Source organism: Streptomyces sp. TE5632 (genome assembly GCF_054061295.1).
Genome location: NZ_JBSSEA010000002.1, coordinates 57,672 through 115,342, shown reverse-complemented (window position 1 = coordinate 115,342; position 57,671 = coordinate 57,672). Strand labels below are relative to the sequence as shown.

The window sequence follows — 57,671 nt, the reverse complement described above, 5'->3', positions numbered from 1 at the left end:
CGGGCGCCCGCATGGTGCCGGGTTTGCGTGCGGCTTCCATCGGGCGCATGGTGGAACCAGGGGTGACTGTGACGGTAAGCGGCGCGCGGCCCCGGGAGGGGGCGCAACTGCCAGGCAGGTGCGTTGCTGTGCCGACCGACAGGCTCACTCCTTACCGGCCTCCAATGCTCGGGAGGCACGATGGTTGCTCTTTCCAACGTGCGGTTCGGCAAGCGCAACGATGAGGTCAAGGCCACTCAGATGGCGCTCGCCGCAGTCGGAGTACGTATCCCCGCGGGCGCCACCGGATTCTTCGGTGAGCAGACGAGATCGGCCTACGCGGCGTGGCAGCGCATGCTGGGACTCACCGGCTCGGCTGCCGACGGATTCCCCGGCTGCTCCTCACTGACCGAACTCGGTGCCAGATGTGGGTTCGTCGTGGACTGCCGCCACCCCGGGGCCATCATCAAGAGTTCCGTGCGCTTCTCGAAGAACTCGGGAGTGGCCGTCGACGAGGCCACGGCCCGCGCGTTTGCCGAGCAGGCGTGCGACAGAACTGGTGCACCGAGGAGTTGGGTCACGGGGGTCGACAACGGAGCGAACCTGCTGACCCTCACGTTCCGCGAGTCGTCCTTCAAGCCGAGCGCGGTGAACCGGGACGACGTAAACGCGACAGGTCCGGTGCAGTCGGACGGTGCCAAGCTCAACTGCTCGCGCGGTTACGCCCAGGTGGTTCCCGATACCTTCGCCGAGAACCACCAGGCGGGCACGACCGACCGAATCCACGACCCGGTGGCGAACATCGCGGCAGCGATCAACTACATCTGGCGCCGGTACGGTGACATCTCGCGCGTTCAACAGGCGAATCCGCATCGTGATCCGGCCCTTACTGAAAGGAGGGAAGGTCATGCCTGCGTTGACACCGTTCCCAGGAGCGGCATTCTTCCACAAGGGACAACGCAGTCCCGTGATCACCGCGATGGGCAAACGCCTGGTGGCGGAAGGGTGCGGGAAGTACCGGACGGGTCCTGGTCCGGAGTGGACCGACGTCGATCAACAGTCGTACGCCGCCTGGCAGCGCAAGCTCAGGTTCAAGGGTGATGAGGCCAACGGCATTCCGGGCAAGACCTCCTGGGACCGGCTCCGCGTTCCGACGGCGACGACGACCACAACTCCTGGTGCCCGCGTCGCATCTCCCGTACCGGGACACCGCACCACCACCCCCTACCGGAAGGAGGGACCTCACTGGAGCCTGGGTTACCACACCGGCGCGGACTACGCCGCTCCGCGCGGTACGCCGTGTGTCGCGGTGCGCGGCGGTTCCATAGCCCGCAGCGGACACGACTCCAGCTTCGGCGACTTCCTCGTGCTGCGTGCCGGCGGATTCGACTTCTGGTACTGCCACCTCTCCGAGCAGACCGTGAAAGGGGGCTCGGTCAGGGCCGGCCAGAAGATCGGGGAAGTCGGCTCCACCGGGAATGCCACCGGCCCCCATCTCCACTTCGAGAAGCGCCCGGCCGGTGGCCGTTTCACATCCGACGTGCCCCCCAACTGGTAGCCGGCAAGCGGCCCGTCCGGCTCGGAATCAGCGATGGGCGGCGCCAAGGCCGCCCGCGTCGTCGAGTGGGTCGTCAAGCAGGAGCGTTGCTTCAGTGAGGCGTCCGACACGACGCGCTGCCGCTTCCTGACGAGCTTCCTGGCCACGCGCACGCCGTCGCCGGACGGGACGTTCGTCTCCGGTTCGTGCGAGATGCGGCCGGACGGCCTCGGCGAGGTCCTCTTCCGAAAGGGCCCGGACGGGGGCGCCCCTGAGCCGGAGGAGGAGCGACACACGGCGTTCAACGCCTTCGTCCAGCAGTACTGCGGGACGTCCGCGACAACGTCCAGGAAGCGTGCGGGAGAGATGCGATGAACCTGTTGCCGATCGAGATCAAGGTCAACATCGAGGGTGACGTGGCGGCGGCGCTGTCGGCCCTCGGCGGGTCGAGCAGCCCGAGGACGACGCGTCGAATCTGGTTTGCCGAGGACCGGGACGGCGTCGCCGGGGGCCGGATGCCGCTGCTGGACGGCGGCGTGATCGTGCGGCTCAGGATCGGCGGGAACCCGGACGACCTGACCGTCAAATTGCGTCCGTGCACCCGGGAGCAACTGGTCGGCCGGTTCTCCGCCCCGTTCGAAGCGGAGCCGTTCACGTACAAGATCGAGGAGGACTGGTCGGGGAACCGCCGGGTGCTGGCCGCCTCTCTGGTGCACGGTCACCCGCCGGGAGTGTTGTCGGACGCGGTGAAGCCCGGGGCCGATCCCGGCGCGTCGCTCGACGCGGTGCAGGACCAGTTCCTGCACTCCTGCGCGCCCGCTATCCGGCTCGACGGGCTGGTCGCGCTGGGACCGATCCTCTCCACGAAGGTCGACGAGGTTCCACTCGACGGCCTGGAGGCGGACCTGGAGGCGTGGTCGGTTGCCGACCTGGATTTCCTGGAGGTCTCGATCCGGGTGAAGCCCAAGGGCGAGGACGACGTCGAGAAGTTCACGGCGCGGGCCGAGCGCAAGCAGCGGAAGCTGGAGGATGCGGTGCGGGAGCGCGGGGTGGTGCTCTCCGAGCACCCAGAGAGCAAGACCCGACGCGTCCTCACCGCCTTGGCGGTGGCCGGACAGAACTGAGACGGCGGCCCGGCCGCGATTCCGCTACAGGGAACGACCGCGGCCAGGTACGTGTCGAGCCGGGTCCGGGCTGCCGCGGCCGGTTCCATCGGGCCGGCCTCGCTCGTCAGCCCGTCAGCAGTTCTCGCTGATCACCTGCTCGAGGGTGTCGAGAGACAACTCGTCCTGCTTGCGCTGCTCCTCCAGACTCTCCACCCTCTGCTCGAGGGTGGCAATAGCCATCCGGTCCGGGTCCGGCCGCCCCTTGAGGTGGCCGATCTCGCTTTGGAGGCGGAAGACCTCGCCTCTGCGGCGTTCGATCTCTCGGCGGGCGCTCTTTGCCGCGCGGCGCATCATGGCACAGGGACTTTCGGTCCTTACCGCCTCGGCTGCCATCTCAGAACTCCTTGCTCTTCCGGCACTTCTGTGCGGGCTGCGCCGGAACCCGGAACACGTCCCGTGTCTGTGCTCCTCCGTTCGGAGGAAACACAGCGCACCGCATCCGGGAAACGCCCCGGGCCGACGCCGACGCCCAGCTGACGCTCATGTGTCCACCCATAAGGGTCGGTCCGGCAAACCGCCCGCCGGGACGGTGCGGGCGAGTGAGTGAGTGCGCGTGATGCTGCCCCGGCTCGGGTCGCCTCGGCCCGTCGAGGGCTTGGAGAGGGAGCCGGAGGCATGGTCCGCAGAACACGGAAGGGAACCCACTTCGGTGGAACCGCTGATCCAGGACGGTCCCACCGGACGGCGCTTCACCGCCGCCGTCGCCGCTTTGCGGGCGGATGTGGTGGGCGGTCCCCTTGGAGTGTGGGCACGGGGTCGGCTGCCCAGGGGCCGGCGGCCGTTTCATCGGAGTCGAGCAGCTCCTCGCCGTAAAGATCGTGCAGCCAATTGGACTGGTAAATGGTGTCGAGATAGCGCTCGCCGAGATCCGGGGCGATGGCCACCGCGGTGAGTTCACGCGTGTCGTGGTCGTCCAGCCAACGCATCGCGCCACTGACGACCGTGCCGGTGGAGCCGCCGAAGAGGAATCCGCGTCTGGCCAGGCGATGGCACGCACGGATGGTGTCCGTCTCCTCGACGCGTATCACCTCGTCCACGTAGGACTCGTCGAGCAGCGGCGGAGGAATGCTCATGCCGAGCCCGGGAATCATGCGGCGGCCCGGCGCGCCACCGAAGGTCACCGAACCGACGCTGTCCACCGCGACGATCCGTACCGGCCGGTGCCACTGGCGGAAATAGCGTGCGCAGCCCATCAGAGTTCCGGTGGTGCCGGCGCCGACGAACAGTACGTCCAGGTGCGGGAAGTGCTGGGCGATCTCCGGCGCCGTCTTGCGGTAGTGCGCCTTCCAGTTGCCCGGATTGGTGTACTGACTGAGCCACACATACCGCTCATCGGAATCGCACAGCGCACGGACGTAGTCGATCCGCGCGCCCAGAAAACCGCCTTTGGCGTCCGAGCCGGCGATGGTGTGCACCCGGCTGCCCAATGCCTCCATCAGAAGTCTGGTCGACAGGTTGCAGCGTGAGTCCGTCACGCACAGGAACCGGTAGCCCTTGCTCGCCGCGATCATGCTCAGCGCCACGCCGAGGTTGCCGGACGAGGACTCGACCATGATCGAATCCGGTGTGAGCTCTCCCTCCCGCTCGGCGGCCTCCACCATCTCGGTCGCGGCCTTCAGCTTGATCGAGCCGGCGAAGTTGAAGCCCTCACACTTCAGGAGCAGGGGGCGCCCGAAGAGGGGCTCAAGGTCGACATAGAGCTGGGACTCGTTGAAGGCGTGGGGAGCGGATATGACAGGCACGACGGCCTCCTCCTCATCTGCAGCGGGGCGCTCCCGGACGGTTATCCGTAACGGCGCAGTTCGTGGAAGAAGTCGTCGATGACGTGCAGTTCTCCGGAGCGGACCAGTTCGTCGTAGACGTACTTGCCGACCGCGAGGTCGAGCACCCCGAGGCCGAAGGGTGAAAACACCACCGGTCGGCCCGTCGGCACCGTCACCCGCCCGGCCATCACGTCGTCCAACGTGCCCTGCAGGAAGTCCCGGTTGCCCGTGAGCTGTTCGGCCAGATGCGGCGAGGTACCGGCCTTCAGGCAGTGCTCGACGTCATCCACGATATTGGTCGAGGCGAGAACGACCTCCGGCGCGAGGTCGCGCAGCGACACATGCAGAACCACAGGATTGTGCGAGAACCACGCAGGGTCGCTGACGTGCGGCTCACTGGCGACGGTGGCGAAGACCACCAGGTCACTGCCGCGGATCAGTTCCTCGGCGCTGTGGTGCACCGTGATCCGGCCTGTGGTGCCCGACTGCTCGAGGTAGCGGCAAAACCCCGCCGTGCTGTCGGCGGACAGGTCGTACAGGCCTGTCTCGTCGAACGACCAGCCGTTGCCGACCAGGAACGTGTGGATGTAGCGGGCGATCAGGCCCGTCCCGAAGAACCCGACGCGCGTGGGCCGTGGCCGGTCCCGGCTGAGCCGGTCCGCGGCCAGCACCGCGGACGCGGCAGTCCTGGTGGCGCTGATGATGGAACTCTCCAGGCAGGCGAACGGGTAGCCGGTCTCCTGGTCGTTGAGGATCAGCACGGCGGACGCCCTGGGGAGGCCGGACTGCACGTTCTCCGGGAAACTCGAGATCCACTTTACGCCGTCCACCCGTACGTGCCCGCCGATCGAGGCCGGCAGCGCGATGATCCGGGAGGTCGGACGGTCGGGAAACCGCAGGAAGTACGACGGCGGATTCACCGAGTCACCGGCACCGTGCAGCCGGTAGGCGACCTCGGCCAACTCGACGATCTGCTTCTCGCGCCCCTCCAGCACCTGCTGGACCTGGGCACCGGAGATCACCGCGAAGGGCCGCACGGTGTGCGGTTCGCTTGTTGCGGACGCCGTCACGGAGGTGGGGACGCTGGTCATCGGGCGGTCACCTCGAAGGTCGGCGAGCAGTCGGACATTCGCACCGGGTCGGCCATCGCGACGAGCACGTCGCGCGGTCCCTCGAAGGGCTCCCGGCTGTGCGCGGTGCGCAGGTTGTCGACGATCATCAGATCGCCGGCCTGCCACGGCTCGCGTGCGGTGTGGGCCTCGTAGACCTTGTTGAGCAGTTGCACCACGTCCTCGCCGATCGGATCGCCGCTTCCGAAACGGGTGTTGAACGGCAGCCCCTCGGCGCCGTAGACCTCGACGAGGTACTCGCGGACCTCGGGGGCCAACGTCCACTCGTTGAGGAACGCGACCTGGTTGAACCAGCAGCGTCGCCCGGTGACCGGATGACGTATCACGGCACTGCGACGCTGCCTGGTGCGCAGGGCCCCGTCGGGCTGCCATGCGAACTCGATGTCGTTGGCGCGGCAGTAACTCTCGACAGCGCCCCGCTCGTCGGTGCCGAACGCCTCGATGAGGGACGACCCGATCTCGTCGTTGTAGCTGCGGGTGAGCAGCCAGCCCTCCCGCTCGAACCGCTCGGTCAACGCGGTGGGCAGTTCCTCGAGCACGGCCGCCGCGTCGGCCACTCCGGTCGCCCCGTCCTGGTGGGGCGCGGTGAGGCAGGCGAACAGCATCAGGCCGGGGAACTCGAGCGTGTAGCTCTGCTCATGGTGCATGCACATCGGCTGGTTCGGCGGCCACTGCGCCGAGGAGTACACGCCGTCGGCATAGGTCTGCCGAGGTGCGAAGGCCTCCCTCTCGGTCATCAGCCGGGTGCTCAGCCGCTTGAAGACGGCACTGGCCCCGGCCACATCACGCAGCCCGAGGCCGCGGATCAGGACGCAGCCGTGCTCGGCGACGACGGCGCGCAGCGCCTCTCGGTGCTCGGCTGCCCAGCGCGGCGCGTCGCTGGTGATCTCGGCCCGCAGGATCGGAGGCCGGCCGGGTGGGAGATCGACCTCGTCGAGCAGCGACGCCGGGGATATGGAGGACATCCTGATGTTCCTTTCAGTGTGCGGCTGTGTGCGCCGCTCAGGAAGTAGGCAGTAGTTCGGCGGTGCGCAGCACGGTCTGCGCTGCCTCGGACGGACGGCTGCGCAGGAAGTAGTGGCCGCCCTCGGTGAGTTCCTGCAGGTCGACGTGGGCCGCGAAGAGCTCCCAGTCGTGGTGGCGTCGCGGGTGATCAGCCGTGAACGGGTCGTCGGCGGCGACGACCACGGTGACCGGCACGGACAACTTCACCGCCGGGGGAGCGTCGAGGAGATCTGCGAAATAGCGGTGAGCGGACACGCAGTCGTGCCGGTAGGCCGCACCGATGTGCTCGGCACGCTGCGCGTCCAGCTCATGGAGCTCGGCGTAGCCGCTGTCCGCGCTCAGCTTCGCGGCGATCTCGGCGTCGCTCAGCCCGGTCAGTTCGGTGACTGCATCGCGCCGGTCGGCGGCGTTGCCGAGCAACTGCGCTCCGATGAAGACCCGTTGGACTTCCACCCCGCGCTCGTCCAGCTGCCTGGCCGTCTCCACGGCGAAAGCCGCGCCCGACGAGTGACCCCACAGCAGGACTCCGCGCAGGCCACCTTCGGTGATCTCGGCGACGACCTGAGCCACCACATCTGCCATCGACGCGAAAGGCTCGCTCTCGGCGGCCACGTCGTGACCGGGCAGCTCAACGGCGTAGACCGCGATCCCACTGCCCTGCAGGGCCTTGGCCATCGGCTGGAAGTTCACCGCGTTGCCGCCGGCGTAGGGGAAGCACACCAGGGCACCAGTCGGCGCACCGTCCGGTTCGCACAGCGGCTGAAGCAGCCCGGAACGCCGATCGGACCTGCCGTCGACCAGTGCGGCCAGATCGGCGAGGACCGGATGATGGGTCACGTCCTTGAGTGACACCGCACGGTCCAGAGTGATCACCAGCTGTACGGCTGACAGCGATGTGCCGCCTCGGTCGAAGAAATGGGCCCGCCGATCGATCTGGGCCTGCGGGATGCCGAGCACCTCCGACCAAGCGGCCGCCAGCCGCTGCTCGGTCGGCGTACCCGGCATGTGGGAGCCTTCTTCGCGGTCCTCGACGACGTCCGGTTCTTCCACGAGTGCTGCCAGTGCCCTCTTGTCGGTCTTGCCGTTGGCGGTCAGCGGCAGCCTCTCCCGCCAGTGGAAGGCCGACGGCACCATGTACTCCGGCAGCGACTCACCCAGCCGGTCCCGCAGGTCCTCGACGGGGAGCGACGTCGGGCCGGAGTAGAAGGCCACAAGGTGCTTGCCCCGGTCGGGTGGTTCGGCGACCACCACCGCACCGTCGCGGACGCCGGGGACCTGCAGCAGGGTGTTCTCGATCTCGCCGATCTCGATCCTGAAGCCACGGATCTTGACCTGGGTGTCGCGACGTCCGAGGAACTCCAGCTTGCCCTCGGGCAGCCAGCGGCCGTGGTCGCCACTGCGGTAGAGCCGGGCTCCCTCGCGGTGCGAATCGGGCATGAAAGCCTGCTTGGTGCGGTCGGGGTCGTTGACGTATCCGCGGCCGACGCAGACGCCGGAGAAGACGATCTCGCCGGGGGCGCCGAGCGGTACCGGTGACAGCTGTTCGTCGACGACGTAGACGTGCACGTTGCTGACGGGGGGACCGAGCGGGACCCGTTCGCGGTCCGGCACCCGGTCCAGGACCTCGTGGTTGGTGTCGTCGCAGGTCTCGGTCAAGCCGTAGGCGTTGACCAGCTTGATGCCGGGCTTGGCCGCGAACCAGCGCTGCGTGAGCTCCTTCTTCAACGCCTCACCGGTGACGGACACGTACCGCAGGCCGGGCAGCTCGCGTGGGTGCTGCTCCAGATACGTCAGGACGACTTCGAGGTACGACGGCACGACCTGGAGCACGGTGACCCGGCCGCGGGCGATCCTGTCGACGAACCGCTGGACGTCCAGGATCACCTCCTGCTCGACCAGCAGGGTCCGCCCACCCACCAGGAGGGCGGACAACAGTTGCCACAGCGAGATGTCGAAGCACTGCGGAGCGGTCTGGGCGACCACCTGTCCCTCGTCGACGTCGAGCTCCAGGTCCTCGATCTTGGCGTAGAGGTGGTTGAGCATGCCCGCGTGCTCGCACATCGCGCCCTTGGGCTCTCCAGTGGAGCCGGAGGTGAAGTAGATGTAGGCGAGTTGGTCCGGTGCGACGGCGATGCCCAGGTCGTCGTCGCGACCGCCCTCGTCGTACGCCGTGCCGATGAAGAGCTTCTGGACTCCTGGTAGGGAGTCCAGGGCCTGGTCGAGCGAGTCTGCGCTCGTGGGTTCGGTGAGCACGAGTCCGCACTCGGCGCGGGAGAGCATGGCCGCGATGCGATCGGCCGGGAAGCGTGGATCGACGGGCAGGTACACGCCTCCGGCCTTGAAGACCGCGAGGACGGAGGCCATCCAGTCCAGGTTCCTCTCGGTCACCACCGCGACGACATCTTCGCGTCGCAGCCCTCGCGCCAACAGGGCTCGTCCCAGCTGGTTGGCACGTGCGTTGAGCTCCTGGTAGGTCCACTCCCGGTCGCCGTGCACGGCGGCGACGGCCTTCGGGTGCAGCCTCACCCGCTGTTCGAACAGCTCGTGCGCCCGGGCGTCCGGGAGGGTACGGCGCGGTCCGGACAGCCCTTCGAGCTGGAACCGGAACTCCTCGTCGGAGAGCAGGCTCTGCCGCGCGTGCTCGGCATCCGGATCCGCAGCGATGAGCGCGAGCGCGGTGAGGTGGTAACCGGCGATCCTGGCGGCGTGGTCCGCGTCGATCACGTCGGTCCGGTACCGCAGCCGCAGCGTGGGCCGGCCCCTGCGCTCCGAGAAAGCCGTCCACAGCACGGTGTCATCGGCGAGATCGCCGGCGGCGTCCGTCGGACAGGGACCGAGGGCCGGGTTCGGATCGAGGACGGTCTCGGTCGACGGTTCGGCGAGGTCCAGCTCGCGTCTGAGTTCGTCGACCGGAAAGTCCTTGTGCGACAGCAGTTCCGACGCGACGCGATGGGTGTCGGCCAGTAGCGCCCGCCATGATGTCGGTGCGGTCGTCAGCCGGCAGGGCAACGGTCGGCCGCCCTCCTCCACGACGTAGCCGGTCGTGACCTCGTGCTCGCCCGACAGCGCGGCGAGTACCTTGGCGTGCGCGGCGAGCATCACGGAGCCGAGAGGCATCGTGAGATCCTCCGCCAACCGGCGCAAGGCGTTCATGACGTCGTCCGAAATCGTGGCCTCGTGCTCGTCGACACCCGTCACGGGACGGAGCGTCCACCGAGGGATCGTGGTGGATCCGCCGGTGACTAGCACACCGCGCCAGAATTCCCGGTCCGCCACTCGCTTTGCCATCGATCAGTACCTCTCCACTCGCCGTGGCCACCATGTCTGTCGCCGCCGACCGGGCCGGCTCCTCTGTCTTCGTCGCTGTCGGCAGACCGCCGGGCCGGACTGTCCGGCCGGTCGAACCGACTTGACCAAGACGGTGCTGTGCTACCCCTGCCGTGCCAGTGCCGGGGGCTGACCGGGGGCGTCGCTCATCTCCGTGGCCGGGTTGCCACCCCACCGCGCGTGCTGTGGTACTTCCTCGCCCTTCATGAGGAAGGAGTCGGGTGCAAGTACCGAGCCGTCACCCATCGTCACTCCGTAGTGGACGTGGGAGCCGACACCGAGGGTGCATCCGTCCCCTATCGCACTGCGGTCGGACTTGAAGGTGCCGTCCTCCTGCGAGTGGCATTGGATCTTGCTCCCCGCATTGAGAGTGCAGTCGCTCCCGATGGTGGTGAGCATCCGCTCCGTCAGGTAGCAGCCGTCATCGAAGACCCTGCTGCCGAGCCGGACACCCAGGAGCCGCCAGATCATGTTCTTGAAGGGGGTGCCGTTGAAGATGTTGAGGTACTCGTCAGGAACCTTCCACAGACGCTCGTGCCACCAGAAATACGGGTCGTAGATGGAGCACAACTGCGGTCGCAGCCCGCGGAAAGCAACGATGGCACGCTCCACCATTATGAAATAGAGGGGGGTGAATGCCAGGCTGAGCACCAGGAATGCTGCGATTGCTCCGTGACCGAGGGAGTCATACAGCTCGGCATTCGTGAGGGCAAGCACAGTGACGACGAAGAAGAAAAACCACCGCACGAGCAGGAAGAGGGCCATCGACCGAATGTTGAAGCGGTTTTTGGCAGCGAGGTTGCGGGGCAACTCGGCCTCGGTCCGCATGTGGTCGAACCGCAAGTCGCGCTCCACCGAACGGGGAATTTCGAAGCACGGCGAGCCGAGCAGGCCCACCCCTTCACGTACCTCGCCATCGAGTGGAACCATCACCTTCGTCGCGAGGAGGCAGTTGTCGCCCGTCTTCGCCCCGGACGGATACGCGATGTTGTTCCCGAGGAAGTTGTGCCGTCCGATCGACGCACGGGACACCCGGAAAGACGTACTCGAAAAGTCGGCATTGACGATCGACAGACCGTCGGCGACCATCGTGCCGCTGCCGACAGAGCACAGATACGGGGTCTCGTGCTGTACTTCCGTGCCGAAGTTGGACCCGGTCTGCTCCACCTGCGACAGCTCGTATCCAAGGCCGCGCAGATAGCGGACGATGTAGGAGCTGTCGCCGAAGAGCCATGTGAAGAACTTCACGTTGGTGATGCGTGCGATCGCCCGGTGCAATGAGTAATGAAAGCCGTACAGCGGATACACCTTGCCCGGCTCGACCAGCAGATTCAGCAGGCGCGGCACGGTGAACAGAGCGACGATGCCCACGACGACGAAGCTGAAGAACAGAACGCAGGACACGATCAGCGCATCGACATAGAGCTCTGCCGACACGAGTCCTGTTACGCCCGGGGCCAGCCGGTTGTTCAGTGCCGGGACTTCCGTCAACAGCATGTACAGGCCCCCGACGGCCAACGGAACGGTGAGGAAGAACAGCTGACCCACTGTGGCGAGGCCGAAACCGACCCGGCGCAAAGTGCCGCACCTGGCGGGCGGGATCCGCACGTAGTCGAGCTCCGTGCGCTGCGCCGGAGATCCGTGCCACCGCTGGTCGCTGGGGACCGCCTGGCCGCTGTGCAGTGATGACGTATGACCGAGCTGCGCCCCGTCGCCCATCGACGTGGCGATGTCGAGCACGGTCTTCTCACCGATGAACACATTTCGGCCAAGGGTGACGGGACCCGTCTGGATGCGGCCGGCGTGCGCCCGGTAGCACAGGAAGTACGACTCCTTGCGGATCACCGTGCCGGCGCCGATCGTGAGCAGGTCGGTGCAGACCGGAACGTTGCGCGAGAGGATTGTGACACCCGTGCCGATGCGTGCGCCGAGTGCCCGTAGATAGAGCACGTACAGGGGGTTGCCGACGAAGAAGACCATCGGGTTGGCGTGGAGCAGCACTTTGACGGTCCAAAAGCGTAGATACGTCAGACCCCAGACCGGGAACTCGCGTTCTTTCCACCGGCCGATGAGGATCCATTTGGCCACGATCGGGAAAGTGCACATACCGACGAAGCCGACGCCGCCGAAGACGACCGATCGCAGGTAAATATCCATCACATTCGAGCCGGCGGATATCCATGCATAGCCGCGGTCAGCGAGAGTTGCAACGAGGAAAGAATATCCCAGGAAAAGCAGGAACTGCAGCAGTCCGCAGAGGGTGTACTGCAACGTGCCGACCGGAGTCACGGACTCCGAGGATGCTGGGTCCGACGAGCCGGCGGGGGCGGGTGTGGCAGTGATGCCGGTTCCGGTGTCAGTGAGGGCCTTCGCCAGGCTGCGGATCGTCCGGTGAAGGTAGACATCCTTTATCGAAACTGACGGTAGATCCGCCTGTTTCCTGACGCGTGCACAGAATTGCGCCATCACCAATGAATTGGCGCCGAGGTCGTCGAAGAAATTAGCGTCGATCGAAACCTGTTCGACACCCACGACGCCGGCGAGTACCTCGGCAAGATCTCTTTCCGCGTCTGTTGACGGACTGTTTCCTTCCGACGGGCCGTGCGTCCCGTGCTTGGCGAATCCAGATTCATCCGGCACGGTCGTCAGGGACTCGGCAGACTTTTCCAGCATGCAAGCTCCTTGAGCGCTCACGGAACCATCACGCTCCAGTCTCTGTCGTCCACCGACGGGGTGCCACTCGAACGATTACGTAGCGCGACACGAGGGGTCGTCGATGCCGGGGGATCCGGTTACAACGGCCTGGCGCCCGGTATTGCAGAGCAGGTGCGTGTTACTGAGACGGAGCTTGCGGTGCCGTGTCTTCGCTCGGCCCAAATCCACCGGACGGGTTCCCGGGGGGTCGTTCGTCGTGCTGTGTGTCTCGGTGCGGTGGCTGGGTGGATCGGGGCATGCGGGAGCCGCTGCGGGGGCAGGTGCAGGACCGTGTGGCGGGTGAAGTGCGTGGACGCGGGCGGAGCGCGTTGATCGGTTGAGCGCGGACCGTGGCGGGGACGGCCCGGGCGTGGAATGTTTCGGCGAGAGCGCCGCCGACGCGCGTGAGGTTGTGGGCCGTGGCGGAGCCCATCGTGGATTCCGTGGTGCACGCCGCGCCGGTAGTCGGTGATGGAGGTGGGTGCCGGTGCCTGGCCGACGTGCGGTGCTAGTGCGGTTGCGCTCCGGGAAACGGCGGTGGAGGCCTGCGAGGCTACGGCTGGCGAGATCGTAAAGGCGGTCGTGAAGACGGGTGGACTCATGCACCCAAACGGCCTCAATCTTGGCCCGCTGTTGAGCGCGTCGCCGTCACCGCCCTTAATGTTTCCGCTGGACGGAGGGTCCGTCATGAATGCATTCGGACGAATTTCGTCACGACCAGAGTGAACATGACGAACTCTCCCGGTAATGCCGCGGGCCTTCTCGTACGTTCTCGCCCACGGTCCCTGGATCTGCTCGGGTGCCTTGCCTTCTGTGAACCGACCCGACGCGCCGCCGTCCGGCGGCGGCGGCGTCGGACGAAGCCCGGGCGGCCCTGACTCTGCCCCTTCCCACAAGCACGGAGGCGACCGTGGGCTTCGCCGGCCGACCCTTCATCTTCCTCGCCGTTGCGGTTCTCGGTGGCTCTGCCGGGCTCGCTCTCATCGGTTCTGCGTCGACCGACGTGGTCCCGCAGAAGACGGCCGAGACTGCGGTAACCCACCCCGCCGACGGCCCCTCGGCGAAAAGCCGCACCCTCCGCGTGGAGGCCCGGCTGCACGTAGGCGAAGAGCTGGATCTGGGTGCCACGGGCCGCAGCGTCGGCGACCAGTTCCTCTTCAGCGGGAACCTGGTGTCGACCGAGGGACCGGAAGAACGCTTCGTCGGACGCTTCGGCGGGTCCTGCGTCCTTGCCGACCTCGAACGCAACGCGGGACAGTGCTCGTCGACCGCGGTGCTGCCGGAAGGGCACATCACCATCCAGGGCGAGCAAGCCGGAATTCCGGCACCGAGCCCGGTCGTCAACGCGATCACCGGAGGCACCGGGGAGTTCCGTAAGGCGCGTGGCCAGGTGACACAGCGGGTGTTGACGCCGGCGACCTGGCAACTCACCTTCGAAGTTTTCGACGTGTGGCCTCAGCGGACCGGGGACGGCCGCAGCCCGTCCGGGGCGCCGACGCCCACACCTCCGCCCTTCCCCGGCAAGTAGCCGCGCCAGGCGGTATCGGCGCCGCCCAGGACGCGGTGGCGAGAGCAGCGGCCGCCGGCCCGCACCCATCACCCCGCAGGGAGACGTCGTGAGCAAGAACTTCCGCACCCTCATGAGCTGGGGCGTCGCCCTGGCCACCGCCACGGCCGCCACCGTCACGATCGGCGCAACCACCGGCGGCCCGCCGAACCCGCTGCCGGCCGACCCGCAGACCCGCCCGACGGCCGGCCAGGGGAAGGAACCGCAGACCGCGGCTCGGGCGACAGAGCGCCGACGGATCGCCACATCGGTCCTGGCCCGGGACGTCAAGTTCACACTCACCGCTCTGCGGTCGCAGACCGATCCGCTCACGGCATCCGTGCGCCTCCAGGTCTTCACCTCCACAGACGGTGCGTGGAGAGAATCGGACCGTGCTCTGGTCGGCGAGGCGGATGCCTGGTTCTGGTTCCCGCTGACCGGTCGCCAAGCGGTGTGCGAGTTCTCCACCGCCGGTACGGAGCCCGCACCGGTTGCCGTCAGCCTGCTGATCACGCCGTCGATCGGCTGCTCACCGACCGAGAACTTTCAAATCGAGAACGGGCAGATCATGCCCGCCTGACAGCGGCCGGTGACTGCGGTACTGGCAGCAGCTCGTCAAATTCTGCCAGGTCCTGGGGAGCTGGAGCCCTCCGGGGTGCGCTCCGATATCGGCTGAAGGAGCACGCCCGGCCTGGCTTCTGCCCCACACGCTCGCCCTGTGGGGGTGGCTCCACCTCGGCCTCCAGGAGGCACGGGCCGCGCACGCGGACCTGTCCGAAGGTCGGCGGCTGGCCGCCCTGCACCTGGGTCGCCCCGCCGCCGACGGCCCCGGCCACCTGCTCCGCCTGCCTGGACGACCTGAATCTCCGGAACCCGCTCTTCCGGGTGCCTGCCCGCCCGCCCAGCGGATTCCGGATGCGGATCGTCTGACGGAGAGCGCCGGTATTGATCGGAAGCAATCTGAAGCATCAGAGCTTCTTGTCGTTCTCCGCCACATGTCGGCCGAAGGTTCATGGACGACGAGGTCCGTCCTGGCGAACTTTCCGGCTCCCCCTGCATGGGCTGAGCCCCCTCCGTTAGTGCTTTGGCGGGAATTGCTGTGGAGGGTATTGTTCAAGGCGGCTCTGTGGTCATATTCACCAGATGGTGCCGATGGTGGGTGCCTCGAAGAGCCTCTCCTGCTGGCGGCGTCGGCCGGCCGGTTGGAACGCTGCCACTTTGTGTCTTCCGGAGCAGTGGTGTCCTCCGGCTGCCCTGGGCTGTAATGTCCCCGACCCGGCAACCGTTCAGCAGCCTGCCTCCAAGTCCCGGGCCGTCGGCGGATGAGTCGAGGCCCCCCTGCCGCCAGCAGCGGGCCCGGCGGTTCCTCCGGGCACTGCGCGTCGTCGCAGGGGGCTCCTGCCTGCCGCGATCCGGGCGGGAGCCGGGACTGGCGAGCAGGAGACAAGGGGCGACGGCGTGCGAAGTGTGGGTGTGGAAGAGGAACTGCTGCTGGTGGACCCGAACAGTGGTGTGCCGGTCGCCGTCTCCGGCGCGGCGCTCGCGGCTGCCGACCGCCGGGCCTGGCAGCACGACAGGGCCGGCGCGAAGAGACACCAGTTCGAGAAGGAACTGCAACAGGAGCAGGTGGAGTTCGCGACTGAGCCGGTGACGGAAATGAGCCGACTCCAGGAGGAGATCACCCGCTGCCGTAGGGAGGCGGCGCGGCACGCGGACACTGCCGGGGCGGTGGTGGTGGCTGTGGCGACGTCGCCGTTGGTCGTCAAGCCGTCGTTGAGTACCGGTACCCGTTATCGGTGGCTGGGTGAACAGTTCGGGTTGATGGCTCAGGAGCAGTTGACCTGTGGCTGCCATGTCCACGTGTCGGTGGACTCCGACGAGGAGGGTGTGGCTGTCCTTGACCGTATACGCCCGTGGCTGGCGGTTCTGACGGCGATGAGCGCGAACTCGCCTTTCTGGCAGGGGCAGGACACCGGCTACGGCAGCTATCGCAGCCGGGTGTGGAACCGCTGGCCGTCCGCCGGCCCGGTCGAGATTTTCGGGTCCGCCGACCGTTACCACGAGCAGGTTACCGCCATGGTCGAGACGGGAGTTCTCCGTGACGAGGGCATGGTCTACTTCGACGCCCGGCTCTCCGCCTCGTATCCCACCGTGGAGATCCGTGTGGCGGACGTGTGCCTGGACGCGTCTGGGCCTGTGCTGATGGCCGCGCTCGCACGCGCCCTGGTGGAGACGTCCGCCCGGGCCTGGCAGGACGGTGTGCCGCCGGACAGGGTCGGGACGGGCCTGCTGCGCCTCGCCTCGTGGCGAGCGGGACGTTCGGGTCTCGACGGTCCCCTCCTGCACCCCGAGACCATGCGCGAGACCTCCGCTGCCGGCGCGGTGCAGGCGATGTACCGGTACGTTCGCGAGGCGCTGGTGGACCACGGCGATGAGGATCTCGTCCGTGAGGGCATCGCCTGCCTCCTCGAACAGGGCAACGGGGCGCGTACGCAACGCCGACTGCTGGCTGAGGAGGGTAGCCTCGCCCGTGTTGTGACCCGCTGCGCCGACTTGACCACGAGCAGCTGACGTCCTTCCGCTGCGCGGGTTCGCTGTCGTCAGGCTGATCGCGGCTGAGAGGACAGGTGGAGGTCTTGCGACTGGCCTCGCCGGCCCGGCGCCACCGCGCCAAGACCAGGGATCGCCGCCAGACTGAAGTGGGCCCTCGGGTTCCGCCGCTTCCGCATCTGCGCGGCCTGTTTGTGATGTGCGGTGTGGCTTTGGTGGTGCGGTTTCCTCGGGGGTGCTTGTTTCCCGGGTGTGGATGTTTCTTGAGGGGTGTCGTTGCCCGGGCCGGGTCGAGTTGTGCTGCGGGGGAAGGGCTGAGGCTGTCCGCGGGGTTTCGTTCGCGGGTGTGAGCCGGGGGTTCTCCTTGCGCGGCGCGGCGGGTTCGGTGCCTGTGTGCTGTCCTGGCGGAGGGTTTCGCCATCGGCCCGTTCGTGAAGAAGATCGCGGTGGCACGTCCGGCCGTGGTCGGCAATCGTCTTGTCTAAATAACGTCGGGTCCTGGGCAGACGGAGGAAGTGATCTTTGCGTCGATTCCGAGGAGGGGGCTCATCCCGTGGCCGCACCTGTGCGTTGTACACCGTCCGTGAACCGTCGGCGTGTGTTCGACCTGCGCTCGACAGCTTTGTTCTTCGTCCTTCTGGCCGTGGTGGTGAGCGTCCTGGGATTCGGGGCCCGCACGGCGGTCGACATCGCCGAGCGGCGTCCCGGCTGGGCGTTCGCCCTGCTCCTGCTGGGTGTTGCGGGCATCGCGGGCCTGGGGCGCCGCCTTCACCCGGCGAGAGCGGCACGACGGGCCGCGGCCGCGCTCGACGAGGCGGCGACGGAGGCGGCCGAGGTGTGGGAGACCATGGCCGTTCCTCGTCAGCGAGTGGCTTTCGGCATTGACATCGACTATGACGCCCTGGATGCCGAGGAGTTCGAGGCAGTGGTCGCCTCCCTCTGCGAGCGTGACGGTTGTTCCGGTGTGGAAGTCGTGGGCGGTGCCGGGGATTTGGGCGCCGACGTTGTGGCGGTGTCCCCCGAGGGGTGGCGGGTCGTCATCCAGTGCAAGCGCTACGGCGACTCCCACCGGGTCGGCTCTCAGGACATGCAGCGTTTCGGCGGCACCTGCTTCGCCATCCACGAGGCCGACGTTGCCGTCCTTGTCACCACCAGCGGCTTCACCGCGCCGGCGGTGGAGTACGCCGAGCAGTGCGGGATCGTGTGTGTGGACCGGCAGGCGTTGGTGTGCTGGGCAGATGGAAGCGGGTCCCGGCCCTGGGAGGCCGTGGAGGCCGTCCGGGACGTCGAGGCCCGCTGACGTCGGTCAGCGCCGGATGGGCTTCGCCCAGCAGGTGGACGGGGCGGGCTTGCCCTCCAGGCGGTCGGTGAGCCAGGAGATGCCGTGGTCCCATCGGCGATGAGCGGGGCGAGGCGGTCGGTGAGGATCCGGTCGCCGGGGTTGGGCAGGTCCACGGTCAGTTGGCGGGCCCGGTGGGTGTGTCGGTGGGTTTCGAGACCGCGTGTCGGTCAGCGGCGAGGACGCCTCGGGTCGCGGTGTACGAGTGTCGGTGAGTTCCGGGTTCCGGGTTCTGGCACGGGCCTCGGGGAGCGGTCGCGGAGGGTTGCCCAAGTCCATCATCGCCAGAAGCAGCGTTCGTCTGGTGGTTTTGGAGCCAAGAGTCACCTGCGAGCCGGACGGCGCATGCCACGATGAGCCCATGAGTGATGAGCCCCGGAGCTCACTTGCTGAGAAGACGCCCTTTCCCGACGACTTCGATGATCGACTGTGTGCCCAGCTCGCCTTTCTCGTTTCTCGTTGAGGTGGACCGTCTCAAGACCATCCTCCGTCAGTCTCCCCTCGCTGCGGCGGACCGCCGCGAGAACGAAGCGGAGCACTCGTGGCATATGGTGATGATGGTGGTGATCCTCGCCGAACACTCCGACCATCCCATCGACGTGGGGTACACCATTCAGCTCGTTCTCCTGCACGCCCTGCGTGAGTTCGAGTCCTTCTCCAACGAGCACACGCCGCACCCGGGCATTGCGAACGCCCGACCGCTCCACCCCTTGCTCGCGGCGATCAACGCTCCGAGGCAGATCGCCCGCTTCGACCTATGCGGGCGCGAACGTCTGGGAGGCATCCTCCACGCGTACGAACATGCCGCGTGACCTGCACGGAGGAGGTTTTCGGCAAGCGCGGCGTCGTCCTCGTGCCGGATCAGCTTCCACGTCTTCTGAAAGGTGAGCCCCGCCACGGTGCCGCTCGTCCAGCCCAACGCGAACCCGATGGGCTTGTAGGCCAGGGGCAGTTTCTTCTTCTTGGTCTTCCCTTTTCGCCACGTAGATCTCCCGGGTCGGTCGCGTCGGTTCCGTACGGATCAGTCGAATCGCTGCGCACCGGTTCGGTGCCTGAGTGGGCCGAAGGGGTCAGGGGCGGCCTCGCGCGGCTGTCTCCTCGTCCGCGCGGACCGCCCCCGGCGGCGTCCCGTCGCCGAACGGCCGGCCGCCCAGTTCCTCGCGGTGATGGGGCGCCGTCCAGCCGGAAAGATCGGGGCCGAGGGGCACGATGCCGGTCGGGTTGATGCCGGTGTGCACCTGGTAGTAGTGCCGTTTGATGTGGTCGAAGTCGACGGTGTCGCCGAAGCCGGGCGTCTGGTAGAGGTCGCGGACATACGCCCACAGCACCCGGTTCTCCGTCAGTTTCCAGCGGTTGCACTTGAAGTGGCCGTGATAGACGGCATCGAACCGCACCAGCGTGGTGAACAGCCGGATGTCCGCCTCCGTGATCGTGTCGCCGACAAGGTACCGTTGCCCCGCCAGCCGCCGCGCCAGGAGTTCGAGCCGCCGGAACACGCCCGCGCACGCCCTCTCGTACTCCTGCTGACCGGTGGCGAAGCCCGCCCGGTACACCCCGTTGTTCACGTCGTCGAACACCTCCGCCATCACCGCGTCGATCTCGTCGCGCCGCTTCTCGGGATACAGGTCGGGCGCGCCTGCGCGGTGCAACGCCGTCCACTCGGTGGCGAAGTCGAGAGTGATCTGCTGGTAGTCGTTGGTGACCAGCTGCCCGCCGGCCACCTCCACGATCGCGGGGACACTCACCCCGCCTGGGTAGTCCGTCTCCCGCCGGTCGTACGCCTCGCTCAGATACCGGATGCCGAGAACCGGATCACGGCCGTCCGGGTCCAGGGTGAAGCGCCAGCTGCGGTCGTCCTGGACCGGGTCGGCGACGGCCAGGGACAGAGCGTCCTCCAGACCGAGCAGCCGCCGGGACACCAGCGCCCGGCTCGCCCATGGACAGGCCCGGCTGACGACGAGCCGGTAGCGTCCGGCTGCCACCGGCCATCCGTCCCTGCCGTCCGCGGTGATCCGGTCCACGAAGTGGGCCCTCGACCGCTTGAACGCCTTCCGTCCGTAGGCGCTGTTGCCGCCGGCCCCCTCGTCGCGGCTCATGATGTCCTCCTCCTCGTCGCTTCGAAGCCACTGTGACCGCGTTCCCCGTTTTCGGCGGTCGGCACGGTGTGACCGGGGTCGCCGGGGCAACCGGCCGGGGTGAGCACCCGATCGGATCGCAGGATCCGGGTCACCGTCCTGGCCGCGCTCGCAGCCAACCTGGTGATCGCGGTCGCCAAGGCCGTCGGCGGCCTCGCCGCCGCGTCACCCGCGCTGCTCTCGGAGGCGGCGCACTCGGCGGCCGACAGCCTGAAGGAAGTCTTCCTGCTGGCGGCGCTGCGGCGCAGCCGCAGGCCACCGGATCGGCGCCACCCCTTCGGCTACGGCAAGGAGCGGTACTTCTGGTCGCTCCTCGCGGCCGTCGGGATCTGCGTGATGGGGGGGGGCTGTTTCTCGTTCTACCAGGGTTTCGAAGCGCGCCGTGGCGGCGGTGCCACCGAGTTCGGAGGCTATGTGGCCGGACCGGTCGTGCTCGGCGAGGCCCTCCTCGACGAGGGCGGCTCGCTGCTGCGGGCCTTGTACCAGGTGCGTGGGCAGGGCGGCTTGGCCGACGGACTGCGCGACCCGGCACCGCCGTCCTCGGCGTCACCCTGGCCATTGTGGGCATGTCACTGCACCTGACCACCGGGCAGGTGGTGTGGGAGACGGCCGCCCCGCTCGCCATCGGGACGCTGCTGGTGTGCGTGGCCTACCGGCTCGGGCGGGACGCCCGTGACCGGCTGATCGGTGAGGCGGCCGATCCGGAGGCGAGTGAGCGGATCCGCGGGCTGCTGGTGGCGCAGCCCGAGATCGGCAGTGTGGAGGCCCTCTCCACGGTGAAGACCGGCCTCGACACCGCCCTGGTGTCCGCCCGGGTCGACCTCGTACCGGGCCTGGACAGCGAACGGGTGGAGGAGGTCGCCGTCCGCATCAAACGGTCCGTCGGCGACGCGGTCCCCGAGACGGCGCAGGTCTTCCTCGATGTCACCGACCGGAACGCCCCGGAGGCGCGGGAGGCACGGGAGAGCCCCGCCGCGACGGGGGAGCGCGGCGGGGCCTGAGGCAGGCGTGCCCGGCTGCCGGGTGGTTCATGCGCACCGGGCCCACGGGAGCGTCCCGGTGCGCGCGAGCGCCCCGCCGGCCGGGTCATCCCCGCGTCACCCCTCCTTCGCCTCCAGCACGAACACGGGGATCTCCCGGTCCGTCTTCTCCTGGTACTCGGCGTAGGGAGGGAAGGCCGCGACGGCTCGCTCCCACCAGTCGGTCTTCTCCGCCCCGGTCACCTCGCGAGCCGTCATGTCCTGCCGCACCGGTCCGTCCCGGAGTTCGACCTGCGGATGGGCCTTGAGGTTGTGGTACCAGACCGGGTGCCTGGGCGCTCCGCCCAGTGAGGCCACCACCGCATAGCGCCCCTCGTGCTCGACCCGCATCAGCGGGGTCTTGCGCAGCTTGCCGCTTCTGGCACCCCGGCTGGTCAGCAGGACGACGGGCAGGCCGGTGTCCCGCAGGGTCGTTCCCTGCGTCCCGCCGGAGTTCTCGTACAGCTCCACCTGCTCGCGCACCCATTGTGTCGGACTGGGTTCGTACTCGCCCTCGAGAGGCATGGCATCCGTCCCATCGTCGTCGCGTTCCGCGGCTGACTCGGTTTCCCGTGCACCACCGAAGCGCACGGGACGCATCCGCTCCGGGACCAGTCTCGGCCGCACCGGCGCAGGACCCCGGTCGTCACGGCGCCGTCGGCGTGTCCACGGCACCGTGATGCGCGCCCGCACCGTCGGACCCCGGCCGGCGAAGCGTATGGGCGGGCGCGGAAAGTGCGCGCACGCATGGCATTGACATCCTTGTGACCGTGCTTTCGGCTGAGCACCCGTCGTCCCGCTTCAGGTGCCGCACGTGGCCGATGTCCCCGCCGACCGGGTGGCCCGGCGCACCCTGCCGCCGACACCCGGCGGTCCGGAGGGGTCCGCTGTCCCGCCGACGGGCGGCGACTGCCCGCCGACTGCAGCCCTTGCCGTCACCGGACAAACCCGGTTTCCGGTAGACGAAGGTCACGCACCGGCCGATCTCTGCCGCCCCCGGGCACCGGGCACCTGGCAGTCGCGCCCCGCGAGGTGCCCCTCGACGGTCGGCGCGCGGGCACCGTACGGTCGGCGATGGTCACAGCGGGCCGGCCGGGCGCGTAACTCCGGCCGCAGGGAAGAGAAGGAAGAAGGGCGGGAAGCTCCGATGGAGGGCAAGGACCCCTGGATCAGACCACTGCGCGGTGCCGTGCCACCTCGCGCGCGCGTGCTCTTCTTTCCGCACGCCGGTGGCGCCGCCTCGTTCTACGCGCCGTTCGCGCGGCGGTTCCCCGAGGGGTACGACGTCGCGGCCGTTCAGTACCCGGGGCGGCAGGAGCGCTTCGGCGAACCGTTCGTGGCGACCCTCGAAGGACTCGCCGACCGGCTGATGCCGTCCCTGCGACGATGGGCGGCGGAGCCCGTGCCGCTCGTGCTCGTCGGCCACAGCATGGGGGCGTCCGTTGCCTTCGAGTCGGTACTCCGGCTCGGGCGCGACCGGTTGACGGCGCACTGCCGTCTCGTCGTTTCCGGCCGGACCGCCCCGTCGGTACCGCGCGAGATCCCGGCTCTCGACTCCGACCAGGAGATCCTCGACCACCTTGCCGGTCTCGGCGGCACCGACCCGGCGATCGTCCGCAGCCCGGATCTCATGGACCTGTTCCTGCCCGTCATGCGCAATGACTACAGGGCGGTGACCCGGTACCGGCCGGTCCCCGACGCCGTGGTGGACACACCCGTCCTCTGTTTGACCGGGGACCGGGACCCGCAGGTCGCGCCGGAGGAGGCCGCAGCCTGGAAAAGCCACACCACGGCCGGTTTCCGGCTGAAAGTGCTCCCCGGGGAGCACTTCTTCCTGGCGGACCATCCGGACACCGTCGTGCGGCTCGTCGCCGAGTGCGCCGACGCCTACGGGCGATGACGGGCGGTGTGTTCGCGGCTCGCGGGGGCTTGCGGTACTACAGAGAGCAGGTTGGTGTACGCCCGCGCGCGCACGGTGGTCGTGAGCGCCGGTGGCTTCCTTCATGCGCCGAGTCGTTTCCCCGTGTGCCGGACGCCCGCCAAGGGGCCCGGCACGGGCGGTGTTCAGACATGCCGTTGCCGAGTCTGGCCGAAACCCACGGGGTGGGTGGCCATGCGTTTGAGGCGGATGGTGCAGGTGGCGGCGGTCATGGCCCGGTTGCCGTGAGGGAAGTCGATTCTCCGTTGATGCAAGGGGTTTGAGTGTGGGTCGACGGGTACACGCCCCTAGCGACGGGCCGCTGACTGGGCATCTCCCCTCCGGTTTCGGGGGGTTGCCATTGTGTGACCCAACGTGAAAACTGTGAGCGCATTCGGCCCGGAGGTATCGGGTCGAAGTGCGTTCTTGGCACGAAAAAAGCACTGGATCGTGGGACAGAAGAGTCCTGCGCGGGGCCCCTGCGCAGGAAAATCGGGGGGATGTGGTGATGTCTGTGGGGTGCCCGTCGCACGTGTCACCAGGCTGCGGGCCTGCGGGCCTGCCGGCCGCACGGCGGGCGCCCAGGCCGCTCGGAGCCGCCGCCCCGTCGTGCGGAACCTGTCCCCAGGTCTGCTGACACCCCGGGGGCCACCGGTATCCCGTGCGGGGGCGGACGGGCGGGTGGCTCCCGAGCGGCGACCGGCCCAGCCCGACCGCGAGTCGGCTACCTGGCGCGGAGCGAGGACTGCCGACCGGTGCCATACCCGTTGACCACGCCCATGACGGCCACGGCTTCCCGCCCCGCCCGGCGAACTCACAGCACCGTCGGTGACCCACCGCCGGGCCCGCGCGCCCTCACCCAAGGAGGAACGGTGACCAGCACACAACTGTCCGGGACCGAATCGCCCCTGGACGCGTCAGCCGACCGGTGGCGGTCCTTACGCGAGGCGGGCCCCGTGACCTACGACGAAGGGCGGAAGCAGTGGCGTGTCGTGGACCACCAAGGGGTCTCCGCCGTTCTCGCCGACCCGGCGACGTACTCGTCCGACCTCATACCGATCACCCCCGCCCAGCAGGACTTCGAGGCCTTCCGGCAGGGAAACCTCGTCGGCACGGACCCGCCGGAACACCGCAAACTCCGCATCTTGGCGAGCCAGGCCTTCACCCCCAGAGTGGTCCACGGGCTCGAACCACGCATCGAGGCCGTGTGCGCGAGCCTGCTCGACGGTGTCGCCGACCGGGACCGGTTCGACCTGGTCGACACCCTCGCCCACCCCCTGCCGATCATCGTGATCGCCGAACTCCTCGGCATCCCCGCCGACGACCACAGACTGTTCGAGGAGTGGGCCGGTACCCGCTTCGGCGGCGACCAGCTCGGCGACAGCCTCGACACGGCCGACCTGGAACGGGCGCCGGAAGCCATCGCCCCGACCGTGCGCGAGATGAACGGTTACGTGCTGGACCACATCCGGCACCGCCGCGCCCACCCCGGGGACGACCTCACCAGCAGACTCCTCACCGCCGAGGTGGACGGAGCGCGCCTGGTGGACGAGGAGATCGTCGGATTCGTCGCCCTGCCGCTGATCGCCGGGCGCGTCACCACCACCGCGCTGCCCGGCAACGCCGTGGTCACCTTCGACCGGCACCCCGGAACCCTCGCCGCGCTGTGCGAGAGCCCCGGCCGGCTGCCGGACGCCGCCGAGGAGGTAGTGCGCTGGCTGCAGCCCTTCCCCGAGCTGGGACGGCGCACCACCCGGCCGGTGGTGCTCGGCGGCCAGGAGGACCCGGCCGACACCCTTCTGATGGTGCACCTGGACGCTGCCAACCGTGACCCCTCCCGCTTCACCGCTCCGGACGTCTTCGACGTGGCCCGCAGTCCGAATCCCCATCCGACCTTCGGCCACGTCATCCACTTCTGCTTCGGCGCACCGCTGGCCCGGCCGGAAGCACGGATCGCGCTGCACATGCTGATGGAACGTTTTCCCGCTCTCGCGGTCCCCTCCTACGGCGACGTCACGTACCAGAACCCGGCCGTCATCGTCGGCGTACGCCACCTGCCGAGCGCCGTCACCAGACCGTGACGCGCGTCGACACGCTCAGGTCCCGCACCGCTCACCCGCGGGCCCGTCCGTGTTCCCTCCCCGCACCCGCTCTCCCCAGGAGTCTCCTGCTCATGCTGTACACCGCCGCCGCTCCGGCCGCCGACCGACCATCGTCCCCGCTGCGCCAGGAGTTGCAGAGCCGCATCGACTCCCTCGCGCGCGTCCACCGCGTGCCCGGCGCCCAACTGGCCGTCCACACCGGAACGCACACCCTCAGCGTGCACGCCGGAACGGCCGACGCCCTGACGGGAACCCTGTTCACCGCCGACACGGCCGTCCCCCTGGGCTCCGTCACCAAGCTCGGCACGGCCGCCGCCGTGCTGCTCCTCGCCGACGACGGAGACCTCGACCTCGACGAGCCCGTCGCCGAACTGCTGCCCGAATTCAGGTTACTGCCCGAGGTGACCGCGCGTCACCTGCTCAGTCACACCGCCGGCCTGCCCACCGGGCCCGACTCCGACAGCGCCGCCGGCACCACCACCACGCGCTACCTCTCGGCGGTCTGCACCACGCAGGGCGCCCTGTTCCCGCCGGGAACCGGCTTCTCCTACTCCAACGCCGGCTACGTCGCCGCCGGCCGGATCATGTCCGAAGTGACGGGCATGACCTGGCAGGAAGCACTGCGAGCGCTCCTCCTCGAACCCCTTGGCATCGTTCCCGCCTTCCTCGGCGACGCCACCCCCGCGCGGCCGGTCGCCACCGGCCACGCCCTCAACACGGCCACGGGCCTGGTGCGCCCGGCCCACCAGAACCTCGCCCCGGTGGAGGCTCCGGCCGGAGCCCTGCTGGCGAGCGCCGAGGACCTGGTGGCCCTGGGAAGGGCCGTCATCGGCAGGTCCACCGTCCTGCCCGCGTCCGCGGCCGCCCGGATGCGCCGTCCCGAACCGGCCGCCGACCCGGGTGCCCTGGCGGACTCCTGGGGCCTGGGCCTCGCCCTCTTCCAGCAGGACGGCCGCGTGTGGTGCGGCCACGACGGCAACGCCCAGGGCACCTCCTGCCATCTGCGGGCCGAGCCGGACAGCGGCGTCGTCGTCGCCTTCACCGGCAACGCCGGCGGTGCCACCGCCCTGTGGCGGGACCTCGCCGCCGACCTCACCCGACTCACCGGCATACGCGTGCCGGCCTCGCCGGCCACCGCCCACCGCTGCCGCGCCGTACCGCTGCCGGAATGCGCCGGCACCTACCGCAACGGGGGCACCGAGTACGCGGTCAAGCTCGACGGGGCCGGCGCACCGACCCTGTCCGTCGACGGCGACTACCCCATACCACTGGTGTGTTACCCGGACCTGTCCTGCGATCTGGTCGACCCGGCAACCGGCCGGCACGAACCCGGCGGCCGCTTCCACCGCGACCCCGCCACCGGGACCATCGACCGCCTGCAGATATCCGGACGCACCGCGCGCCGCACCGGCGCCGTCTGACCGCGCCCGCGTCACGCATCCGCCCCGCACGCCCGGACCCCCGCACCGCTCCGGTGTGCCCGCGGGCTGCCCGAGACCGGCGCGCCGGGTCCACGCGCCGCCCCACGCCTGAAGGACTTCATCCCGATGACGTACCCGCACGCCCAGCGCCCCGCCGCGCCCGTTTCCGCACCGGCCGACACGAGCCCGTCGGCCCGCGCGGACCATGCCACCCGTCCCGTTCCGCTCGGTGAGCTGTTCGCCGGGTGGGTGACGCGCGACCCGCACGCCCCCGCGGTGACCGACGGCCGACGTACCTGGTCGTACGGGGAACTCGCGCGGCGAGCCGGTCGTCTCGCCGCCCACCTCGTCGGCAGCGGCGCCGGACCGGAGCGGACGGTGGCGCTTGTCCTGCCGCGCTCGATGGAACTGATCGCCGCCGAGCTGGCCGTTGCCCTGGCCGGTGCCGCCTTCCTCCCCGTGGACCCCGACTATCCGGCCGAACGGCGTGCCCTGATGCTCGCCGACGCCGCACCGGCCGTCGTCCTGGACGACCCGGACCGAATCCGCGCGCTGATGGGCGCCGGGGACCAGGAGGCGAACCCGGCCGAGAGGCGGGTGCTCCCCGACCACGCGGCGTACGTCATCTTCACCTCCGGCTCCACCGGCACCCCCAAGGGCGTCACCGTCACCCATCGCGGCATCGGTGCCTTCGCCGCGGCCGCCGCCGAGCGGTACGCCGTCGGCCCGGGCGACCGCGTGCTGCAGTTCTCCTCGCCCAGCTTCGACGCCTGCGTACTGGAGCTGTGCATCTCCGTCCTGTCCGGCGCCCTGCTGGTCGTACCACCGGACGGGCCCTGGCTGGGCGACGAACTGGCCGCCGTCCTGGACGAGCACCGCATCACCCACGCCCTCATACCGCCCGCCGCCCTCGCCACCCTGCCCGACCCGGCGGACACCGGCGGCGCACCGCACCTGCGCACCCTGATCGTCGGGGCCGAGGCGTGCCCGGCCGCGCTCGTCGACCGGTGGGCACCCGGCCGCCACATGATCAACTCCTACGGGCCGACCGAGGCCACCGTCGTCGCCACCTGGACCGGACCGCTCACCGCCGGCACCGGCACACCGGCCATCGGCAGCCCGCTGCCCGGCACCGAGGCCCACGTCCTGGACGCGGCACTGCGCCCGGTGCCACCCGGCACCGAGGGCGAGCTGTACGTGGGCGGCGACGGGCTGGCCCGCGGTTACCTCGGCCGCCCCGGCCTGACCGCGACCCGGTTCGTCGCCCACCCCTTCGGACCGCCCGGCGCCCGCCTCTACCGCACCGGCGACCGGGTGCGCCGCAGGTCGGACGGCGAGCTGGAGTTCCTCGGCCGGGTCGACCGGCAGGTCAAGGTGCGCGGCTTCCGCATCGAACCCGGCGAGATCGAGGCCGCCCTGACCCGTTTCCCCGGCGTCCGTGAGGCCGTCGTAGTGGTCCGTGACGAGGACCCCGCCGGCGGCCGGCTCGTCGGCTACGTCACGCCCGCCGACCCGGCCCGCCGACCAGAGCCCGCCCGGCTGCGCGCTGCCCTCGCCGCCGCCCTGCCGGCCCACATGGTGCCCTCCGCCGTCGTCGTCCTGGACGCGCTGCCGCTCACTCCGCAGCACAAGATCGACCTGCGGGCCCTGCCCGCCCCCGGCGGCGCGCGGACCGAGGAGCACGTCGAGCCGCGCACCGGCGACGAGCGGGCCCTGGCCGCGATCTGGGCCGACGTCCTCGGCGTCGACGCCGTCGGAGCCACCGACGACTTCTTCGACCTGGGCGGCGACTCGATCCTCGCCGCCCGCACCCTGACGCGGATCCGGGAAGTCCTCGGCGCCCGGCTCTCCCTGCGCGACGTGTTCACCGCACGGACCGTCGCCGCGCTCGCCCCGCTGGCCGCCGAGCCGTCCGCCGCCGCGCCGCCGGACCCGATCCCCTCCGCCCCGCGCGGAAAGCCCGTCCCGCTCTCCAGCGCCCAGCGACGCCTGTGGTTCCTCGACGACCTCACCGACGGTGGAACCGAGTACAACACCGGCGTGGCGCTGCGGCTGCGCGGCCCGCTCGACACGCCGGCCCTGCGACGCGCCCTGGCCCGGCTCGCCGCCCGCCACGACTCCCTGCGCACCACCTTCGCCACCGTCGACGGCCAGGGCGTCCAGTTGATCGCCCCCGAGGCGGACCTGCCCCTGCGCACCTCCGACGTCGAGCAGCTGCCCGCCGACCGGCAAGACGACGCCGTCGAGCGCCTGCTGACCGAGGAACTGCGCCATCCCCACGACCTGACGACCGGGCCCCTGACCCGGGCGCTGCTCGTCCGCCGTGCACCCGAGGACCATGTCCTGCTGCTGGCCCAGCACCACATCGTCACCGACGGCTGGTCGATCGGCGTCCTGACCCGGGACCTGACGGCGCTCTACCGCGCGGAGGCCTGCGGCGAACCGGACGGCCTCCCCCAGCCGGGCGTGCAGTACCCGGACTTCGCGCTGTGGGAGCGCGAGCGGCGCACCGGCGACGCGGACGCCGACGACCTCGGTTACTGGAAGCGCCACCTGGCCGGCCTGCAGCAACTCGAACTGCCCACCGACCGGCCCCGGCCGGCGGTGCGCACCACCGCGGGCGCGGCACACCGCCACAACCTCCCGAAGCACCTGGTGGACCGGCTGCGGCAACTGGCCCAGGGCCGCGGCACGACCGTCTTCACGCTGTTCGCCGGGGCGGCGGCCGTGCTGTTCTCCCGCTACTCCGGACAGCGGGACGTGGCGTTCGGGACGGTCACCAACGGGCGGGGCCGCCGCGAACTGGAGGACGTGACGGGCTTCTTCGCCAACACCGTCGTGCTGCGCGGTGAAGTCGACGACACCGTCACGGTCGACCGGTTCGTGGAGTCCGTGCGCGCGACCGTGCTGGACGCCTTCGCGCACGACGGCGTGCCGTTCGACCGGGTGGTCGAGGAACTTGCCCCGCCCAGAGACCCCAGTCGCACTCCGCTGGTGCAGGTACTGGTGGTGCAGCAGGCGGCGCCCGTCCGGCCTCCGCTGGCGGCCGGGGCGCGGATCGAGGAGCATCCGCTGCCCCGTCCGGCTGCCCGCTTCGACCTCGTGCTGGAGTTCGCGCCGCGCGCCGAGGGCGGCTGCGAGCTGACGGTCGAGTACAACACCGACCTGTACGAGGCGGCGACCGTGGCCCGGATGAGCCGGCAGCTGCACCGCCTGCTGGAAGGCATGGCGGACGGCCCGCACCGGACTCTGGCCGAACTGCCGCTGCTGTCGGACGACGAGCGGCGCACACTCCTCGACTCCTGGAACCCGCCCGCGCCGGCCGGCGACCACGCCGACGGCGCCACGCTCCCGGCGCTGTTCGAGGCGCAGGTGGCCAAAACCCCCGACCGGACCGCCGTGACCTGCGGCGAGGCCCGACTGGACTACGCCGGATTGAACCGGCGTGCCAACCGGCTCGCCCGGCTGCTGACGACGCACGGCGCGGGTCCGGAGTCCCTGGTGGCGCTGTGCCTGCCGCGCTCCGCCGACCTGCTGCCGGTGCTGTGGGCCGTCCTGAAGTCGGGCGCCGGATACCTGCCCGTCGACCCCGGCTACCCGGCCGAGCGGATCCGCTTCATGCTCGCCGACGCGGCCCCCGCCCTCGTCGTCGCCACCCGTGAGACCGCCCACGCGCTCCCCGACGACTGCGAGCCACTGCTCCTGGAGGACGCGCTGCTCCTGGAGGACGCCGAGCCGTCCGATGCCGGTGCCTCGGACCTGACCGACGCCGACCGGGCCCGGCCACTCGATCCGTCCCACCCCGCCTACGTCATCTACACCTCCGGTTCCACCGGCCGACCCAAGGGCGTGATCGTCACCCACCGCAGCGTGGCCGCGCTGGCCGCCTGGGCCAAGGAGACGTTCGGCCCGCGCGGGCTGGCGCACGTCGTCGCGTCCACCTCCCTCAACTTCGACGTGTCCGTCTTCGAGCTGCTGTGCCCCCTGCTGGCCGGCGGCAGCGTCGAGGTGGTCGCCGACCTCCCGGCCCTCGCCGACAGCCCCGGACCCCGCCGGGCCGGGCTCCTCAGCGGTGTCCCGTCCGTACTCTCCCGTGTGGTCGGCGGCGACAGCGCAGTCGAGGCGGACACCGTCGTCCTGGCAGGCGAGGCCCTGCCCGCCCGGACCGTGCGGGACATCAGGGACGCCATGCCCTCGGCCGAGGTGGCGAACATCTACGGCCCGACCGAAGCCACCGTCTACGCCACCGCCTGGTTCGCCGACGGCACCGTCCCCGACCAGGCCCCGCCCATCGGCCGTCCCGTCGCCCGCACCCGCGCCTACGTGCTGGACCGCCTGCTGCGCCCCCAACCTCCGGGTGTCACCGGTGAGTTGTACCTCGGTGGTGGTGGACTGGCCCGCGGCTACCTGCGACGCCCCGGTCTGACCGCCGCGCGCTTCGTCGCCGACCCCTTCGGCGTCCCCGGCGACCGCATGTACCGCACGGGCGACCTGGTGCGCTGGACCGCCGACGGCCGGCTCGAGTACCTCGGCCGCGTCGACCAGCAGGTCAAGGTGCGCGGCTTCCGCATCGAACTGGGCGAGGTCGAGGAGGCCCTGCGCCGCTGCGCGGGCGTCGCCGAGGCCGCCGCGACCGTCCGCGACGGCGACGGCCACCGCCGCCTGGCCGGATACGTCGTCCCCGCCCCCGCCGCCCGCGTGGAACCGGAGGCGGTACGCCGCGAACTCGGGCGCACCCTGCCCGACTACATGGTCCCCTCGGCCATCGTGGTGCTGCCCGCCCTGCCGCTCAACCCCAACGGCAAACTGGACCGCGACCGGCTCCCCGACCCGGCGCCGGCCGAACCCGTCACACGCCACGTCGCGCCCCGCACCCCCACCGAACGGACCCTCGCCGCCATCTGGGCCGACGTCCTGCACGTGGAGCGGGTCGGAGCGGACGACAACTTCTTCGCGCTGGGCGGCGACTCCATCCTCAGCATCCAGGTCGTGGCCCGGGCCCGGCAGGCGGACCTCACGATCACCTCGCGGGACGTCTACCGGCACCAGACGGTCGCCGCCCTCGCCCGCTGCGCCGACGAGGCGGGAAGCCGGCGGCCCGCCGCCGCGTCCGCACCCGTCGAGGCAACCGGCTCCGCGCCACTGACACCCATCCAGCACTGGCTCTTCGACAGTGCCGCCGAGCGGGCCGGGCACTTCGGCCAGACCCTCTCGGTGAAACTGCACGCCGGCGTCGACGCGAGGACACTCGAAGACGCCCTCAACGACGTGATCGCCCACCACGACGCCCTGCGCTCCCGCTTCCTCACCGACGAGGCGGGCGTACGGTGGCTGATCGACGTCCCGGCCGCCCGCTGCCGCCTCGCGCGCCACACCGGTCCGGACACCGACACCCCGCACCTCGGCCCCCACGACCTGCGCCACGGCCCGCTGCTGCGTGCCGTACTGCACGACCGGGGCCCCGGACGGCCGCACGTGCTGCACCTGGCCGTCCACCACCTCGTCGTCGACGGAGTCTCCTGGCGCCTGCTGCTTGAGGACCTCGACCGGGCCTACCGCGCCCGCCGCGCCGGCCGGGACGGAGCGGCGGCGCTGCCCCGGAAGTCGTCCCCGCTGCGGCACTGGGCCGAGCGCCTCGCCGCGCACGCCGCCGCCGGCGGCTTCGACGACGAGAAGGCCTACTGGACGCGGGCGACCGAAGGCGCCCGGACCGCCCTGCCGTCGGACCGGACGGGCACCAACACCTACGCCTCACAGCGCTCGGTGACGGTACGCCTCGGACCCGAGGACACCGACGTGCTGCTGCGCACACTGCCCGAGACCTACCGCACCCGGGCCAACGACGTCCTGCTCGCCGCCCTCGGCCGGGTGCTGTGCGACTGGACCGGTCACGACCGGGTACTGGTGGACGTCGAAGGCCACGGCCGCGAGGAACTGTTCGCCGATGTCGACACCAGCCGCACCGTCGGCTGGTTCACCACCCGCCACCCCGTCGCCCTCGCCGTCCCGCCCGAGGCGCACTGGGACGCCGTGCTCAAGCAGGTCAAGGAGCACCTGCGCGCGGTGCCCCGGCAGGGCCTCGGCCACGGCGTCCTGGCCCTGCCGGGCCGCGACGCCACACCGCTCCCGGCGACCACCGCGCAGATCAGCTTCAACTACCTGGGCCGCTTCGGGCTCTCCGAGACCTCCGAGGGTCTGTACGGCGGGCCGTTCCGTCCGCTGGAGCTGGACGCCGACCCCTCGGCGTCACGCCCGCACGCCCTGGAGGTCGTGGGGCGGCTGGACGGCGACAGCCTGGAGTTCACCTGGTTCTACTCGGACGAGCTGCACCGGCGGGACACCGTCGCGGACCTCGCCGGACGGTTCGCCGACGCGCTGGCCGGCCTCGCCCACCACGCGGCCCGGCCCGGCGCCGCCGGACGCACCCCCTCGGACTTCCCGCTGGCCCGGCTCGACCAGACGCACGTCGACCGGATCGCGGGCGAGGACCCCGCCGGTGTGGAGGACATCCACCCCCTCACGCCCACCCAGGCCGGCATGCTCTTCCACCGGCTCTCGCAGGACGACCGCGGCGTGTACTTCCAGCAGCTGACGTTCGTCCTGGACGGCGTGGAGGACCCGGCCGTGCTGGCGGGCGCCTGGCAGCGGGTCACGGACCGCACGCCGGTGCTGCGCGCCCGCGTGGTGTGGCAGGACGTGCCCGAGCCGCTTCTCGTGGTGCAGCGCCACGCCGCCGTGCCGGTGGAGCACCTGGACTGGCGCGGCCTGTCCGACGCCGAGCGGGACGAGCGGCTGCGCGAACTGCTCGAGCGCGACCGCGCCCGCGGCGTCGACCTGACGCGCGCGCCGCTCCAGCGCCTGGTGCTGGCCCGGGTCTCCGACCGCGCGGTCCGTGTCGTGTGGTCCTTCGACCACCTGATCCTGGACGGCTGGAGCCTGTTCCAGGTCCTCTCCGACGTCTTCGCGTGCCACGCCGGCCTGGCGGGCGCCGCGGACGTCCCGCCGCCCGACCGCCGCCCCTTCCGCGACTACGTCGCCTGGCTGCAGGACCGCGCAGACCGGGCCGAGGCCGAACGGCACTGGCGGACCCGCCTGAACCGCCTGAGCGAGGCCACCGCGCTGCCCTTCGACCGCGAACCCCGCGAGAGCCACCGCGCGGAGTCGACGCAGGCGGTACGCGTCACGGTGCCCGAGACCACCACCCGGGCACTGGAGGGCCTCGCCAGGACGGCGGGCCTGACCCTGAACACCCTCGTGCAGGGCGCCTGGGCGCTGCTGCTGAGCCGCCTGGCGGCCCGCGACGAGGTGGTCTTCGGCACCACCGTCTCCGGACGGCCGCCCGAGCTGCCCGGGGCCGACGCCATGACCGGCCTGTTCATCGCGACCCTGCCCACCCGCGTGACCGTGCCACGGGACGAGACGCTGCTCACCTGGCTGGGCCGGCTCCAGCACGAGCAGAGCGAGGACCGCCGCCACGACCACGTGCCGCTGCACCACATGAGGGCGTTCACCGAACTGCCCGAACGCGTCGCCCTGTTCGACAGCATCGTGGTGTTCGAGAACTACCCGGTCGACGACGGCCTCGCCGCCGCGCACGGGCTGCGGCTCAGCGGCCTGGACGGCATCGAGACCACCAACTACCCGCTCAGCCTGGTCGCCTACCCCGGCACGGGGCTCGCCCTGCGCCTCGGCTACGACCCGGACCTCTTCGACGCCGCCACCGTCGAGCGGATGGCCGAGTACCTCACCGTCCTGCTGGAGGGCTTCGCCACCGCACCTCAGAGCGTGCCCGCCCGCCTGCCCCTGCTGACGGCCGCCCGGCGTGAGCAGGTGCTCCACGCGTGGAACGACACCGCCACCGGTACCCCTGCGGCGACCGCCGCGGGCCTGTTCGCCGAGCAAGTGCGGCGCACCCCCGACGCCGTCGCGCTGCTGGCCGGCGACGAGCGGCTCACCTACCGCGAACTCGACGACCGGGCCGGGGCACTGGCCGGCCGGCTGGCCGCGCTCGGGGTCCGTCCGGAGGTCCCCGTCGGCGTCCTGATGGACCGCTCGGTCGACCTCGTCGTCACCCAGGTCGCCCTCGCCCGCCTCGGCGGGGTGTACGTCCCGCTCGACGGCAGGGCGCCGCGGGAGCGGCTGCGCACGATGCTCGGTGAAGCCGGTACCGACCTGCTGCTCACGGACAGGGCCTGGGAGGAGACGGCTGCGGCCCTTCTCCCGGAAGGCCGCGTGCTGCGGCCGGACGACGACGCAGCGGTCCCGGCACCCACGGCTGTGCCGCGCGTGCACCCGGACACCGTCCAGTACCTCATGTTCACGTCCGGCTCCACCGGCAACCCCAAGGGCGTGGCGGCGCGGCAGCGGGACGTCGCCGCGCTCGCCCTCGACCGTGCCTTCGCCCGTCACGACCGGGTCCTCGTGCACTCCCCGCACGCCTTCGACGCCTCCACCTACGAGGTGTGGGTGCCGCTGCTGCGCGGCGGCACGGCCGTGCTCGCTCCGCCGGGAGACCTGGAAGCCGCCGCCGTGCGCCACGCGATCACCGAACAGGGTGTGAGCTGCCTGTTCTTGACGGTGGGCCTGTTCCGTCTCCTCGCCCAGGAGGACCCCGCATGTCTGACCGGCGCGCGCGAGGTGTGGACCGGCGGCGAGGCCGTGCCCGGCTCCGCCGTACGGCGCGTGCTGGACGCCTGCCCGGACCTCACCGTCGTCGACGTGTACGGCCCGACCGAGACCACCGCCTTCGCCACCCGGCGGGCCTTCCGCGCCGGTGACGCGCTGCCCGCGACACTGCCCATCGGCCGCCCCCTGGACGACACCCGCGTGTACGTCCTGGACAGCGCGCTCCAGCCGCAACCACCCGGCGTTCCGGGCGAGTTGTACCTCGCAGGCGCCGGAGTGGCCCGTGGCTACACCGGACGCCCCGGCGCGACGGCGGCCCGCTACCTGGCCGATCCGTTCGGCCCGCCCGGCACACGGATGTACCGCACCGGCGACATCGTGTGCTGGAGCGCCGACGGCGAACTGCACTTCGTGGGACGCGCCGACGACCAGATCAAGATCCGCGGCTTCCGCGTCGAACCCGCCGAGATCGAGGCCCGGCTCACCGCACACCCGGCGATCGCCGAGGCGGTGGTGTCGGTGTCGCGGCACGCGGGTCGCAAACGCCTGGTGGCCCACCTGGTACCCGCCCCCGGCGCGGTGGTGCCGCCGGCGGCCGAGCTGCGCGCCCGCCTGTCCGGCGAACTGCCCGACTACATGGTCCCGGCCGCGTTCGTCACCGTGGCGGAGCTGCCCCTGACCGCGAACGGCAAAGTCGACCGGCGACGCCTGCCCGAACCCGACCTGTCGGTGGTGGCCGACACCGCCTACCGCGCGCCGCGCACCGAAGCCGAGCGGGTGCTCGCCGGTGTCTGGGCCGAACTCCTCGGCGTGGAACAGGTCGGCGTCGACGACAACTTCTTCATGCTGGGCGGCGACTCGATCGTCAGCATCCAGGTCGTCTCCCGCGCCCGCACCGCGGGGCTCGCGCTGACCCCGAGGGACCTGTTCCGGCACCCCACGCTCGCCGCCCTGGCCACCGCCGCGACCGGCGCCGCCCAGGCCGTCGCGGGCACCGGCCCGGTGACCGGCGAGGTCGGGCTCACCCCGATCCAGCGCTGGTTCCTCGACGCCGAGCCGCCGCGCCCGGAGTACTTCAACCAGTCCGTGGTCGTCGAGACGGCGGAGGGCGTGGACGCCGACGCGCTGAGCGCCGCCCTGGCCGCGCTGTGGGCCCACCACGACGCCCTGCGCGCCCGCTTCACCCGCGCCGCGGACGGGACCTGGCACCAGGAGTACGCCGCCCCGGACACCGAGGTCCCCCGGCTGCTGCGGATCCACGACCTGAACGGTCTCGAGGCGGAGGCCGCCGAGGAGGCCGAGGCCCGCTTCTCGAAGGAGGCGCACACCGGCTTCCGGCTGGACACCGGCCCGCTGATCGCCGCCCGATTGTTCACCGGCGCGGACCGGGACGCACGCCTGCTGCTGACCGCCCATCACCTGGTCGTCGACGGTGTCTCCTGGCGCGTCCTTCTGGAGGACCTGGAGACCGCCTACCGGCAGGCCCTGGCCGGCGAGCGGATACGGCTGCCGCAGCGCACGACGTCCGTGCGGGAATGGGTGCGGCGGCTCACCGGGCGCACCGGAGAGGCAGATTTCGCCGCTCAGCGCGCCCACTGGGAGACCGTGTCGCGGCACTGCGCCGACCCGCTGCCGGTGGACCTCGACGGCGGCAACACCGTCGCCGACCTGCGCGCGGTGACCGTACGCCTCGACCGCCGACGGACCGACGACCTCCTGCGCAGGGTTCCCGGCGTCTACCGCACCCGCATCGACGACGTCCTGCTGACCGCCCTGGGCCGCGTGCTGGCCGACTGGACCGGCCGCGGCACCGTCGCCGTGGGACTGGAGGGACACGGCCGCGAGGACCGGCTCTTCGACGACCTCGACCTGTCCCGCACGGTCGGCTGGTTCACCAGCCTCTTCCCGGTCGCCCTCGAACTGCCCGAGGGGGACTGGGGCGCCGCACTGAAGTCCGTGAAGGAGCAGCTGCGGGCCGTACCCGACCGGGGCGTCGGCTACGGCGCCCTGCGCCACCTGGCGGGCGACGAGCGGCTCGCCGCCGCACCGCTGCCCGGCATCAGCTTCAACTACCTGGGCCGGTTCGACTGGTCGGCCGACGGCGGCGCGCTGGTCCGGGCCGTTCCCGGCGGTCTGGGCGGCGCCGAGGACCCCGGGGCGCCGCGTGCGCACCTGCTGGACGTGGTGGCCCGGGTCGAGGACGACGAACTGGAGATCACCTGGCACTACAGCGGCGGACGCCACCGCGAGGAGACGGTCGCCTCTCTCGCCGAGGGCATGCTGCGGTCACTGGAAGAGATCGTCGCGCACTGCGCCGCCCCGCACGCCGGCGGCCGCACGCCCTCGGACTTCCCGCTGGCCCGGCTCGACCAGGCCGCCGTCGACCGGCTCGCGGGAGACGGACGCACGGTCGAGGACGTGTACCCGCTGACGCCGATGCAGGCGGGCATGCTGTTCCACAGCCTCATGGACCCCCAGGCCCGCACCTACGTGAACCAGGTGCAGGTGGTGCTGTGCGGCGTCACCGACCCGCACGCGCTCGCCGAGGCGTGGCAGCGCACGGCGGACGCGAACCCGATCCTGCGCACCCGCCTGGTGTGGCAGGAGACCGCCGAGCCCCTCCAGGTGGTGGAGCGGCGGGCCGTCGTGCCCGTCACCCACCACGACTGGTCCGGGTGGCCCGCCGAGCGGTGCGCGCGGGAGACTGAGGCGCTGCTCGACGCGGACCGGCGGACCGGGATCGACCTCGGCGCGGCCCCGCTCATGCGGCTCGCGCTGATCCGGCTGGCACCGGGCCGGGTGCGCATGGTGTGGACGTTCCACCACGTCCTGCTCGACGGCTGGAGCGCGGCCCAGGTGTTCGACGAGGTGTGCGAGCGGTACGCGGCCCTGACCGCCGGACACCGCCCGCAGGTGCCCGACCGGGCGCCCTTCGCCGACTACCTGCGGTGGCTGGCCGCCCAGGACACCGGCCGTGCGGAGCGCCACTGGCGCGAGACCCTCGCCGGGTTCGCCGTCCCCACCGAACTGCCGCGCGACCGGCGCCCCGCCGAGGCCCACCGCACGTCCTCGTCGGGAACGGTCCGGGTGGCCCTCGGGCAGGAGGTGTCGGCGCGGCTGAAGGAGACCGCGCAGCGGGCCGGGCTGACCGTCAACACGGTGCTCCAGGGCGCCTGGGGGCTGCTGCTGCACCACTACGGCGGCGGCGTGGACGTCGTCTTCGGCACGACCGTGTCCGGCCGCCCGGCCGAACTGCCCGGCGTGACCTCCATGGTGGGCCTGTTCATCAACACCCTGCCCACCCGGCTGCGGATCGACGGTGGGCGCCCCCTGCTGGAATGGCTGCGCGAGGTGCAGGCCGCCCAGTCGGAGGCCCGGCGCCACGACTTCGTCTCCCTCGCCCAGTTGCAGACCTGGAGCGAGGTGCCCGGCGGCACCAACCTGTTCGACAGCATCGTCGTCTTCGAGAACTACCCGTTCGACGAAGGCGCCCTGGCCCGGCACGGCATCGCCGTCGAGCAGGAACGCGACCTGGAGCCGACCAACTACCCGCTCAGCGTGGTCGTCGCCCCCGGTGACGACGTGACGGTGTCCCTCGACTACGACCCGGCGGCCTTCGACGCCGCCACGGTCGAAGGGCTCGGCGCGAGCCTGCGCACACTGCTGACGCGGATCGCCGCCGACGCCGACCACCGCCTGGCCGACCTGCCGGCGCTCGAACCGGACGACGGACGCCGCCTGCTGGACCGGCTCGCGGGACCGGTGGCGGGGCTGCCGCACCGCACCCTCCCGGACGCCTTCGCGGCACAGGCCGCCCGCACCCCCGACGCCCCGGCCGTGACCGCCGGCGCCGAGCACCTCACGTACCGGCAGCTCGACGAGCGCGCCAACCGGCTGGCCCGCCTCCTGATCGAGGCCGGGGCCGGACCGGAGCGGTTCGTCGCGCTGGCCCTGCCCCGCACCGCCGACCTGATCGTGGCGCTCCTCGCGGTCCTCAAGAGCGGTGCCGCCTACCTTCCGGTCGACCCCGGCCACCCGGCGGAGCGCATCGCTTTCCTCTTCGAGGACGTGCGGCCCGACGCGGTGATCACCTGCGCGGAGACCTCCGCGCGGCTGCCGGACGGTCCGTACACGCGGATCACCCTGGACGACGCGGCCTGCGCCGGGCGTCTGGCCGCCGCGTCCGCCGACCCCGTCGGTGACGGCGAGCGCCGTGGCAGGCTGCTGCCGGACCACCCCGCCTACGTCATCCACACCTCCGGCTCCACCGGCCGGCCCAAGGGCGTCGTCGTCTCCCACGCCTCGGTGGTGGCGCTGACCGACTGGGCCGCCGCCGAGTTCACCGGCCGCGGGCTCTCCCACGTGGTGGCCTCCACGTCGCTCACCTTCGACGTGTCGGTGTTCGAGGTACTCTCGCCGCTGCTGGCGGGCGGCCACGTCGAGGTCGTCCGCGATCTGCTGGCCCTCGCCGAACGGCCCGAGCCGTGGCGTGCGGGACTGCTCAGCGCCGTCCCCTCCGCCCTGGGCCGCCTGCTGGCCGAGGACACCGTGCACGTCACGGCCGACACCGTCGTCCTGGCCGGCGAGGCGCTGCCCGCCCGCGCCGTCCGCCAGGTGCGCGCGACGATCCCCGGCTGCCGGGTCATGAACATCTACGGCCCCACCGAGGCCACCGTCTACGCCACCGCCTTCACCTGCGACCCGGCGGACCCCGACCGGGTCCCGCCCATCGGCCGGCCCGTCGGCGGCGCCCGCGCCTACGTCCTCGACGCCCGCATGCGCCCCGTGCCCGTCGGGGCGCCCGGCGAGCTGTACCTCGCCGGGACCGGCGTGGCCCGCGGCTACCTGAACCGGCCGGGCCTGACCGCGTCCCGTTTCCTCGCCGACCCCTTCGGCCCTCCCGGCAGCCGCATGTACCGCACCGGCGACCTGGTCCGCTGGACGGCCGACGGTGACCTGCTGTACCTCGGCCGGACCGACGACCAGGTGAAGGTGCGCGGCTTCCGCATCGAGCTCGGCGAGGTGGAGGCCGCGCTGGCCCGGCACCCGCAGGTGGCCGCGGCCGCCGCCCGGGTCGTGGAGCACGACGGCCACAAGCGCCTCGTGGGCTACGCCGTGCCCCGCGGCGGCGACGCCCCGGCACCGGTCGACCTTCGTGCCTTCCTCGCCCGGACGCTGCCCGACCACCTGGTCCCGGCGGTCGTGGTGCCGCTGGAGCGACTGCCGCTGGGCGCCACCGGCAAGCTGGACCGGCGGGCCCTGCCCGAACCGGTGTGGTCGGCCGCCACCACTACGGGGGGCACCCGGCCGCCGCGCACCGCCACCGAGCGGACGCTCGCCGCGATCTGGTCCGAGGTGCTGGGCGTGGCCGACGTGGGCGCGACGGACAACTACTTCGCGCTCGGCGGCGACTCCATCCTCGGCATCCAGATCGTCTCCGCCGCCCGCCGGGCCGGACTCGCGCTGACCCCCCGGCACCTCTTCCAGCACCAGACGGTCGCCGAACTGGCCACGGTGGTCGAGGAGTTCCCGGCCGCGACGGTCAGTGCCGAACAGGGCCCGGTCGTCGGAGACGTCCCCCTCACGCCCGTACAGCACTGGCTGTTCGACACCCTCACCGGCGACCCGGCCCGCTTCACCCAGGCGGTCTCCTTCGAGCTGGCGTCCGACACCGACGAGACGCTGTTGCGCGCCGCCCTCGCGGCGGTGCTGGAACAGCACGACGCGCTGCGCATGCGCTACGAATTGGCCGGCGACGGCCGGTGGCGCCAGCACGGCACCCCGCCCGGTGCCGCGCCGTACCTCGAGGTGCACGACACGCCCGAGACGCCGGCCGCCGTGGCCGCAGGCCTGTGCTCCGGATTCGACCTGACACAAGGGCCGCTGCTCAAGGCCGCCCTGTGCCGCCCGGACGACCACCGGCCGCCCGTCCTGCTGCTGGCCGCCCACCACCTGGTCGTCGACGCGGTGTCCTGGCGCGTGATCCTGGAGGACCTCGACGCCGCCCACCGGGCGCTGCGCACCGGCGCCACCCCCGATCCGGGGGCGAAGACGACCTCCTTCCGCACCTGGGCCCGGCGCCTGGCCGCGCACACCGCCGACGGCGGCTTCGACGACGAGATCGCGCACTGGAGCGGCCTGCGCCCCACCGCGCTGCCGACCGACCTCACCGGCTGCAACACCGCCGCCCACGAGGAGACCGTGACGGTGAGCCTGGGCGGCGAGGACACCCGCCGGCTCCTGAAGGACGTGCCGGACGCCTACCGCACCCGCGTCAACGACGTCCTGCTGTGCGCCCTCGGCCGGGTCCTGGCCCGCTGGACGGGACAGGACCGGGTGGTCATCGCGCTGGAGGGCCACGGCCGCGAGGACCTCTTCGACGACGTCGACCTCTCCCGTACCGTCGGCTGGTTCACCACCATGTTCCCCGTGGGCCTCGACGTGCCCCGCGACGCCGACCTCAAGGCCGCGCTGAAGACGGTCAAGGAGAACCTCCGGGCCGTGCCACGCGGGGGAGTGGGCTACGGCGCGCTGCGTCACCTGCACCCCACGGCGGGACGTGAGCTGCCCGGCCTGCCGCAGGTGGGCTTCAACTACCTGGGACAGCAGGACTGGAACGCGGCTGAGGGCGGTCTGCTGCACGCGCCCCACGGCGGGCTGACCGGCGGTATGGACCGCGCGGCGGACCGGCCGCACCTCATCGACGTCCTCGGCCGGGTCACCGACAAGCGGCTGGAGTTCACCTGGTCGTACTCCCGGCAGGTGCACCGGCACGACACCGTCGCACGCCTCGCGGAGGAGACCGTGGAGGAACTGCGGCGGATCGTCCGGCACTGCGCCGAGCCGGGCGCGGGTGGCCGCACCCCCTCGGACTTCCCGCTGGCCGCACTGGACCAGGCGGCCGTCGACCGGCTTGCCGGCGACGGGCGTGACGTGGCGGACGTCTACCCCCTCACCCCCACGCAGACCGGCATGGTCGTGCACGGCATGGACGAGCCCGGCGAGGGCCTGTACGTCGAGCAGATCACCTTCGTCGCGGACGGCGTGCGCGAGCCCCGACTGCTGGCGGCCGCCTGGCAGCACGTCGTGGACCGCACACCCGTGCTGCGGACCGCCGTGGCCCTGGGCGAGGCCCCGGCTCCCCTCCAGACCGTGCACCGCCACGTGACCCTGCCCGTCACCGAACTCGACTGGAGCGGACTGGACCCGGCGCAGCGGGACACCGAACTCGGACGGTTGCTCGACGAGGACCGCGCCCGCGGCATCGCCCTGGACCGTCCCCCACTGCTGCGCGTCACCCTGATCCGGCTCGGCCCCGACGAGGTGCGCGTGGTGTGGACCTTCCACCACCTCCTGCTGGACGGGTGGAGCGTCTTCCACGTGCTGTCGGACGTGATGGCCGCGCACGCCGCGCTCGCCGCCGGCAGCGAGCCGCGGCTGCCGCAGCGGCGGCCCTTCGCGGACTACGCCGCCTGGCTGGCCGGCCGGGACACCGCCGCAGCCGAGGAACACTGGAAGGCCGCCCTCGCCGACTACGCCGCACCCACCCCGCTGCCGTACGACCGCAGGCCCGCCCCGGGCGCCGCCGCCCGGTCGGGGACCTGGCTGTCCCAGCGGCTCGGGGCCGACGGCACGGCCCGGCTGACGGACTTCGCCCGCCGCCACCGGCTCACCCTCAACACGCTGGTGCAGGGCGCCTGGGCGCTGCTGCTGGCGCGTTTCAGCGGCGAGCGGGAGGTGTGCTTCGGCACCACCGTCTCCGGCCGGCCCGCCGACCTGCCGGGCGCCGACACGATCACCGGCCTGTTCATCACCACCCTGCCCGCGCGGGTCACCGTGGACGAGTCCACGCCCTGCGCCGCGTGGCTGAGGGAGCTGCAGGCCGCCCGCGCGGAGGACCGGCGCTTCGACCACGTGCCGCTGACGGACCTCCACCAGTGGAGCGAACTGCCCCCTGGAACATCCCTGTTCGACAGCCTGCTGGTCTTCGAGAACTACCCGGTCGGCGACGCCACGGCCGGCGCGAACGGCGTGCGCATCCGGGACCTCGACGCCCGCGAGGCGACCAACTACCCGCTCACCGTGGTGATCTCGCCCGGCGACGAGCTGAGCGTGGAACTCGGCTACGATCCCCGGTACTTCGAGGAGACCACGGCCCGCGCCCTGGCCGCCCGGCTGATGCACGCCCTGACCGCCCTCGCCGCATCCGGTGACCGGGCGCCGTTGCACGCGGTCGAGGTGCTGCCGCCCGGTGAACGGCACCGGCTGCTGCACGGCCCCGCTCGCCCGCAGCTGCCGCCGGTGACCCCGGCGACGCTGCCCGCGCTGATCGAATCCGCGGTCGACCGGTGGCCCGACCGAACGGCCCTCGACACGGGGGAGTCGCTGCTGACCTTCAGCGAAGCAGAAGCACACGCCAACCGGCTGGCGCACCGGCTCATCGCACGCGGGACGGGGTCCGGCGACATCGTCGCGCTGGTCCTGCCGCGCTCGGCGGACATGGTCCTCGCCCAGCTCGCCGTGGTCAAGGCGGGCGCCGCCTTCCTCCCGGTGGACCCCGGCTACCCGGCCGAACGGGTCGCGCTGATGCTGCGCGACGCGGACCCCGCCGTCACCCTCACCGCCGAGGAGGTCGCCGGCCTGCTCGCCGCGCCACCCGACGGCACACCCGGTCACCGGCCCACCGACACCGACCGTGTCCGCCCCCTCCACCTCGACGACCCGGCGTACGTCATCTACACCTCCGGCTCCACCGGCACCCCCAAGGGCGTCGTCGTCACCCACCGCGGACTGGCCGGCTTCGCCGCCGCCGAGGCCGCGCACTACCAGGTCCGGGCCCAGGACCGCGTCCTGGCCTTCGCCACGCCCAGCTTCGACGCCTCCGTGCTGGAGCTGTGCATGTCCCTGCCGAGCGGCGCGGCCCTCGTCGTACCGCCGCCCGGCCCGCTGCTCGGCGCCGAGCTGGCCGACTTCCTGCGCACCGCGCGCATCACGCACACCCTGCTGCCGCCCGCGGCGCTCACCACCCTCCCGCCGGACACCCCCGGCACCCTGCCGGACCTGCGCACCCTGGTGGTCGGCGCGGACGCCTGCCGGGCCGAACCGGTCACCCGGTGGGCACCGCACCACCGGATGGTCAACTCCTACGGGCCCACCGAGGCGACCGTCGTCGCCACCTGGTCCGACCCGCTGGAACCGGACGGCACCGCGCCGCCCATCGGCCGCGCGCTGCCCGCCACCGGCGCCTACGTCCTCGACGCACGTCTGCGCCCCGTCCCCGACGGCGTGCCCGGCGAACTGTGGCTCGCCGGACCGGCCCTGGCCCGCGGCTACCTGGGCCGCCCCGGCCTGACGGCGACCCGCTTCACCGCCGACCCGTTCGGACCGCCCGGCAGCCGCATGTACCGCACCGGCGACCTGGTCCGGCGCGACACCCGCGGCGAACTGCACTACCTCGGACGCACCGACCACCAGCTCAAGCTGCGCGGCCACCGCATCGAGGCCGGCGAGGTGGAGGCGACCCTGGTACGCCACCCGGCGGTGCTGGACGCCGTGGTGGGCGTGCGAGAGGACGAACCGGGGCTGCCGCGCCTGGTGGCCCACCTGCTCGTCGCGCCCGGCGCCGAGCCGCCCGCCGGCGCGGAACTGCGGGCCTTCGCAGCCCGCACCCTGCCCGGCCCCATGGTGCCCTCGGCGTTCGTGACGCTGGACCGGTTCCCGCTCACGGAGAACGGCAAGACCGACCGGGCCGCGCTGCCCGCGCCAAGCCCTCGGGCGCAGGAGCGGACCGCCGGGCACGTGCCGCCCCGCACCCCCACCGAGGAGGCCGTCGCCGCGCTGTGGGAGGAGGCCCTGCAGACCGCCGTGGGCGCCGAGGACGACTTCTTCGCCCTGGGCGGTGACTCCCTGCGCGCCCTGCTCATCGCCTCCCGCGCGGGCGACGCCTTCGGCGTGACCCTCACGCCCCGCGACGTCCTGGTCCACCGCACCGTCGCCGCCCTGGCGGACCTGGTGGAGGAACAGGTGCTGAGCGAACTCGAAGACGCCGCACGCGGCGACAACGACCACGAAGAACGGTGAGGACCGGACGACCATGACGTCTTCGAAGCGAAACCGTGCCGAGGCCCTGCCGCAGGACCTCCAGGAAGTGCTCCGCCGCCGGCTCGCCGGACGGGCCGCCGGCACCCCCGGCGCCCGGCAGACCATCCCACAGGCGGACCGCAGTCGGCCGCTGCCCCTGTCCTTCGCCCAGCAGCGCCTGTGGTTCCTGGACCGGCTGCGCCCCGGCGACCCGCGCTACAACAGCGCGGTCGCGCTGCGCCTGACCGGAACCCTCGACCACACCGCCCTGTCCGGCGCGCTGGAGCACGCGGTGGGGCGGCACGAGGCGCTGCGCACCACGTTCCAGGAGACCGACGGCACACCCGCGCAGACCGTGCACCCCGCCGGGCCGCTCCCGCTGCCCGTCCGGGACCTGACGGCCGGCGACGGGCCGGCGGACCCGGACGCGCTGCTGCAGGCCGAGTACGAGCGTCCCTTCGACCTGCGGACCGGGCCGCTGCTGCGCGCCCTGCTGCTGCGGGAGTCGCACGACGCGCACGTCCTGCTGCTGACGGCCCATCACATCGTCACCGACGGCTGGTCGATGGGCGTGCTGCTGGAGGAGCTGTGCGCCGCCTACGACGCCCTCGCGCGGGGCGCACGGCCCGCGCTGCCGCCGGTGGCCACGCAGTACCCGGACTTCGCCGCCTGGCAGCGCGAGCAGCTGTCCGGGACCCGGCTGGAGCGTCAACTGACGTACTGGAAGGAGCGGTTGTCCGGGACGGTGGCGCCCGAGCTGCCGCTGGACCGGCCGCGCCGCGGCGAGGAGTCCGGCGCGGGCGCGGTGCACACCTTCACCGTGCCCGCGGCCACCGCGGCCCGGCTGAAGCACCTCGCGGCCGAGCAGCACACCACGCTGTTCACCGCCCTGGTCGCCGCCTGCCAGGCCATGCTGGCCCGCTGGTCCGGGCAGGACGACATCATCGTCGGCTCGCTGACCCCCGGACGCGGGCGCACCGACCTGGAACGGGCCGTCGGGTTCTTCGTCAACACCGTCGTGCTGCGCACCCGCGTCGAGACCGGTGGTTCCTTCCGCGATCTGCTCGCCGCTGCCGCGGACACCGTCAACGGCGCCCTCGCGCACGGCGACACGCCGTTCGAGCGGCTGGTGGAGGCCGTCGGCGCGACCCGGGAGGCGGGCCGCAACCCCCTGTTCGACGTGATGGTCCTGCTGCACCCCGCGCCGCCCGCCGCACCCGACCCGCACGGCCTGGCCACCGCCCCGGTCGCGGTGCCCCGGCAGGCCGCCACGTTCGACCTGAGCGTGGAGTTCGTCCCGGACGGGGACGGGCTGACCGGCCTGCTGGAGTACCGCACCGACCTGTTCGACGCGGCCACCGCCGAGCGCATGGCGGACCAGCTGCTGCGCACGCTGGACGGCGCCGCCGCCGAACCGGACCGGCCGCTCGGCGCCCTGCCCCTGCTCTCGCCCCGGCAGACGCGGCAGGTGACGCGGGACTGGAACGCGACCGCGCGGCCCGTGCCCGAGGAGACCGTGCCCGAGCTGTTCGCGCGGCAGGCCGCCCGGACCCCGCACGCCACCGCCCTGGTCGCGGGGGACGTACGCCTGGACTACGCGACGCTCGACGCGCGGGCCGACCGGCTGGCCCGTCACCTGATCGCGCGCGGCGTGGGCCCCGAGCGGCTGGTCGCCCTCAGGCTGCCGCGCACCGCCGACATGATCGTGGCCGTCCTCGCCGTCTGGAAGGCCGGCGCCGGCTATCTGCCCCTGGAGCCCGCGCTGCCAAAGGACCGGGTGCGGTTCCTGCTGGACGACGCGCGGCCGGCGTTCGTCCTGGACGAAGCCGCGCTGCGGGAAGTCCCCGACACGGCTCCCGACACGGCCCCCGGCCGACTCGCCCCACCGCACCCCGACACCAGCGCCTACGTCATCTACACCTCCGGCTCCACCGGCCGCCCCAAGGGCGTGGCCGTGGCGCACCGATCCCTGGCGAACCTCCTGGCGGGCCATCGCGAGGGCTTCGTCGCCGAGGCGGGCGGCGGGCCGCTGCGGGTGGCGCTGACGGCGTCGTTCTCCTTCGACACCTCACTGGAGGGCGTGCTGCTGATGGCCGACGGCCACCCGCTGCACCTGGTCGACGAGACGACCCGGCTGGACGCCGCCGCGCTGGTCGAGTACGTCGTCGAGCACCGCATCGACTTCCTCGACCTGACCCCCACCCACCTGCGCCAACTGCTGCCCGCCGGACTGCTCACCGACCCGCGCCACCACCCCCGGGTGCTGATGCTCGGCGGCGAGGCCGTCGGGCCCGGCCTGTGGCGGGAGCTGGCCGAGCGGCGGGACGTGGCCGCGTACAACTTCTACGGGCCCACCGAGTGCACGGTCGACGCCCTGGCCTGCCGCATCGAGGGCGACGGCCGTCCGACCGTCGGCAGGCCACTCGCCAATGTGCGCGCCTACGTCCTCGACGACCGGCTGCGGCCCGTGCCGCCCGGAGTCGGCGGCGAGCTGTACCTGGCGGGCGTGCAACTGGCGCGCGGCTACGCGGGCCGGCCGGGGCTCACCGCCGCACGGTTCCTGCCCGACCCGTTCGGACCGCCCGGCGCCCGCATGTACCGCACCGGTGACCTGGCCCGCTGGACCGCCGACGGACGCCTGGACCACCTGGGGCGTGCCGACGACCAGGTCAAGGTGCGCGGCCACCGCATCGAGCCCGGCGAGGTCGAGGCGGCTCTGACGGACCGGCCCGAGGTCGCCGCCGCTGCGGTCGTCGCCGTCACCGACCCGCACGGCCACACCCGGCTCGCCGCCTACCTCGTACCCGCGGGCCGCGACGCGCGGCTCACCGCGGCCGACGTGCGAGCGGCCTGCCGGCGCGTGCTGCCCGACCACATGGTGCCGTCCTTCTTCACCGTGCTCGACGCCCTGCCGATGACCGTCAGCGGCAAGGTCGACCGGCGTGCCCTGCCCGCCCCCGACCTCGACGGCGGCGAGCACGACAAGGAGTTCGTCGCCCCGCGCACCCCGCAGGAGGAGACCCTCGCCCGCATCTGGGCCGAGGTGCTGGGCGCGCGCCGGGTCGGCGTGACGGACAACTTCTTCGAGCTGGGCGGCGACTCCATCCTCAGCATCCAGGCAGTCTCCCGCGCCCGCGCGGCGGGCCTGCACCTGACCTCGCGGGACGTCTTCCGCCACCAGACCGTCGCCGGCCTCGCCGCCGCCGCGTCCTCGCGCACCGCCCCCGTGCCCGCGCCCCGGCGGCCGCGGGAGGAGGGCCCGGCGCCGCTGACGCCGGTCCAGGAGTGGTTCTTCGCCACGCACGGCCCGCTGCGGCACTTCAGCATGTCGATGCTGCTGGACCTGCCGCACGACCTGGACGAGCGGTCCCTGGAGCGCGCCCTGGAGGCACTGGTCGTCCACCACCCCGCGCTGCGCACCCGTTTCGCGCGCTCGGGGGACACCTGGCGCCAGCACCCCGGCGACGGCCCGGTCACCGGCCTGCTCACCCGCCACGACCTCTCCCGCGCCGCCGACGCGACGGCCACCCGCGAAGAGGCCGCCGAGGCCGCCCGCGCCGCCCTCGACCCGGAAACCGGCACCCTGCTGCGCGCCGCCCTGCTGTCCTGCCCCGGTGAACGCCCTCAACTCTTCCTCACCGTGCACCACTTGGCGGTGGACAGCGTCTCCTGGCGTATCCTCCTCGCCGACCTCGAACAGGCCTACCGGCAGGCGGCCCAGGGCGACCCGACCCCACTGGAGCCCGTCTCCACGCCGTTCGCCGACTGGGCCGCGCACCTGTCCCGCCGGACACGTGCCGGTGACCTCGACACCGACCTGCCGCACTGGACGGCCGAGGCCGCCGAACCCCGTACCCCGCTGCCCGTGGACCGCCACGGCACCCCGCTCGCCGGCTCGGTCCGCACCCTCCGCACCCGCGTGGACCGAGCCACCACCGAGGCCCTCCTGCGCCAGGTGCCCGCTGTCTACCGCACGCAGGTCAACGACGTGCTGCTCAGCGCGCTGAGCCGGGTCCTCGCCGACTGGACGGGCACCGAGCGGGTGACCGTCGCCCTGGAGGGCCACGGCCGCGAGGACGACACGCTGGACCTGTCCCGCACGGTGGGCTGGTTCACCACCCAGTACCCCGTCACCCTGGCGCCCGCCGGACCGTCCGACGCGCCCGACTGGGGCACGACCCTCAAGACGGTGAAGGAGCACCTGCGAGTCATACCCCGGCACGGCCTCGGCTACGAGGCCCTGGCACGCCTCGGCTCGCCCGACCCGGCCGCCCGCGCCCTGCGGGACCTGCCGCTGCCGCAGGTCTGCTTCAACTACCACGGCCAGTGGGAGGCCGCCGACGGGCGGGACTTCGCCCCGGCGGACGAGGCGCCCGGCCGTGACATCGCCGCCGACGAGCCGCCGGCCCACCTGCTGGACATCTCCGCCGTGGTCGCCGGCGGCGAACTGGAGATCACCTGGCACTACAGCGACCAGGTGCACGACGAGGACACCGTCCGCACCCTCGCCGACGGCATGACCCGCGCGCTCGCCGCGATCGCCGAGCACTGCTCCCGCCCCGACGCGGGCGGCCGTACCCCGTCCGACTTCCCGCTGGCCCGCCTCGACCAGGACCGCCTGGACCGGCTGGTCGGCGACGGGCGGGACGTGGAGGACGTGCTGCCGCTGACCCCGCTGCAGGAGGGCATGCTCTTCCACCGGCTGGTCGGCGGCCCCGAGGACGTCTACGTCGATCAGGCGGCGCTCCTGCTGGACGGCGTCGCCGACCCGCACGCCTTCGCCGTGGCCTGGCAGCGTGTCACCGAGCGGACGCCCGCCCTGCGCACCTGCGTGGTCTGGGAGGACGTCCCGGTGCCCCTCCAGGTCGTGCGCCGGGACGTTCGGGTGCCGGTGACCCATCTCGACTGGCGGGATCTGGACGAGCCGGAGCGAGCCGAGCGCCTCGCCCGGCTGCGGGCGGACGACCTGGCCCGCGGCATCGACCTCGCCGCCGCGCCGCTGATGCGGCTGACACTGGTCCGGCTGCCCGACGCGAGGCTGCGCCTGCTGTGGACCTCCCACCACCTGATCCTGGACGGCTGGAGCCTGGCGCAGGTGCTGACCGAGGTGTGTGAGGAGTACGCGGCACTCACCGCCGGCGTCGAGTTCCGGCCGCCGGTACGGCGTCCCTTCGGCGACTACGTGCGCCGGCTCGCCGAGCAGGACCCCGACGCCGCCCGCGCGCACTGGCAGGACGTCCTCGCCGGCTTCACCACCCCCACCCCGCTGCCCGCCGACCGTCCCCTGCGCGAGGCCCACCTGGCCCGCTCCGCGGGCGTGCACACGGCCGGCCTGAACGACGAGACGTCGGCCCGGCTGGTGCGCACCGCACGCGACGCCGGACTCACCCTCAACACGGTCGTCCAGGGCGCCTGGGCACTGCTGCTGGCCCGGTACGGCGCCGAGGACGACGTGGTGTTCGGCACCACCGTCTCCGGCCGGCCCGACGACCTGCCCGGCGTCGAGTCGATGGTGGGCATGTTCATCAACACCGTGCCCACCCGGATACGCGTCGACGCGGGGCGCACGGCCACCGCGTGGCTGCGGGAACTGCAGGACACCCAGGCCGAGTCGAGAGGGTTCGCGGCCGTGTCGCTGGCCGAGCTGACCCAGCTGAGCGACGTGCCGTCCGGCAGCCCGCTCTTCCACAGCATGGTCGCCTTCGAGAACTACCCCTTCGACGAGGCCCGCACGGCCGGCTCCGGGGTGCGCCTGGCCGAGGTGGCCTCCCGCGACGCCACCAACTACCCGCTCGTCCTGCGCGCCCACCACGGCGAACGTCTCGGGTTCGACCTCGCCTACGATCCCGCCCTGTTCGACGCGGCGACGGTCCGCTCGCTCGCCGACCGGCTGTGCCTGCTGCTCACGGAGATGGCCGACGGCCCCGACCGGCCGCTGCGCACCCTGGCCCGGCCGACGGCCGAGGAACGGCGGCGGATGCTCACCGACTGGAACGGCACCGAACGGGGCCGCCCCGGCCAGACCCTGGTGGACCTGTTCGAGGCGCAGGCCGCCCGCACGCCCGGCGCCGTCGCCGTCACCTGTGGAACCGAGCGTCTGGACTACGCGACGCTCGACGCCCGCGCCGGCCGGCTCGCCCACCGGCTCGCCGAACTCGGTGCCGCGCCCGAGCGGTTCGTCGCCCTCGCTCTGCCCCGTTCCTGCGACCAGGTCGTCGCGATCCTCGCCGTGCTGAAGACCGGCGCGGCCTACCTGCCGATCGACCCGGCCTCGCCCGCCGAACGCATCGGCCACCTCCTCGCCGACGCCGCCCCGGTGGCGCTGGTGACCACGACCGGCACGGCGGCACGGGCCGACGGCACCGACGTGCCCGTCCTCCTCCTCGACGACCCGGACGTCGAGGCCGACCTCGCCCGCCGCCCGGCCACCGGCCCCGCCCCGGCCCGCCGGCCGCTGCCGGAGAACCCCGCCTACGCCATCTACACCTCCGGCTCCACCGGCCGCCCCAAGGGAGTGGTGATCCCGCACGCCAACGTGGTGCGGCTGTTCACCCGCACGAGCCACTGGTTCGGCTTCGGCGCGGACGACGTGTGGACGATGTTCCACTCCTACGCGTTCGACTTCTCGGTGTGGGAGCTGTGGGGCCCGCTGCTGCACGGCGGCCGGCTCGTGGTCGTGCCCGACGAGACCGCCCGCTCCCCGGAGGACTTCCTGCGCCTGCTGGCGGACGAGCAGGTCACCGTCCTCAACCAGACGCCGTCCGCGTTCTACCCGCTGATCCGCGCGGACGCCGAACACCCCGAAACCGGCGCCCGCCTCGCGCTGCGCACGGTGATCTTCGGCGGCGAAGCCCTGGACGTCGGCCGGCTCGCCGACTGGTGGACGCGCCACCCGGCCACCGCCCCGCGGCTGGTCAACATGTACGGCATCACCGAGACCACGGTGCACGTGACCCACGCCCCGCTCGACCCCGCCACCGACGCGGACGGCCCCGCCGGCCCCATCGGCACGGCCATCCCGGACCTGCGGGTGTACGTGCTCGACGCGGACCTGGTGCCCGTGCCGCCCGGCGCCATCGGCGAACTCCACGTGGCGGGCGAGGGCCTGGCCCGCGGCTACCTGGGCCGCCCCGGCCTCACCGCCGCCCGCTTCCTCGCCGACCCCTTCGGCCCTCCCGGCAGCCGCATGTACCGCACGGGCGACCGGGCGAAGTGGCGGGCCGACGGCACCCTGGAGTACCTGGGCCGCGCGGACGCCCAGGTGAAGATCCGCGGCTACCGCATCGAACCCGGCGAGATCGAGGCGGCCCTGCACACCCGGCCCGGCGTCGCCGAGGCCGCGGTCGGAGTGTTCGAGGACGCTTCCGGCACCCGCCGGCTCGTGGCGCACGTCGTCGGCTCCGGCGGCGAGCCCCCCGCGGCGGCCGAGCTGCGCGCCCACCTGGAGCGCCTGCTGCCCGCCCACATGGTGCCCGCCGCCTATGTGCCGATGGAGGCGCTGCCGCTCACCGTCAACGGCAAACTCGACCGGCGTGCGCTGCCCGCGCCGGGACCGGACGGCTACGCCACCGGCACCGACCGGACACCGCCGCGCACGCCTGCCGAACGGCTGGTCGCCGCCGCCTGGGCGGACGTGCTGGGAGCCGAGGAGGTGAACGCCGGCGACGACTTCTTCGCGCTCGGCGGCGACTCCATCCTCGCCGTCCGCGTCACCGCCCGGCTGCGCGCCGCGTTCGGCCCCGAGGTCTCCCCGAGGCTGCTGTTCACCCGTCCCACGGTGGCCGCCCTGGCCGCCGAGCTCGGCGAACCGGCCGACGACGCGTCCGCCCCGCAGGCCGACGCGATACCGGCGACCGCCCCGCAGACCCCGGCGCCACTGTCGTACGCCCAGCAACGCCTGTGGTTCCTCGACCGGTTCGAGCCCGGCAGTACCGAGTACACGACGCTGTCCGTGCTCCGCCTGCGCGGACCGCTCGACGAGAGCGCCCTGCGCACCGCGCTGGACGGCCTGGTCGCCCGGCACGAGGCGCTGCGCACCACGTTCACCGAACAGGACGGACAGGCGCGGCAGTCGGTGAACCCGTCGCACCGGGTCGACCTGCCCGTGGACGAGCTCACCACGGCCCCGGACGCGCGAGCGGCGCTGGACGCGCTGCTGGAGCGCGAGGCCGCCAAGCCCTTCGACCTGGCGGCCGGGCCGCTGCTGCGCGCCCGGTTGGCCCGCCTGGCCGCCGGCGAGCACGTTCTCGTCCTCGCCGTCCACCACATCGTCACCGACGGCTGGTCGCTCGGCGTCCTCGGCCGGGACCTGGGCGAGCTGTACGCGGCGGCACACGAGGGCCGCCGCCCCCGGCTGCCCGCGCTGCCCGTCCGGTACGCCGACCACGCCGCCTGGCAGCGCGCCCGCGCCGACCGCGTCGAGCAGCAACTCGCCCACTGGCGCGAGACGCTGGACGCAGTGCCCCCGCTGGAGCTGCCGACCGACCGGCCGCGTCCCGCCGTACGGACCCGGGACGGCGCGCTGGTGACCTTCACCCTGCCCGCCGAGCTGACCGACCGGCTGCGCGAGCGGGGCCGGGAGGCCGACGCCACCCTGTACATGACGCTGCTGACCGCCTGCACGGCCCTGCTGTCCCGCTGGGCCGACCAGGACGACTTCGCCGTCGGCACCGTCACCGCGGGCCGTGAGCGCTCCGAGCTGCACGACGTGGTCGGCATGTTCGTGAACACGCTGGTGCTGCGCAACCGGGTGCGCCCCGGCACGTCGTTCCGCGCGCTGCTGAAGCAGGTGCGCGGCACCGTCCTGGAGGCGTTCGCCCACCAGGACGTGCCCTTCGAGCGGCTGGTGGACACCCTCCAGCCCGAGCGGGACACCAGCCGCACCCCCCTGTTCCAGGTCATGGTCGCCCTGCACAACCTGGGCGCCGAGGCTCCCGCGCTCCTGGACCTGGACGTCGAGCCGGTCATGCCGCCGGTCCGGCACGCCACGTTCGACCTGGCCTTCGACTTCGTGGAGGGCGACGGTGGCGTGACCGGCCACCTGGAGTACAACACCGGCCTGTTCGACGAGGACACCGTCCGGCGCCTGGCCGCCCGCCTGCGGCTGCTGCTGGAGGCCGCGGCGCAGGACCCCGACCGGGACGTGCGGGCGCTGGAACTGATGACCGCGGCCGAGCGGCGCCGGGTGCTCCACGACTGGCAGGGGCCGCGGCGCGCGGTTCCAAAGACCACTTTCCCCGCCCTGTTCGAGGCGCAGGCCGCCCGCACCCCGCACGTCACCGCCCTGGTGGCACGGGACGCCACGCTCGACTTCACCGCCCTCAACGAACGCGCCAACCGGCTCGCCCACCACCTCGTCGCCCAGGGCGTCGCCCCCGAGCGGGTGGTCGCCGTACGGCTGCCGCGCACCTCCGACCTGCTGGTGGCGGTGCTCGCCGTCGTCAAGGCGGGCGGCGCCCTCCTCTGCCTCGACCCCGACCTGCCCGAGGAACGCGTCGCCCACCTCCTCGCGGACGCGGCCCCGCACACCGTGCTGACCGCCGACGCACTGCGCGACACGCCGTGGGACCGGCTGCCCGCCCACGACCCCACCGACCGCGACCGCCTGGCCCCGCTGCGCCCGGACCACGCCGCCTACATCGTCTACACCTCCGGCTCCACCGGCCGGCCCAAGGGCGTCGTCGTCGAACACCGCCACCTGGTCAACCTCTGCCACGACCACCGCGAAGGGCTCGTCGCACCGCACACCGCGGACGGGCGCCGGCTGCGCGCCGCGCTGAGTGCCTCGTTCTCCTTCGACACCTCCTGGGAGGGGCCGCTGCTGCTCGCTCTCGGGCAGGAGGTCCACCTCGTCGACGAGGACGCGCGCCTGGACCCGGACGCGTTCTGCGCCCAGGTCACCGAACGCCGCCTGGACCTGGTGAACGTCACCCCGTCCTTCCTGCGCGAACTCACCGCCGCAGGACTCCTCGCACCCGGCCGCCACCACCCGCGCGTCCTCATGGTCGGCGGCGAGGCGACAGGCCCCGACACCTGGCGGGAGCTGTGCGCCGCCGCCGGCCTCGGCGTCACCGCGTACAACATGTACGGGCCCACCGAGTGCACCGTCGACGCCACGTACGGGCGCTGCACCGAACACCCGGACCGACCGGTCATCGGGCGTCCCGGCCGCAACCTGCGCGCCTACGTCCTCGACGGCGCCCTGCGCCCGGTGCCGCCCGGCGTGCCCGGCGAGCTGTACCTCGCCGGCGCCCAGGTGGCCCGAGGCTACCTGGGCCGCCCCGGCCTGACCGCCTCGCGTTTCCTCGCCGACCCGTTCGGCGCGCCGGGGGAGCGGATGTACCGCACCGGCGACCGCGCCCGCTGGGACGAGCGAGGGCTGCTGGAGTTCCTGGGCCGCGCCGACGAGCAGATCAAGATCCGCGGGTTCCGTATCGAACCCGGCGAGGTCGAGGCCGCACTGCTCACCCACCCGGACGTGTCCGAGGCCGTCGTGACGGCACGTGAACACGCGGGCCGGCTCATGCTCGTGGCCCACCTGGTGCCCGCCGGGGACGCCGTCCCGACCGCCGACGAACTGCGCCTCGCGCTCCGGCGCACCCTGCCGGACCACATGGTGCCGACGGCGTTCGTCCCGCTGGCACGGATACCGCGCACCAGCAGCGGCAAGACCGACCGGCGCGCTCTGCCCGCCCCGCCCGCGCAACCGGACCCCGCCACGACGTACGTGGCACCGCGCCCCGGCACCGAGGAGACGCTGGCAGCGATCTGGGCGGACGTCCTGCGGGTGGAACGGGTGGGCGCGCGGGACAACTTCTTCGCGCTCGGCGGCGACTCCATCCTCAGCATCCAGATCGTCTCCCGGGCCCGCCAGGCCGGACTGGCGCTGACCACCAAGGACGTCTTCCGACACCAGACCGTCGCCGAACTCGCCCTCCGCGTCACCGGGGCGGTCCCCGCAGCGGCGGACGCGGCTCCGCCCGCCGAGGCACCGCTCACGCCCATCCAGCGCTGGTACCTCGACGGCCGCCGCCCCGACGACCCGCTGCGCTTCACCATGTCGCAGCGCCTCGAACTGGCCCCCGGAACCGACCGGTCCGCCCTGCGCCCCGCCGTTGACGCCCTCGTCCGCCACCATCCGGCCCTGCGTACCCGCTTCCGCCGCACCGACGACAACTGGCACCAGGACGTCCTGCCGGACGTCCCGGGAGGCATCCTCACCCACCACGACGTGACCGGCCTGGACGGCCCCGCGCTGGAGGCCGAGGTGCGGCGCGCGGCGGACGCGGCCCGGGCGTCTCTCGACCCGACCGAGGGCCGGGTGGTGCGCGTCCTGCTCTTCGACCGCGGCCCGGACCTGCCCGCGCACCTTCTGTTCACCGTCCACCACTTGGTCGTCGACGGCGTCTCCTGGCGGATCCTGCTGGCCGACCTGGAGACCGCCCACCGCTGCGCCGCGGACGGACGCCCCGTCGACCTGCCCCCGGCCACCACCGCGTACGGGCACTGGGCGGCCCGGCTGGAGACGCACACCCGTTCCGGCGCCCTGGACGGCGACCTCGCCCACTGGGAGCGCACCGCGGCGGCCTCCGCCGACCTGCCCGCCGGCCGGCCCGGCCCCAACACCCACGGCACCGCCGCCACGGTCACCGTGCTGCTGGAGCCGGAGACGACCGAGGCCCTGCTGCGCCGGGTCCCGGCGGTCTACCGCACCCAGGTCAACGACGTCCTGCTCAGCGCCCTCGGTCGTACCCTGGCCCGCTGGTGCGGGCGCGACACCGTTCTGGTCGGCGTGGAGGGCCACGGCCGCGAGGACCTCTTCGACGACGTGGACCTCTCCAGGACGGTCGGCTGGTTCACCGCCGAGTTCCCCCTCGCACTGAGCGTCGCCCCCGACGCCGGCTGGCACGACACCCTGCGCTCGGTGAAGGAACAACTGCGCGCGGTGCCACTGCACGGTCTGAGCCACGGCGCGCTGCGCCGCCTGCTGCCCGACAGCCCGCTGGCCGCCGCCCCGGTGCCGCGGGTCGGCTTCAACTACCACGGCCAGTGGGACGCGAACGGGAGCCAGAGCCGCCTCTACGGCGCCGCCCTGCCCCCGGCCGGCTCCGACACGGACCCCGACGCGCCCCGCCCCTACCTGCTGGACATCACGGGCGTGGTCCAGGACGGCAGGCTCGAGCTCGGCTGGACCTATCCACCGGCCGTCTACGACGAGTCCACCGTCCGCGAGCTCGCCGACGAGATGTGCGCGGCGCTGCGCGACATCGTGGCCCACTGCACGCGCCCGGACGCGGGCGGCCGCACCCCGTCGGACTTCCCGCTCGCCGGGCTCG

Annotated in this window: 20 protein-coding genes and 5 pseudogenes (1 of these 25 only partly in view); 16 read left to right on the top strand and 9 right to left on the bottom strand. The window is 72.2% G+C overall.

The features are described from left to right. Positions 1–180: 180 nt before the first annotated feature. From ACVW19_RS02580 to ACVW19_RS02560, 5 genes and pseudogenes are all read left to right on the top strand, one after another. Positions 181–768: pseudogene (locus ACVW19_RS02580) on the top strand (peptidoglycan-binding protein); the annotation flags it as partial. Positions 769–889: 121 nt separating this feature from the next. Further along, positions 890–1,132 (top strand): annotated as a pseudogene (locus tag ACVW19_RS02575) (peptidoglycan-binding protein); the annotation flags it as partial. Positions 1,133–1,231: 99 nt separating this feature from the next. Continuing rightward, positions 1,232–1,537, top strand: coding sequence for a M23 family metallopeptidase (locus ACVW19_RS02570; protein WP_457456935.1), 306 nt, complete (start codon positions 1,232–1,234; stop codon positions 1,535–1,537). A 33-nt stretch (positions 1,538–1,570) separates the two neighbouring features. Continuing rightward, positions 1,571–1,891, top strand: coding sequence for a hypothetical protein (locus ACVW19_RS02565; RefSeq protein ID WP_457456170.1), 321 nt, complete (start codon positions 1,571–1,573; stop codon positions 1,889–1,891). After that, positions 1,888–2,640: a hypothetical protein gene (locus ACVW19_RS02560; protein WP_457456168.1), complete on the top strand. Its 753-nt coding sequence runs from the start codon at positions 1,888–1,890 to the stop codon at positions 2,638–2,640. Before ACVW19_RS02565 ends, ACVW19_RS02560 begins: the two co-directional genes overlap by 4 nt. 114 nt (positions 2,641–2,754) lie before the next feature. Here the strand turns inward: ACVW19_RS02560 and ACVW19_RS02555 are convergent, their stop codons facing one another. From ACVW19_RS02555 to ACVW19_RS02530, 6 genes are all read right to left on the bottom strand, one after another. After that, entirely contained in the window at positions 2,755–3,015 is a 261-nt protein-coding gene (locus ACVW19_RS02555) for a hypothetical protein (RefSeq protein WP_457456166.1), read from the bottom strand. 356 nt (positions 3,016–3,371) lie between these two features. After that, on the bottom strand, positions 3,372–4,424 hold the full coding sequence (sbnA, locus tag ACVW19_RS02550) for a 2,3-diaminopropionate biosynthesis protein SbnA (protein WP_457456164.1): 1,053 nt from the start codon (positions 4,422–4,424) through the stop codon (positions 3,372–3,374). Positions 4,425–4,465: 41 nt separating this feature from the next. Then, complete coding sequence (gene sbnB / locus ACVW19_RS02545; RefSeq protein ID WP_457456162.1) at positions 4,466–5,536, bottom strand: 2,3-diaminopropionate biosynthesis protein SbnB; 1,071 nt, start codon at positions 5,534–5,536, stop codon at positions 4,466–4,468. Beyond that, positions 5,533–6,540, bottom strand: a complete 1,008-nt coding sequence (locus ACVW19_RS02540) for a TauD/TfdA family dioxygenase (RefSeq protein WP_457456160.1) — start codon at positions 6,538–6,540, stop codon at positions 5,533–5,535. Before ACVW19_RS02540 ends, sbnB begins: the two co-directional genes overlap by 4 nt. A 37-nt stretch (positions 6,541–6,577) precedes the next feature. Next, a complete protein-coding gene (locus ACVW19_RS02535) occupies positions 6,578–9,868 on the bottom strand; it encodes a non-ribosomal peptide synthetase (protein ID WP_457456158.1) in 3,291 nt (1,096 codons plus the stop codon). 141 nt (positions 9,869–10,009) lie between these two features. After that, complete coding sequence (locus ACVW19_RS02530) at positions 10,010–12,580, bottom strand: Pls/PosA family non-ribosomal peptide synthetase (protein ID WP_457456156.1); 2,571 nt, start codon at positions 12,578–12,580, stop codon at positions 10,010–10,012. Positions 12,581–13,511: 931 nt separating this feature from the next. Here ACVW19_RS02530 and ACVW19_RS02525 point away from each other — a divergent pair. The 5 genes from ACVW19_RS02525 to ACVW19_RS02505 all read left to right on the top strand — a co-directional run bounded on the left by ACVW19_RS02525 (position 13,512) and on the right by ACVW19_RS02505 (position 18,848). Then, positions 13,512–14,129: a hypothetical protein gene (locus ACVW19_RS02525; protein ID WP_457456154.1), complete on the top strand. Its 618-nt coding sequence runs from the start codon at positions 13,512–13,514 to the stop codon at positions 14,127–14,129. An 88-nt stretch (positions 14,130–14,217) separates the two neighbouring features. Next, on the top strand, positions 14,218–14,727 hold the full coding sequence (locus tag ACVW19_RS02520) for a hypothetical protein (RefSeq protein WP_457456153.1): 510 nt from the start codon (positions 14,218–14,220) through the stop codon (positions 14,725–14,727). 878 nt (positions 14,728–15,605) lie between these two features. Further along, positions 15,606–16,718 carry a glutamate--cysteine ligase gene (locus ACVW19_RS02515; protein ID WP_457456151.1) on the top strand — a complete coding sequence of 371 codons (1,113 nt, stop codon included), beginning with the start codon at positions 15,606–15,608 and terminating at the stop codon, positions 16,716–16,718. Between the two features lie 532 nt (positions 16,719–17,250). Then, positions 17,251–17,997, top strand: coding sequence for a restriction endonuclease (locus ACVW19_RS02510; RefSeq protein ID WP_457456149.1), 747 nt, complete (start codon positions 17,251–17,253; stop codon positions 17,995–17,997). A gap of 470 nt (positions 17,998–18,467) precedes the next feature. After that, positions 18,468–18,848, top strand: a complete 381-nt coding sequence (locus tag ACVW19_RS02505; RefSeq protein ID WP_457456147.1) for an HD domain-containing protein — start codon at positions 18,468–18,470, stop codon at positions 18,846–18,848. 29 nt (positions 18,849–18,877) lie between these two features. On the opposite strand, the pseudogene ACVW19_RS02500 reads toward ACVW19_RS02505, so the two are convergent. Together ACVW19_RS02500 and ACVW19_RS02495 are read right to left on the bottom strand one after the other, a co-directional pair. Then, positions 18,878–18,988 (bottom strand): annotated as a pseudogene (locus tag ACVW19_RS02500) (DUF4235 domain-containing protein); the annotation flags it as partial. Positions 18,989–19,106: 118 nt separating this feature from the next. After that, entirely contained in the window at positions 19,107–20,132 is a 1,026-nt protein-coding gene (locus tag ACVW19_RS02495) for a glutathione S-transferase family protein (RefSeq protein ID WP_457456145.1), read from the bottom strand. Between the two features lie 123 nt (positions 20,133–20,255). Here ACVW19_RS02495 and ACVW19_RS02490 point away from each other — a divergent pair. Beyond that, positions 20,256–21,172: pseudogene (locus ACVW19_RS02490) on the top strand (cation diffusion facilitator family transporter). A 96-nt stretch (positions 21,173–21,268) separates the two neighbouring features. Here the strand turns inward: ACVW19_RS02490 and ACVW19_RS02485 are convergent. Continuing rightward, positions 21,269–21,715 (bottom strand): nitroreductase family deazaflavin-dependent oxidoreductase, encoded by a 447-nt coding sequence (locus ACVW19_RS02485; protein ID WP_457456143.1) that lies wholly within the window; start codon positions 21,713–21,715, stop codon positions 21,269–21,271. A gap of 622 nt (positions 21,716–22,337) precedes the next feature. Between ACVW19_RS02485 and ACVW19_RS02480 the strand changes: the two genes are divergently transcribed. From ACVW19_RS02480 to ACVW19_RS02460, 5 genes and pseudogenes are all read left to right on the top strand, one after another. Then, the gene (locus tag ACVW19_RS02480; RefSeq protein WP_457456142.1) at positions 22,338–23,090 is read left to right on the top strand and encodes a thioesterase II family protein; all 753 of its coding nucleotides are present in this window, start codon (positions 22,338–22,340) and stop codon (positions 23,088–23,090) included. Between the two features lie 890 nt (positions 23,091–23,980). After that, positions 23,981–25,189: a cytochrome P450 gene (locus ACVW19_RS02475; protein ID WP_457456140.1), complete on the top strand. Its 1,209-nt coding sequence runs from the start codon at positions 23,981–23,983 to the stop codon at positions 25,187–25,189. A 92-nt stretch (positions 25,190–25,281) separates the two neighbouring features. Then, on the top strand, positions 25,282–26,631 hold the full coding sequence (locus ACVW19_RS02470) for a serine hydrolase domain-containing protein (protein WP_457456138.1): 1,350 nt from the start codon (positions 25,282–25,284) through the stop codon (positions 26,629–26,631). Positions 26,632–26,757: 126 nt separating this feature from the next. Continuing rightward, entirely contained in the window at positions 26,758–45,336 is an 18,579-nt protein-coding gene (locus tag ACVW19_RS02465) for a non-ribosomal peptide synthase/polyketide synthase (RefSeq protein WP_457456136.1), read from the top strand. 13 nt (positions 45,337–45,349) lie between these two features. After that, positions 45,350–57,671 (top strand): annotated as a pseudogene (locus ACVW19_RS02460) (non-ribosomal peptide synthase/polyketide synthase); it runs 7,620 nt beyond the window's last position.

Excerpts from the sequence above, each read along its gene's own strand:
- ACVW19_RS02565 (WP_457456170.1), top strand. The coding sequence starts at position 1,571 with ATGGGCGGCGCCAAGGCCGCCCGCGTCGTCGAGTGGGTCGTCAAGCAG.
- ACVW19_RS02560 (WP_457456168.1), top strand. The coding sequence starts at position 1,888 with ATGAACCTGTTGCCGATCGAGATCAAGGTCAACATCGAGGGTGACGTG.
- ACVW19_RS02555 (WP_457456166.1), bottom strand. The coding sequence starts at position 3,015 with ATGGCAGCCGAGGCGGTAAGGACCGAAAGTCCCTGTGCCATGATGCGC.
- sbnB (WP_457456162.1), bottom strand. The coding sequence starts at position 5,536 with ATGACCAGCGTCCCCACCTCCGTGACGGCGTCCGCAACAAGCGAACCG.
- ACVW19_RS02540 (WP_457456160.1), bottom strand. The coding sequence starts at position 6,540 with ATGTCCTCCATATCCCCGGCGTCGCTGCTCGACGAGGTCGATCTCCCA.
- ACVW19_RS02535 (WP_457456158.1), bottom strand. The coding sequence starts at position 9,868 with ATGGCAAAGCGAGTGGCGGACCGGGAATTCTGGCGCGGTGTGCTAGTC.
- ACVW19_RS02530 (WP_457456156.1), bottom strand. The coding sequence starts at position 12,580 with ATGCTGGAAAAGTCTGCCGAGTCCCTGACGACCGTGCCGGATGAATCT.
- ACVW19_RS02495 (WP_457456145.1), bottom strand. The coding sequence starts at position 20,132 with ATGAGCCGCGACGAGGGGGCCGGCGGCAACAGCGCCTACGGACGGAAG.
- ACVW19_RS02485 (WP_457456143.1), bottom strand. The coding sequence starts at position 21,715 with ATGCCTCTCGAGGGCGAGTACGAACCCAGTCCGACACAATGGGTGCGC.
- ACVW19_RS02480 (WP_457456142.1), top strand. The coding sequence starts at position 22,338 with ATGGAGGGCAAGGACCCCTGGATCAGACCACTGCGCGGTGCCGTGCCA.
- ACVW19_RS02470 (WP_457456138.1), top strand. The coding sequence starts at position 25,282 with ATGCTGTACACCGCCGCCGCTCCGGCCGCCGACCGACCATCGTCCCCG.
- ACVW19_RS02465 (WP_457456136.1), top strand. The coding sequence starts at position 26,758 with ATGACGTACCCGCACGCCCAGCGCCCCGCCGCGCCCGTTTCCGCACCG.